This is a genomic window from Serratia bockelmannii (genome assembly GCF_008011855.1).
GTDB classification, from domain to species: domain Bacteria; phylum Pseudomonadota; class Gammaproteobacteria; order Enterobacterales; family Enterobacteriaceae; genus Serratia; species Serratia bockelmannii.
The window spans coordinates 113633-156168 of the sequence record NZ_VOUX01000006.1 but is presented as its reverse complement, the minus strand read 5'-3'; the positions used below and the strand labels follow the sequence as shown (position 1 = coordinate 156168).

Sequence of the window (42536 nt, the reverse complement as noted above, 5' to 3'; positions counted from 1 at the left end):
GCTTTTCTCTCGCTGACCCGGCGGCTTGTCAGTCGTTGTTCCCGGTCAGTGGAGGCGCATTATAGGGAGTTCTCGGCAGGCCGCAACCCCTAAATGCAAAAAACTTTTCAAGCGCGGTTTTTTTCGGCAAAAGGGCGAAAAAGCGACGAATTTATGTCACTTTTTCAGGCAAACAGCCATAAAAGCTGGCGATCGCTGGAGTAAAATAGAAATAACGATGTCAGTAAGGACCCGCAGCCATGCCGTTAAATGCACAACAACAGGCCGCCCAACGCAATCTTTCTTATCTGCTTGCAGAGAAACTCGGCCAACAAATTCTGGCGGGCGATTATCAGGCCGGCAGCATCCTGCCCGGTGAAATGGAACTGGGCGAGCAATTCGGCGTCAGCCGCACCGCAGTACGCGAAGCGGTAAAGATGTTAGCCGCCAAAGGCATGTTGCTACCACGCCCGCGCATCGGCACCCGCGTGATGCCGCAGAGCCAATGGAATTTCCTCGATCAGGATTTACTGACCTGGTGGATGACGCGGGAAAACTTCGATCAGGTGATGCAACACTTCCTTATCTTGCGCACCTCGCTGGAGCCACAGGCCTGCGCGTTGGCGGCAGACCACGCCAGCCCGCAGCAAACCAAGCTGCTGGCGGAACTGATGGCGGAAATGCGCGCGCTGCATACCCAGTTTGACCGCGAGCGCTGGATCCAGGTCGATACCCAATTCCACCAGCTCATCTATGAGGCCAGCGGCAACCCGTTCCTGACCTCGTTCGCCAACCTGTTCAGTTCGGTGTACCAAAGCTACTTCCGCGCCATCACCGGCAATGAAGTCATTAAGCTGCGCCATCATCAGGCTATCGTCGATGCGATACTCGCCGGGGACAGCGCCGGCGCGCTCGTCGCCTGCCAGGTGCTGCTGAAAGAGAAAGACTAGACACGCTCCCCGCTTATATATAGAAGAAAGAGACGAGGGACAGACGACCATTTAACCAGGACCGACCATGACCCAATCCGCGCGCAGTATGGCAGGGCTACCGTGGATCGCCGCAATGGCGTTCTTTATGCAGGCGCTGGACGCCACCATCCTCAACACGGCGCTACCGGCGATCGCCCAAAGCCTGGGGCGATCGCCGCTGGCGATGCAATCGGCCGTCATCAGCTACACACTGACGGTGGCAATGCTGATCCCGGTCAGCGGCTGGCTGGCGGACCGCTTCGGCACCCGGCGCGTGTTCATCTTCGCCGTCACGCTATTCACCCTCGGCTCGCTGCTGTGCGCCCTCTCCCCCACGTTGAGCGCGCTGGTCGCCTCTCGCGTGCTGCAGGGCATCGGCGGCGCGATGATGATGCCGGTCGCGCGGTTGGCGCTGCTGCGCGCCTACCCGCGCAGCGAACTGCTGCCGGTGCTGAACTTCGTCACCATGCCCGGCCTGGTCGGGCCGATTCTGGGGCCGCTGCTGGGCGGGTGGCTGGTCACCTACGCCACCTGGCACTGGATTTTCCTGATCAATATCCCTATCGGCCTGCTCGGCATCTTCTATGCGCGCAAATACATGCCGGACTTCACTACGCCCAAACGCCGCTTCGATTTTCTTGGCTTCATGCTGTTCGGCCTGAGCCTGGTGCTGATCTCCACCGGGCTGGAGCTGTTTGGCGAGCGGGTACTGGCAAGCTACGTTTCGCTGGGTATTCTGCTCAGCGGCTTTGTGATGCTGTTCGGCTACATCGCGCACGCCCGCCGTCACCCTCAGCCGCTGATCGGTCTCGACCTGTTCAAAACCCGTACCTTCTCGGTCGGTATCGCTGGCAACGTCGCCTCCAGGCTGGGCACCGGCTGCGTGCCATTTTTAATGCCGCTCATGCTGCAGGTGGGATTCGGCTATACGGCGATCGTCGCCGGTTGCATGATGGCGCCAACCGCCATCGGCTCGCTGATGGCGAAATCCACCGTCACTCAGGTGCTGCGCTGGTTCGGCTACCGTAAAACGCTGGTCGGCATTACCGTTATCATCGGAGTGCTGATCGCCCAGTTCGCCCTGCAAAGCCCGGGCATGCCGCTGTGGCTAATGATCCTGCCGCTGTTCGTGCTGGGCATGGCGATGTCCACCCAGTTTACCGCCATGAACACCATCAGCCTGGCGGATTTGAACGACGCCAACGCCAGCGCCGGCAACAGCGTCCTGGCGGTCACCCAGCAGCTGTCCATCAGCTTCGGCGTGGCGATCAGCGCAGCGGTGCTGCGTTTTTACGAATCCCTGTCGTTAGGCACCATGATCGACCACTTCCATTACACCTTTATCACCATGGGGATCGTCACCGTGGCGTCGGCGCTGGTGTTTATGTTGCTGAGAAGGAAAGATGGCCGCAATTTGATCAGCGGCCAGGAAAGCAAGAAAGAAGCGAAGGTGGCGAGCTAACGGCGGCCCACCGAGGCGCGTTCCACCAGCTCGGGCGTCAGCACCAGCACCTGGGGCGCGCGCTCCGGGTTTTGCAGGCGGTTGATCAGCGCATCGATCGCCAGTTCGCCCAGCGAATCCTTCGGCTGATGAATGGTGCTCAGCGGCGGCGCCAGATAACGGGCCAACTCAATGTCATCGTAGCCCATCACCGCCATATCCTGCGGCACGGAAAGCCCGGCCTGATACAGCGCCTGATAAACGCCTACCGCCACCGCGTCGTTGCCAGCGAACACCGCATGCGGCGGCTCGTCCAGCGCCAGCAGTTGGCGCATGGCGTTTACCCCGCCCTCAAACTCAAAATCGCAATGCACTTCATACCCTGGCGAAACCGGCAATCCGGCGCGACGCATTGCGTTGCGATAGCCTTCCAGTCGGTGACGAGCGGTGGTTTTATCCTCCGGGCCAGCAATGCAGGCAATCTTGCGGTAGCCGCGGGCGATCAAATGATCGGTCGCCATCTCGCCGCCCAGCAGCGAGTTATCCTGAATAATGTCGTTGGCGCCCTCGAACGGCGCCCAGTCCATCATCACGATCGGCAATGACGGGTAGCGGCTCAGGGCATCTTGCGATGGCCGGTGGTTTTCGGTGCACATCAACAGCAAACCGTCGACGCGCTTTTGCAGCAGCGTCTCCATGCTGCGGTTCATGCGCGCGGCGTCTTCTTCGGTGTTGCACAGGATCAGGCTGTAGCCGCGTTCATAGCAGCTGCGCTCTACGCCGCGCACTACTTCGGCATAAAACGGGTTGTTGCTGGCGGTCACCAGCATGCCGATAGTGCGCGTCTGATTGAGCTTCAGGCTGCGCGCCAGCGCAGAAGGCGCATAGTTCAGCTGTTCCACGGCCGCCATGACCTTGTCGCGCACGCTGTCGCTGACAAAGCGATTGTTGTTGACCACATGCGAAACGGTAGAGGTTGAAACGCCCGCCAGGCGGGCGACATCTTTCATGGTGGCCAAAGGATCACCCCTGCTGCTGCAAGAAGGCGTCGATCTCTTCACGCCACGGCACCGAAGGCTGCGCGCCGGGGCGGGTCACGGCGATCGCCGCCGCCGCATGGGCGAAACGCACCGCGTCGGCCATGACCTTGCCTTCCAGCAGGGCGGTCACCAGCGCGCCGTTAAAGGTATCGCCGGCGGCGATGGTATCCACCGCTTGCACCTTGAAACCGGGCACCAATTTGCCGTTGCCGTTTTCGCTCAGCCACACGCCGCGGCTACCGAGGGTGATGATCACCGTCGCGATGCCCTTGTCGTGCAGCGCCTGCGCCGCACGCGCCGCATCGACGTCGTTGTCCACGGCGATGCCGGTCAGGCGCTGGGCTTCGGTTTCATTCGGGGTGATCATATCGATCATGCCCAGCAGCTCGTCAGGTAGCTCGCGCGCCGGAGCCGGGTTGAGGATCACCTGCGTGTGATGTTGCTTCGCCAGGCGGGCGGCGGCAATCACCGTCTCCAGCGGCGACTCCAGCTGCATCAGCAGGGCATCGGCGTCGATCACTTTTTGTTGGTAGCGCGCCAGGTAATCCGGCGTCACCGCGGCGTTGGCGCCGGCATCAATGCCGATCACGTTCTCGCCTTCGGCGTTGACGAAGATCAGCGCCACGCCGGTGGTGCTGTCGGCGATGGCTTCAATCGGCTGGGTATCAATGCGATCGCTCGCCAGCTGCCGGCGGACACGTTCGCCGATATCGTCGGCGCCCACGCAGGCGATAAAGGCGATCTTCGCCCCGCTGCGCCCGGCCGCCACCGCCTGATTCGCGCCCTTGCCGCCAAACGCCACCTTATACTGTTTCCCGATCACCGTTTCGCCCGGGTGGGGGAACTGTTCAATATTGAGGATATGGTCGGCATTGATGCTGCCAAGAACCACCAGCTTACCTGTTTCCATCGCATTGATTCCTGAATTGCGCGCCATCGTAAACGCCCCGTTCCGATGGCGCTGGTATGACTTACTGAGTGACCAGTTTCAAATCGACCGGGATGGTCGCCGGCACTTTTTCGCCTTTCAGCACTTTATCGGCGGTTTCCACGCCGATCACGCCGATCTGATCGGGGCGCTGCGCCACCGTCGCCGCCAGCTTGCCGCCTTCGACCGCTTTCACGCCGTCAGCGGTGCCGTCGAAGCCTACCACGATCACGTCGGTTTTACCGGCGGTTTGCAGCGCGCGCAGCGCACCCAGCGCCATTTCATCGTTCTGGGCGAACACCGCCTGCACATCCGGGTGCGCGGTCAGCAGGTTCTGCATCACGTTCAGGCCCTTGGTGCGATCGAAATCGGCCGGCTGACTGGCCAACAGTTTGAATTTATTCTGATCCAGCGACTGCTTGAAGCCTTCACCGCGTTCACGCGCGGCAGAGGTGCCAGCGATGCCTTCCAGCTGAATCACCTTGGCATCGGCGCCCGCTTTCTTGGCGATGAAATCACCGGCCATTTTGCCGCCCACGCGGTTATCCGAAGCGATGTGGCTCACCACGTCACCCTTGCTCGCCACGCGGTCCAGCGTGATGACCGGGATCTTAGCCTGGTTGGCCATCTTGATGGCGTTACCCACCGCATCGGAGTCGGTCGGGTTGATCAACAGCAGCTTGGGCGCCCGCACCATCAGATCCTGCACGTTGGCCAGCTCTTTCGCCGGGTTGTTCTGGGAATCCAGCACCACCAGGTTGTAGCCCAGCTTGTTGGCCTCTTGCTGCGCCCCATCCTTCATCGAGACGAAGAACGGGTTGTTGAGGGTGGACACCACCAGCGCGATGGTGTCTTTGGCCATGGCATTGGCGCTCAGGGTGGCGCTCAGCGCGATGGCGGAAGCTAAGGTTGCCAGTTTTTTCATTTTCATCATCGTGATTCCTGTAGGGGGAGGTTACTTGTTGCTTTTGTTATCTACCAGAACCGCCAGCAGTATCACCACTGCCTTCACGATCATTTGGTAGTAGGAAGAAACACCCAATAAATTCAGGCCGTTGTTCAGGAAGCCGAGGATCAGCGCCCCGATCAGCGTGCCGACGATACGCCCCTTGCCGCCGGCCAGGCTGGTGCCGCCCAGCACCACGGCGGCGATAGCGTCCAGCTCATAGCCGGTGCCGGCGGTCGGCTGCGCCGACGACAGGCGCGCCACTTCGATCACCCCGGCCAGCGCCGCCAGCAGGCCGCACAGCGAGTAGACGATAATCTTCACTTTATCGACGCTGATGCCGGACAGGCGGGTCGCCGCTTCGTTGCCGCCCAGGGCATAAATATAGCGGCCCAGGCGCGTATGGTGCAGCATATACCAGGCGGCGATGAACACGATCGCCATGATCCAGATCGGCGTAGGCACGCCCAGCGGGCGGCCGATGCCGAACCAGCCGAAGGTGTCGGCCACGTCGGTGAAACCGGTATTGACCGGGCTGCCGTTGGTGTACACCATGGTGACGCCGCGCAGCAGCAGCATCATCACCAGCGTGGCGATAAAGGCCTGCACTTTGCCTTTGGCGACGATCACCCCGGTGCAGGCGCCAATCGCAGCGCCCAGCGCCAATGCCGCCGCCACCGCCACCAGCGCGTTGACCTCAAAGCCGACGATCGACGCCGCCACCGCGCCGGTCAGGGCCAACAGCGATCCTACCGACAGATCGATGCCGGACGTGAGGATCACCAGCGTCATCCCCACCGCCATGATGGCGTTCACCGAAGTCTGCTGCAGAATATTGAACAGGTTGTTCAGGGTGAAGAAGTTCGGGCTCATGGAAGAGACCACGGCGATCAGCACCAGCAGCGCAATCAACGACTTCTGCTCTAACAGCCACTCTTTACTGAACCAGCGCTTGGCTGCGATAGTCTGGGAACTCATATCTGATTACTCCTGCTTTACGCCGTATTGCTTGCCGACGGCTGCCGCCATCAACGCTTCCTGGGTGGCCTGTTCAATCGGGAACTCGCCGCTGAGATGCCCTTCGTGCATCACCAGAATGCGATCGCTCATGCCCATCACCTCCGGCATTTCCGAAGACACCAGAATGATGCTCAGCCCTTCCTGCTTGAACTGGTTGATTAACTGATAGATCTCTTTTTTGGCGCCGACGTCGACACCGCGCGTCGGCTCATCGAGGATCAGCACTTTCGGCCGGGTCATCAAACCACGGGCGATCGCCACTTTTTGCTGGTTGCCGCCGGAAAGCAGGCCGATCGGCTGCTCCATCGACGGCGTTTTGATATTGAACAGGCGGATGAAATCCCCCACCGCCTGCCGCTCGTCGGCCTGTTTCAGGCTGCCGTCGGCGCGGCTGAAGTAGCGCAGCGCGGTCAGCGACATGTTTTCCTTCACCGACATGCCCAGCACCAGGCCGTCGCGCTTGCGGTCTTCCGAGATATAGACGATGCCGTTCGCCAACCCGTCCTGCGGCGAGTGGGTGACCACGTCGCGGCCGTCCAGGCTGACGGTGCCGGCCTTACGCGGCGCGGCGCCGTACAGGATCTTCATCAATTCAGTGCGCCCGGCGCCCATCAGCCCGGCCACGCCGAGGATCTCGCCGCGGTACAGCGTAAAGCTGACGTCTTCAACGCCGGGTCCGGAAAGGTGGCTGACGTCCAGCCGCTTTTCCCCGCGCGGCAAATCAAGGCGCGGGTATTGTTCTTCCAGCTTGCGGCCGACCATCATCTCTATCAGCGAATCTTCCTGCAGCTCGCTCACCGGCCGCTCAGCGATGAACTGCCCGTCGCGGAACACGGTCACGTCGTCGCAGATTTCAAAAATCTCTTTCAGGCGGTGCGAGATATAAACGATGCCGCGCCCTTCGGCCTTCAGCTCGTTGATCACCTTGAACAGCGAGGCGGTTTCGGTGTCGGTCAGCGCATCGGTCGGTTCGTCCATGATGATCACTTTCGATTCGAAGCTCAGTACCTTGGCGATCTCCACCATCTGCTGATCGCCGATCGACAGCTCCCCCACCAGCCGGTGGCTGCTGTAGCGCAGGTTGAGGCGCGCCAACAAGCGATCGGCCTCGGCGTACATGCGCTTCCAGTCAATGCGGCCGAAACGGTTGACGAACTCGCGGCCGAGGAAGATGTTTTCCGCAATCGTCAGCTGCGGGATCAGGTTCAGCTCCTGATGGATAATGCCGATGCCCGCTTCCTGCGAATCCTTAGGCCCGTTGAATACCACCTCTTTACCGAGAAAATACTGACTGCCGGCGTCTTTCTGGTAGATGCCAGTCAGCACTTTCATCATGGTGGACTTCCCGGCGCCGTTTTCCCCCACCAGCGCCATCACCTTGCCGGGATAGACGCTGAGGGCGGCGCCGGAAAGCGCCTTCACGCCGGGAAAGGCTTTATCAATCCCTTTCAGTTGCAGTAAAGGTTGCATACGCGCCTCAGAAAGTTACGCCGGCGCACAGGATCACGTTCGCGTAAGGCGAACACTCTCCGCTGCGGATCACCGCCCGGCTGTGCTCGGTTTGCGCTTTAAACGCCTGATGGCTGATATAGCGCACGCTGATGGTATTGCCCTGGCGTTGGCCCAGTGCGGTCAGTTCAGCCAACAATGCCTCGTGGAGCGACGGATTTTGTTTCACGATCTCTTCCGCCAGGATGGCGTTTTCTACCTGCATCTCTTGCGTGACCGCCGCGAACACCTGCATGAAGGTCGGCACGCCCTGCGTCAGCGCCAGATCGATGCGCTGCGTCGCCGCCGGTATCGGCAGGCCCGCATCGCACAAGGTGAGCTGATCGGTGTGCCCCAGCCGGGCAATCACGGCAGACACGTCGGAATTCAGTAATACGCCTTTTTTCATCTTCTCACTCCGCTAGCGAAACGTTTCGCTCTCTGGAGGAGTTTAAAAAAACGGCAGGGGAAGGCAACCGGGACAATGCAGAAGTGTGATCGCTATCGAAACGTTTCGTTAACGCCCGGACAATGCACAAACAAAAGGGGCTCAGCCATGCTGAGCCCCTTATTCGGCGGGTTAGATCTCGACCTGCGTGCCGAGTTCGATGACCCGGTTCGGCGGGATCTCAAACTGATCCGGCGCGCGCAGCGCGTTGCGGCTCAGGGCGACGAACAGCTTGCCGCGCAGGTAGAGGTACCATGGCCGCTTGGTGAGGATCAGCGACTCATGGGACATGAAGAACGACGTCTCCGACATGCGGCACGGCAACCCTTCCAGCCCGCAGCGGTGGAACACTTCCTCGACGTTCGGCGTTTCGCGCCAGCCGTAGCTGGCCACCACCCGCCAGAAGGTCGGCGACAGCTGTTCGATGGTCACCCGGCGCACGTTGTGCACGTAAGGCGCATCCTCGGTGCGCAGCGTCAGCAGCACCACGCGTTCATGCAGCACCTTGTTGTGCTTCAGGTTGTGCAGCAGCGCAAAAGGAATGACGTTGGTGGCGCGCGACAGGAACACCGCGGTACCCGGCACCCGCACCGGCGGCGATTTCTCCAGCGAGGCGATCATCGCCTCCAGCGAGTTGCCGTGTTCGTGCAGGCGGCGCAGCAGGCGGAAGCGCTCGCTCTTCCAGGTGGTCATAATGATGAACATCACCAGCGCCAAGGTCAGCGGCAACCAACCGCCAGAGAACAGCTTCAGGGCGTTGGCGGAGAACATCGGCACGTCGATGATCAGCAATATGGTCACGATGCCGATCGCCAGGAAGCGGTTCCAGTGCCAGTTGTTGATCGCCACCGAGGTGACCAGAATGCTGGTCAGCACCATGGTGCCGGTGACGGCGATGCCATAAGCCGCCGCCAGGTTGCTGGAGTGCTCGAACCCGATGATCACCAGCACCACCGAGATATACAGCGTCCAGTTGATCACCGGAATGTAGATCTGGCCGGATTCCATTTCCGAGGTGTGAATGATGCGCATCGGCGACAAATACCCCAGGCGCACCGCCTGGCGAGTCAGCGAGAAGACGCCGGAAATCACCGCCTGCGAGGCGATGACCGTTGCCAGGGTTGCCAGAATCAGCAGCGGGATCAGCGCCCAGTCGGGTGCCAGCAGGAAGAATGGGTTTTTGATCGCTTCAGGGTTTTTCAGCAGCAACGCCCCCTGGCCGAAGTAGTTGAGCACCAGCGAAGGCAGCACCACGGTGAACCAGGCCAGGCGGATCGGGAACTTGCCGAAGTGCCCCATGTCGGCATACAGCGCCTCAACGCCGGTGATAGACAGCACCACCGCCCCCAGCGCGAAGAACGACACCTTCTTATATTCCATAAAGAAGTTGAGCGCCCATTTGGGATTCAGCGCCTGCAGCACTTCCGGGTTCGAAATGATGCTGCGCGCGCCCAGCACCGCCAACACGATGAACCACAGCAGCATTACCGGGGCGAACAGCTTGCCGACGCTGCCGGTGCCGTGTTTTTGGATAACGAACAGCAGCGTCAGCACCAGAATGGAGAGCGGGACGATATAGGCGTCGAGCGCAGGCGCGGCGATTTCCAATCCTTCTATCGCCGACATCACCGAGATCGCCGGGGTGATCACCACCTCGCCATAGAAGAAGCTGCCGCCGATCAGGCCCAGTATCACCAGCACCGCGGTGGTGCGCGCCGAGGTGTTGCGCCCGGCCAGCGACATCAGCGTCAGAATACCGCCCTCGCCGGCGTTGTCCGCACGCATCACGTAGGTGAGATATTTGAGGGAAACGATCACGATCAGCATCCAGAAAATCAGCGACAGGAAGCCGAAAACCACGTCTGGACGAACATCGAAGCCGTAATGGCCGGAGAAACACTCTCTCAGCGTATAGAGAGGGCTGGTGCCGATATCACCGTAGACCACGCCGATGGCCGCCAGGGTTACCGCCGATAAGGACTGCTTATGCTCTGCGCTCATAATTCGTTTCTTTATCAGAACATCCGTTAGCGATGCATCCGCATCAGGCAAAATACGGGCTCAAAGATCCGTCACGCCCACCAGAAAGCCGCACAGTATGCACCATTTATACGGCTTGCCTACCCTTATATCAGAGCCGAAAAATAAACAAAATGTGAACCGGATATCCGACTTAACTGATAAAATTTTTACTAATCAATAAGCTATACCATTAAAAATAATGGTGGTTTATCATCGAATTATCGACCAAGATTGGCTAACTCTCGGACAATACGACGATTATATGACGCCATCATCCCTTCTGGCAGAACGAATTTCCCGCCTCAGCAGCGCGCTGGAGAGCGGCCTTTATGAGCGGCAAGAGGCGATCCGCCTGTGCCTGCTGGCGGCACTGAGCGGCGAAAGCGTATTCTTGCTCGGCCCGCCCGGCATCGCCAAGAGCCTGATCGCGCGCCGGCTGAAGTTTGCCTTCCGCAACGCCCGCTCCTTTGAATACCTGATGACGCGCTTTTCCACGCCGGAAGAGGTCTTCGGCCCGCTCTCGATTCAGGCGCTGAAAGACGAAGGGCGCTATCAGCGCCTGACCGCCGGCTATCTGCCGGAAGCGGAGATCGTGTTTCTGGACGAGATCTGGAAGGCCGGCCCGGCGATCCTCAACACCCTGCTGACGGCGATCAACGAACGGCGCTTTCGCAACGGCAACAGCGAAGAACCGATCCCGCTGCGCCTGCTGGTCACCGCCTCCAACGAACTGCCCGAAGCGGACAACAGCCTCGAAGCCTTATATGACCGCATGCTTATCCGCCTGTGGCTGGACAAGGTGCAGGATAAACAGAATTTCCGCTCGCTGCTGGTCAACCGCCAGAGCGAAAGCCAAAACCCGGTGCCGGCGGCGCTGAGCATCAGCGACGAAGAGTTTCTGCAGTGGCAGCCGCAGATCGACAAGGTGGCGCTGCCGGAAGCCTGCTTTGAGCTGATTTTCCAGCTGCGTCAGCGGCTGGACGCGCTGGAGCAGGCGCCATACGTCTCCGATCGGCGCTGGAAAAAAGCCCTGCGTCTGCTGCAGGCCTGCGCCTTCTTCAGCGGGCGCGATGCCATCGCCCCGCTCGACCTGATGCTATTGAAAGACTGCCTGTGGCACGATCTCACCTCGCTGAAGCTGCTGCAACAGCAGATCGATCAGCTGCTGACCGAGTCGGCCTATCAGCAGCAGTCGATGCTGATCCAGTTGCAACAGATCCATACCCGCTGGCTGCAGGACCAGCAGCAGCAAAGCGATCGGCAGGCCATCAGCCTGGTGAAAAAGGGCGGCATGTTCAGCCGCAAACCGCAATATGCGCCGGCCACGCCGTTCGCCGGCGGCACCCTCACCCTGCTGCTGCAAAAACCGCTGCAGCTGCATGACATTCAGGTCAACCATCTGAGCATTGAGAGCAGCGTGCTGGATAACTGGCTGCAAAAAGGCGGCGACGTGCGCGCCAAGCTGAACGGCATTGGCTTCGCGCAGCCGATCGATTTGGACGTCGATGACCAACTGCACCTGACGGTGCTGGACGTCAGCCGCCAGCCTTCGCTGCTGGCGCTGCCGGGCAAACAGGCCACCGCCACGCCGCAGGCGCTGCTGGATGAAATGGACGCGTTGGCCCAGCGCCTGGCGGAGCAGCGCCGCGCCTTCAGCCAACATCAGCCCTGTCTGTTCACGCCTGCCGCTGGCCTGGCCAAGATCGAAGCCAGTCTGCTGCAAGTGGCGGAACAGGTTAAACAGCAACAGCAGCAAATGCGCGGCCAGTAACCATGCTCAGTCTGGAGACGCTCGATCTGCTTCTGGCGATCACCGAAGGCGAGATGATCGAGGAGATGATCGTCGGCATGCTGGCGGCGCCGCAGCTGTCGGTGTTCTTTAAAAAGTTTCCGGCCCTTCGCCGGGCGCTGGATCGCGATCTGCCACGCTGGAAACTGCAGCTCAAGGAGCGTCTGCAGGAGGCTATGGTGCCGCCGGCGCTGGCGCAGGAGTTTTACCGCTACCAGCAGTGCCAGCTGGAGAACAACACCCAGTTCTATCACAACCTCAATGACACGATGGAGCTTCTGCGTCAGCTGGTCTCGCCGTTTTATGAACAGGCACGCGCGCTGGTGGACGCCGCCGATCTGCCCAACCACCCGCTGGACGACAGCTTCCAAACCCTGTTCCTGCAGCGCTGGCGCATCAGCCTGACGCTGCAGGCCACCATGCTGCACCACCAGCTGCTGGAACAAGAGCGCGAGCAGCTGATGGCGGAACTGCAGGAGCGTCTGGCGCTGAGCGGCGCGCTGGAGCCGCTGCTGTCGGAAAACGACACCGCCGCCGGCAGGCTGTGGGATATGAGCAAAGGCCAGCTGCAGCGCGGCGATTACCAACGGCTGGTGGAGTACGGCAACTTTTTGCAGCAGCAGCCGGAGCTGAAAAAGCTGGCACAGCAGCTGGGCCGCAGCTACCAGGCCAAGGCGGTGCAGCAACAAGACGCGCAGCCGGAACCGTTCAGGGTCATGGTGCAGGTGCCGGCCACGCTGCCGGAAGAAGTAAATGGCATTCATCAGAGCGACGACATCCTGCGCCTGCTGCCGCCGGAGCTGGCGACGCTGGGGATTGAAGAGCTGGAGTTCGAGTTTTATCGCCGCCTGCTGGAAAAGCGACTGCTGAGCTACCGCCTGCAGGGCGACGTCTGGCAGGAACAGGTTCTGATCCGTCAGGTCACCCACCAGCAGCAGGATCAGCAACCACGCGGGCCGTTTATCGTCTGCGTGGACACCTCAGGATCGATGGGCGGCTTCAACGAACAGTGCGCCAAGGCGTTCTGTCTGGCGCTGCTGCGCATTGCGCTGGCGGACAACCGCCGCTGCTACATCATGCTGTTCGCCAACCAGATCGTGCATTACGAACTCACCGCCGCCAGCGGCATCGAGCAGGCCGTGCGTTTTCTCGGTCAGCAGTTTCGCGGCGGCACCGATCTGGCGGCCTGCTTGAACGCCACCGTCACCAAAATGGCGGAGAGCGGCTGGTTCGACGCCGATGCGGTGATCATTTCCGATTTTATCGCCCAGCGGTTGCCGGAGGAGGTAATAAAGAAGGTGAAACAACAGCAGCAAAGCCACCAGCAGCGTTTCCATGCGGTGGCGATGTCCGCCTACGGCAAACCCGGCATCATGCGCATCTTCGATCATATCTGGCGCTTTGATACCGGGCTGAAAAGCCGTTTAATGCGCCGATGGCGGCGCTAGGCGGTTAGAGCAGGCCTTCGACCGCCCCGCGCACTTCCGGCGACCACACGCCGCACTGCACCTGGCCGATATGCGACAGCTGCAACAGCAGCATCACCAAACGCGACTGACCGATGCCGCCGCCGATGGTCTGCGGCATATCGCCGCGCAACAGCGACTGGTGCCATTCCAGCTTCATGCGTTCTTCATCGCCGGTCAGCGCCAGCTGATGTTTCAGCGCCGTGGCGTCGACGCGGATGCCCATGGAAGACAGCTCGAAAGCGTCCTGCAGCACCGGGTTCCACACCACGATATCGCCGTTCAGGCCCGCCAGGCCATCCGCCGTCGGCGTGGTCCAGTCATCATAATCCGGCGCCCGCACATCGTGCGATTTGCCGTGCGACAGCTTGCCACCGATGCCGATCAGGAACACCGCGCCCAATTCTTTGGCGATCGCCCGCTCACGCCCTTTGGCGTCCAGATCCGGATAGCGCTGCAGCAGGGTTTCGCTGTGTACGAAGTGGATCTGTTCCGGCAGGAACGGGGTCAGGCCATGCTCACGGCTGACTTCCGCTTCCGTCGCCTTGATCGCGGCGTAAATGCTGCGCACGGTGCTTTTCAGGTAGTCCAGGCTGCGCTCACCGTCGCCCATCACCCGCTCCCAGTCCCACTGATCGACGTACACCGAGTGGATTGGCGTCAGGCGGTCCTCATCCGGGCGCAGCGCCTTCATATGGGTATACAGGCCCTCGCCGGCGCCGAAATCGTAGCTGCCCAGGGTTTTGCGTTTCCATTTCGCCAGCGAATGCACCACTTCGAAGGTGGCGTCAGGCAGAGTTTTGACCTTAACCTGCACCGCTTTCTCGCTGCCGGAGAGGTTATCCTGCGTGCCGTCGCCCAAACGGCTGAGGATCGGCGCTTGCACTTCGATCAGGCCGAGCTGTTGCTCCAGCTGGCGGGAGAAGGAGGATTTGACCTGGCTGATTTGTTGTTGTTTTTGGATAAACTGTTTTTTCATTGCCGTATCTCTTGTAAACCTGTCTCTGTTGCCATCGATTAAGCAACAAAATGACACGTCAATTCAATATCCATTAATCAATATTGCCTTTTCACTTTTAATCGTTCATTTTTACCCGGACAGAATTCAACAATCGTTAATTAATGGGGGATTAAATGGCGGAAATTTATCAGATCGATAATCTCGATCGTGGCATCCTCAACGCCCTGATGGACAATGCGCGCACACCGTACGCCGAACTGGCGAAAAACTTCGCCGTCAGCCCCGGCACCATTCATGTGCGGGTGGAGAAGATGAAACAGGCCGGGATCATCACCGGCGCGCGCATCGACGTCAGCCCCAAACAACTGGGCTACGACGTGTGCTGCTTTATCGGCATCATATTAAAGAGCGCCAAGGACTACCCTTCGGCGCTGAAGAAGCTGGAAAGCCTGGAAGAAGTGGTAGAAGCCTATTACACCACCGGCCACTACAGCGTCTTTATTAAGGTAATGTGCCGATCGATCGACGCGTTGCAACAGGTACTTATCAACAAGATCCAGACTATCGACGAGATCCAGTCTACCGAAACGCTGATCTCGCTGCAGAACCCCATTATGCGCACCATCGTGCCGTAACCCGCCAAATTGCATACCCACATTATCCACAGGTAGATCCCAGCCGATTCACAGCGTACAATGCAGCCACTTTGAGTGAGAAGGTTGGGATCGTTGGTTCATGGCAGACATTACTCTGATCAGTGGCAGTACGCTTGGCAGCGCCGAATACGTGGCTGAACATTTGGCTGAAAAGCTGGAAGACGCGGGTTTCTCTACCGAGATGCTGCACGGCCCTGAACTGGATGAACTGCCGTTGACCGGCCGCTGGCTGGTGGTCTCTTCCACGCACGGCGCCGGCGAACTGCCGGATAACCTTCAGCCGCTGTTGGAACAGATCGCAGATCAGCAGCCGGATCTTTCCGAGGTGCAGTTCGGCGCCGTCGGTTTGGGCAGTTCGGAATACGACACCTTCTGCGGCGCGATCAAACAGATCGACGATCTGTTGATCGCCAGAGGCGCTAAAAGGATCGGCGATCGTCTCGAGATCGACGTGACCGAGCATGAAATTCCCGAGGATCCGGCCGAGGAATGGGTAAAAACCTGGATTAATTTACTCTAATTCGTCTAAAGATCGCGCGAACGATTGTGGATAACTAAGCTTAAAAGCAGGGTAAAAGCCGTAGTTATCCCAATAACAACCGTAGTGCGCTTTTTGTCCTGTGCATAACAAGCCTTTTAGATCCCAGCTTATCTGCGTCGGGATCACCGATCATTCACAGCAAACGATCCTCCTTAATCCGCTGATCTTCATCGTGAATAGTCACTTATCCACAGAGGATCGCGATCCTAATAAGAGATCTAATAAAGAGATCTTTAAATAAAAAAGATCTTCTTTTAATTACCGACGATCCTGACCACTTGGTCGATCGTCTAAACTTGAGTAGAATCCCCGACCCCAGGGCAAATACGATCGTTCGCAATACGGCGAGGTGCAGTTCCATGTTTTATCCAGATCAATTTGACGTCATCATCATCGGTGGTGGCCATGCAGGTACCGAGGCCGCCATGGCCGCGGCACGCATGGGACGTCAGACTTTATTATTGACACACAATATCGATACGCTGGGACAGATGTCCTGTAACCCGGCGATTGGCGGTATTGGTAAAGGGCATCTGGTTAAGGAAATTGATGCACTCGGTGGCCTGATGGCAACGGCGATCGACCACGCCGGCATCCAGTTTAGGATACTAAACGCCAGCAAAGGCCCAGCCGTTCGTGCCACACGCGCTCAGGCGGATCGCGTACTGTATCGCCAGGCGATCCGTACCGCGTTGGAGAACCAGCCCAACCTGATGATCTTCCAACAACCTGTTGAGGATCTGATCGTCGAAAACGATCGCGTAGTCGGCGCCGTCACCCAAATGGGCCTGAAATTCCGCGCCAAGGCGGTGGTATTGACCGTAGGCACCTTCCTGGACGGCAAGATCCATATCGGTCTGGAAAACTACAGCGGCGGCCGCGCCGGGGATCCACCTTCGATCTCGCTGTCGCAACGTTTGCGAGAACTGCCGCTGCGCGTTAACCGCTTGAAAACCGGTACGCCACCGCGCATCGACGCCCGCACTATCGATTTCAGCGTACTGGCGCCACAACACGGCGATACGCCGGTGCCGGTATTCTCGTTCCTGGGCGATGCCAGCCAACACCCGGAACAAATGGCGTGCTACATCACCCACACCAATGAAAAAACCCATGACGTGATCCGCAATAACCTCGATCGCAGCCCGATGTATGCCGGGATCATCGAAGGGATCGGCCCACGTTACTGTCCGTCGATCGAAGACAAGGTCATGCGCTTTGCCGATCGCAACGCGCACCAGATCTTCCTCGAGCCGGAAGGCCTAACCAGCAACGAGATTTACCCTAACGGGATTTCCACCAGCCTGCCGTTCGACGTGCAGATGCAGATCGTCCGTTCGATGGAAGGAATGCAAAACGCGCGTATTATTCGCCCTGGTTATGCTATCGAGTACGATTTCTTCGATCCGCGCGACCTGAAGCCGACGCTGGAAAGCAAATTCATCCAGGGGCTGTTCTTCGCCGGTCAGATCAACGGCACCACTGGATATGAAGAAGCGGCTGCGCAGGGCCTGCTGGCCGGTCTGAACGCTGGGCGTTTCGCCGACGAACAAGAAGGCTGGGCGCCACGCCGCGATCAGGCCTACCTGGGCGTGCTGGTGGACGATCTCAGCACCCTCGGCACCAAAGAGCCGTACCGCATGTTTACCTCACGCGCCGAGTATCGTCTGATGCTGCGCGAAGACAACGCCGATCTCCGCCTGACGGAAAAAGGCCGTGAACTGGGCCTGGTGGACGACGTGCGTTGGGCACGTTACAGCGAGAAGTTGGAGCGAATCGAACGCGAACGCCAGCGCCTGCGCGACATCTGGATGCACCCGCACGCCGAGAACGTCGAACAGGTCAATGCGCTGCTGAAAGCGCCGCTGTCGCGTGAAGCGAACGGCGAAGAGCTGCTGCGCCGTCCGGAGATGGATTACGCGCAGTTGACCGGCACCGACGCCTTCGCGCCGCCGCTGGGCGACGTACAAGCGGCTGAACAGGTCGAGATCCAGGTCAAATACGAGGGCTACATCGCTCGTCAGCAGGAAGAGATCGAAAAACAGCAGCGCAACGAGAATACCTTGCTGCCGTTGGATCTCGACTACCGTCAGGTTTCGGGACTGTCGAACGAGGTGATCGCCAAGTTGAACGATCACAAACCGAACTCCATCGGCCAGGCTTCGCGCATCTCCGGCATTACGCCGGCGGCGATCTCGATTTTGCTGATCTGGCTGAAAAAGCAGGGATTGCTGCGCCGCAGCGCATAAATCTTGCATCCAGGCGGCCGTTTGTTCATCTCGTAGCCAAACGGCCGCTGACATCACTTGCGCCCTGAATTATCATAGTCGCCTCATTGCGCCAGCTAACCATCCGCTGGTCGTTCAGCGCCTGCCAGAGGATCCGTTGTGCAAAAAAAATTAGACTCGCTGCTTGCGGCGGCAGGCATTGAGCTGCCCGATCAGCAAAAACAGCAGCTGCTGGGCTATGTCGGCATGCTGGATAAGTGGAACAAGGCTTATAACCTCACGTCGGTGCGCGATCCGCAGCAAATGCTGGTGCGCCACATCCTCGACAGCATCGTGGTCAAACCGCATCTGCAGGGCTCACGTTTCATCGATGTCGGCACCGGCCCCGGCTTGCCGGGCATTCCGCTGGCGATCGTGCGCCCGGACGCGCATTTCACGCTGCTGGACAGCCTGGGCAAGCGCGTGCGCTTCCTGCGCCAGGTGCAGCATGAGCTGGGCCTGAACAATATCGAGCCGGTGCAGAGCCGCGTCGAAGCGTTTCCGGCCGAGCCACCGTTCGATGGTGTGATCAGCCGCGCGTTCGCTTCGCTGCAGGATATGCTGTCCTGGTGTCATCATCTGCCGGCGAAAGGGCAGGGGCGTTTTTACGCGTTGAAAGGCGTGCGCCCGGATGAAGAGCTGACGCAGCTGCCGGCTGGCGTAAGCCTGGAGTCCATCGTGCGGTTGCAGGTGCCTGAACTGGAAGGCGAACGCCATCTGGTGATTCTTAAGGCAAACTGAGTTTGCTTTTGATCAAACAAGCGTGAATTAAAAGGCAGTACTCAGCAGAAAGGTAAGCAGGCTAATTAGTTGGTCGCTTTTTTTAGTTAATTTACTTTCTATTAACACAAAAAACGCGGCTAATTAGCGACAATAGAGTAATTGCATTTAGAAATAGTCACGTTAGCAATCATGTGCGAAAGATTGGCGTTTGCTGCTAATGTTAATTGGCTGTTGGAATATTGCCCCGCTGCTTGTCAATAAAAGGTTTTCATCGGGTATACGGATTGTTTTTGAACAGTTAACTGATAATGTTTTGATTTATATAATCTTTTGATCGCTCAAATTGCTAAAGACGGTTTGGTTGACCATCGGCTATAAATCAGGAAGGGACATTACTGTGATCGGCCTCGCGTTTCTAAACGCAACGCTGGAATAATCAGACAATTAAATGCGCCCTATTATTCCGACCGTTTTCTTGTGAAAATAGGCTGGAATAGGGAAATTTAAATAATTGTTCACCTTTTCGCTACTTATCGATTGAATTCGTTGGTATGCCCCGTATAATTTGCTCGTTTTTTGCTGCTTGACTCAGGACAGCAAAAACAGTTGTATACGTCACTCAGCATACCCCCTCTGGGGTACGGAGAGAACAAACGTCATGTCTGTGTCCCTTTACAGCGGGAAAGTCGCACGCAAACTGCTGTTTTTGCAGTTAATGACTTTTGTTCTGATCAGCGTTGCTTTCTGGCTGAAAAGCCCGGAATGGAGCGCTTCGGCGCTGGCAGGCGGTCTCGCCGCCTGGTTGCCGAGTGCAATGTTTATGCTGTTTGCCTTGCGCCATCAGGCGCAAACGCCGGCGCCCGGTAGGGTTGCCTGGTCGTTCGCCATCGGCGAGGGGCTAAAGGTCGTGATCACCATCGTTTTGCTGATCGTGGCGCTGGGGGTGTTCAAGGCGGAGTTTATACCGCTTGGCCTGACCTATTTAGCGGTGTTAGTGGTGCAGATAGTGGCACCGGCCGTGATTAACAGTTACCGAAATTAACTAAATAAAGGGTAGAGGCATCATGTCTGCAGAGGGATACAACAGTCCACAGGAGTATATCGGTCACCACCTGACGCAGCTTCAGGTCGGGACTGGGTTTTGGTCGATTAACCTCGACTCGATGTTTTTCTCCGTCGTCCTCGGGGTTTTGTTCCTGGTGATTTTCCGCAAAGTGGCTAAAAACGCCACCAGCGGCGTGCCGGGTAAACTGCAAACCGCCGTGGAACTGGTGGTTGGTTTCGTCGACAGCAGCGTGCGCGACATGTACCACGGCAAGAGCAAGGTGATTGCGCCGTTGGCGCTGACCGTGTTCGTCTGGGTGTTCCTGATGAACCTGATGGACCTGATTCCGGTAGACTTCCTGCCGTTCATCGGGGCGCATCTCGGTCTGCCTGCGCTGCGCGTGGTGCCTACCGCTGACGTGAACGTCACGCTGTCTATGGCGCTGGGCGTGTTTATCCTGATTCTGTTCTATAGCATCAAAATGAAAGGCGTTGGCGGGTTCGTTAAAGAGTTGACCATGCAGCCGTTCAACCACCCTGTATTCATTCCTATCAACCTGATTCTTGAAGGTGTCAGCCTGCTGTCCAAACCTGTTTCACTGGGTCTGCGACTGTTCGGCAACATGTATGCGGGTGAGTTGATCTTCATCCTGATTGCCGGCCTGTTGCCGTGGTGGTCACAGTGGGTCCTGAGCTTGCCTTGGGCTATCTTCCACATCCTGATCATTACGCTTCAAGCCTTTATTTTCATGGTTCTGACGATCGTCTATCTGTCGATGGCGTCTGAAGAGCACTGATTTTCTTAAAACACTTGCACTTTTAAACTGAAACAAACTGGAGACTGTCATGGAAAACCTGAGTATGGATCTGCTGTACATGGCTGCCGCTGTGATGATGGGTTTAGCGGCAATCGGTGCTGCGATCGGTATCGGCATCCTGGGTGGTAAATTCTTGGAAGGCGCTGCTCGTCAGCCTGACCTGATTCCTCTGCTGCGTACACAGTTCTTTATCGTTATGGGTCTGGTCGACGCCATCCCGATGATCGCTGTAGGTCTGGGTCTGTACGTGATGTTCGCCGTCGCGTAAGTAGAGTAACCCTCTACGACGTAACCAAACTATTAACTTTTAAAGAGGCATTGTGCTGTGAATCTTAACGCAACAATCCTCGGCCAGGCCATCGCGTTCGTTCTGTTTGTCTGGTTCTGCATGAAGTACGTATGGCCGCCGATCATGGCTGCCATCGAGAAACGTCAGAAAGAAATCGCTGACGGCCTCGCTTCTGCAGAGCGTGCCAAAAAAGATCTGGACTTAGCGCAAGCCAATGCGACCGACCAGCTGAAAACTGCTAAAGCAGAAGCTCAGGTGATCATCGAGCAAGCGAACAAACGCAAAGCTCAGATCATGGATGAAGCGAAAGCCGAAGCCGAGCAGGAACGTAACAAAATCGTGGCGCAGGCTCAGGCTGAGATCGAAGCCGAACGTAAGCGCGCTCGTGAAGAGTTGCGTAAGCAAGTCGCGATGCTGGCAATTGCCGGCGCCGAGAAGATCATCGAACGTTCCGTGGATGAAGCTGCTAACAGCGACATCGTTGATAAACTGGTCGCTGAACTGTAAGGAGGGAGGGGCTGATGTCTGAATTTGTAACTGTAGCTCGCCCCTACGCCAAAGCAGCTTTTGACTTTGCCGTTGAGCACCAAAGCGTAGAGCGCTGGCAGGAGATGCTGGCGTTTACGGCTGAAGTCACTCGCAATGAACAGATTTCTGAACTGCTGTCTGGCGCGGTTGCGCCAGAAACGCTGTCCAAGACGTTCATCGCGGTTTGTGGCGATCGGCTCGACGAACATGGCCAGAACTTTATCCGTGTAATGGCCGAAAATGGACGTTTACTGGTTCTTCCTGCCGTGCTGCAGCAGTTCATCGAACTGCGCGCCTCGCTGGAATCCACCGTCGAAGTCGAAGTGCTCTCTGCGAGCGCGCTGAGCGACGAACAGCAGGCGAAAATCGCCGCTGCGATGGAAAAACGTCTGTCACGCAAAGTTAAGCTGAATTGCAAAATTGACAAGTCTGTACTGGCCGGCATCGTTGTTCGCGCCGGCGATATGGTGATTGATGGCAGCGTTCGCGGTCGTCTTGAACGCCTGACAGACGTCTTGCAGTCTTAAGGGGACTGGAGCATGCAACTGAATTCCACCGAAATCAGCGAACTGATCAAGCAGCGCATTGCTCAGTTCAATGTAGTGAGCGAAGCTCACAATGAAGGTACTATCGTTTCCGTCAGCGACGGGATCATCCGCGTACACGGCCTGGCCGAAGTTATGCAGGGCGAAATGATCGCGCTGCCTGGCAACCGTTACGCAATCGCATTGAACCTGGAGCGCGACTCCGTCGGTGCCGTGGTCATGGGTCCGTACTCGGATCTGGCCGAAGGCATGAAGGTTAAATGTACTGGCCGTATCCTGGAAGTTCCAGTCGGTCGTGGTCTGCTGGGCCGCGTAGTTAACACCCTGGGCGCACCTATCGACGGCAAAGGCCCGATTGAAAACGACGGCTTCTCTCCGGTAGAAGCTATCGCGCCAGGCGTTATCGAGCGTCAGTCCGTTGATCAGCCGGTTCAAACTGGCTACAAATCCGTTGACGCCATGATTCCAATCGGCCGTGGCCAGCGTGAGCTGGTGATCGGTGACCGTCAGACCGGTAAAACCGCGCTGGCGATCGATGCGATCATCAACCAACGCGACTCCGGCATCAAATGCGTTTACGTGGCTATCGGCCAGAAAGCGTCCACCATCGCTAACGTGGTGCGCAAACTGGAAGAGCACGGCGCACTGGCCAACACCATTGTGGTTGTGGCGACCGCTTCCGAATCCGCTGCACTGCAATACCTGGCGCCATACGCCGGTTGCGCAATGGGCGAATACTTCCGTGACCGCGGTGAAGATGCGCTGATCGTGTACGATGACCTGTCCAAACAGGCCGTTGCTTACCGCCAGATTTCCCTGCTGCTTCGTCGTCCGCCAGGTCGTGAAGCTTACCCAGGCGACGTATTCTACCTGCACTCCCGCTTGCTGGAGCGTGCAGCGCGCGTTAACGCCGAATACGTTGAAGCCTTCACCAAAGGTGAAGTTAAAGGCCAAACCGGTTCACTGACCGCTCTGCCGATCATTGAAACCCAGGCGGGTGACGTTTCCGCGTTCGTTCCGACCAACGTAATCTCGATTACCGATGGTCAGATCTTCCTGGAATCCAACCTGTTCAACTCCGGTATTCGTCCGGCAGTTAACCCGGGTATCTCCGTATCCCGTGTTGGTGGCGCCGCGCAGACCAAGATCATGAAGAAACTGTCCGGTGGTATCCGTACCGCGCTGGCACAGTATCGTGAGCTGGCTGCGTTCTCCCAGTTCGCCTCCGATCTGGACGACGCTACCCGCAAACAGCTGAGCCACGGTCAGAAAGTGACCGAGCTGCTGAAACAGAAACAGTATGCGCCGATGTCGGTTGCACAACAGTCTCTGGTGCTGTTTGCCGCAGAACGCGGTTACCTGAACGACGTCGAAGTCGCCAAAGTGGTGAGCTTCGAAGCCGCGCTGGTCGCCTATGCGGACCGCGAGCACGCCGAACTGCTGAACCACATCAACCAAACTGGCAACTTCAATGATGAGATCGAGGGCAAGTTGAAAGACGTCCTCGAGACCTTCAAGAAAACCCAGTCCTGGTAACGCCGAACGGTCCTGCTGTTGAAAGACAGCAGGCCGTCTGGCACTGAGGAGAAGCAGAGATGGCCGGCGCAAAAGAGATACGTAGTAAGATCGCTAGCGTGCAAAACACGCAAAAGATCACTAAAGCGATGGAAATGGTCGCCGCCTCCAAAATGCGTAAATCGCAGGATCGCATGGCGGCCAGCCGTCCTTATGCAGAGACCATGCGCAAAGTGATTGGTCACCTTGCGTTAGGGAATCTGGAGTACAAGCACCCGTACCTGGATGAGCGTGACGTTAAGCGCGTCGGGTATCTGGTGGTGTCTACTGACCGTGGTCTCTGCGGCGGCTTGAACATCAACCTGTTCAAAAAGCTGCTGGCGGAGATGAAAGCCTGGTCCGAAAAAGGCGTCGAAACCGATTTGGCGCTGATTGGCTCTAAAGCGGCCTCTTTCTTTGGTTCCGTGGGCGGCAACGTGGTTGCCCAGGTGACCGGCATGGGGGACAAACCTTCCCTGTCGGATCTGATCGGGCCGGTGAAAGTGATGCTGCAGGCCTACGACGAAGGTCGTTTGGACAAGCTGTACATTGTCAGCAACAAATTTGTTAATACGATGTCCCAAGAGCCACAGGTGCTTCAGCTGCTGCCGTTACCGCCAGCCGATGACGAAGAGCTGAAGAAAACGCCTTGGGATTACCTGTATGAACCCGATCCAAAAGTGCTGCTTGATACCTTGCTGCGCCGCTATGTGGAGTCGCAGGTTTATCAGGGCGTCGTGGAAAACCTGGCCAGCGAGCAGGCCGCACGAATGGTCGCGATGAAAGCCGCAACCGATAACGGCGGTAGCCTGATCAAAGAGCTGCAGTTGGTATACAACAAGGCGCGTCAGGCCAGCATCACTCAGGAACTCACCGAGATCGTTTCGGGAGCCTCCGCGGTTTAAGCTAGGTTTACGAATTACGTAGAGGATTCAAGATGGCTACTGGAAAGATTATCCAGGTAATCGGCGCCGTGGTGGACGTCGAGTTCCCTCAGGATGCCGTACCAAAAGTGTACGATGCCCTTGAGGTAGAAAACGGCACCGAAAAACTGGTGTTGGAAGTTCAGCAACAGCTGGGCGGTGGCGTGGTTCGCTGTATCGCAATGGGGACCTCCGACGGTCTGCGTCGCGGTCTGAAAGTGAACAACCTGGACCACCCGATTGAAGTGCCGGTGGGTAAAGCTACCCTGGGCCGTATCATGAACGTATTGGGCCAACCGATCGACATGAAAGGCGACATCGGCGAAGAAGAGCGTTGGGCTATTCACCGCGCGGCGCCAAGCTACGAAGAGCTGTCCAGCTCCCAGGAACTGCTGGAAACCGGTATCAAGGTAATGGACCTGATTTGTCCGTTCGCCAAGGGCGGTAAAGTTGGTCTGTTCGGCGGTGCGGGCGTAGGTAAAACCGTAAACATGATGGAGCTGATCCGTAACATCGCGATCGAGCACTCCGGTTATTCCGTGTTTGCGGGCGTGGGCGAGCGTACTCGTGAGGGTAACGACTTCTACCACGAAATGACCGACTCCAACGTTCTGGACAAAGTATCCCTGGTTTACGGCCAGATGAACGAGCCACCAGGTAACCGTCTGCGCGTTGCGCTGACCGGTCTGACCATGGCGGAGAAATTCCGTGACGAAGGCCGTGACGTTCTGCTGTTCGTTGACAACATCTACCGTTACACCCTGGCCGGTACCGAAGTGTCCGCACTTCTGGGCCGTATGCCATCCGCGGTAGGTTATCAGCCAACGCTGGCGGAAGAGATGGGCGTTCTGCAAGAACGTATCACCTCGACCAAGACCGGTTCCATCACTTCCGTACAGGCCGTTTACGTTCCTGCGGATGACTTGACTGACCCGTCTCCAGCCACCACCTTTGCGCACTTGGACGCAACCGTGGTACTGAGCCGTAACATTGCTTCTCTGGGTATCTACCCGGCCGTTGACCCGCTGGATTCTACCAGCCGTCAGCTGGATCCGCTGGTTGTTGGCCAGGAGCACTACGACGTAGCGCGTGGCGTGCAGTCCATTCTGCAACGCTACCAGGAACTGAAAGATATCATCGCGATCCTGGGTATGGACGAGCTGTCTGAAGAAGACAAACTGGTCGTATCCCGTGCGCGTAAGATCCAACGCTTCCTGTCTCAGCCGTTCTTCGTGGCAGAAGTCTTCACCGGTTCTCCGGGCAAGTTCGTATCGCTGAAAGACACCATCCGTGGTTTCAAAGGCATTATGGACGGCGACTATGACCACCTGCCGGAGCAGGCGTTCTACATGGTTGGCACCATTGAAGAAGCAGTGGAAAAAGCCAAGAAACTGTAACGCCTTGAGAGGAGGGTGATATGGCTATGACTTACCATCTGGATGTAGTCAGCGCGGAAAAACAGATGTTTTCCGGCCTGGTGCAGAAGATCCAGGTGACAGGCAGCGAAGGTGAACTGGGGATCTTCCCTGGCCATGCGCCGCTGCTGACTGCCATCAAGCCTGGCATGGTGCGTATTGTTAAGCAGCACGGTGAAGAAGAGTTCATCTACCTGTCCGGCGGCATCCTCGAGGTGCAGCCGAGCGTGGTTACCGTGCTGGCGGACACTGCTATCCGTGGTACTGACCTCGACGAAGCGAGAGCGTTGGAAGCTAAGCGTAAAGCTGAAGAACACATTCGCAGCTCTCATGGCGATGTCGACTATGCTCAGGCATCCGCTGAACTGGCGAAAGCGATCGCAAAACTGCGCGTTATCGAGCTCACCAGAAAAGCGATGTAATGTTTGGGTGCCCTGCACCCAACTTTAAGAAAGCGGCCTATAGGGTCGCTTTTTTTTTACTTTAAAATAAGCATTTCAGCCCGGCTGGCGGTGTGGTGTATAACCCCTGATATCGGGAAAGAAACGTCGCCGAACGCCGACAGTTTTTTCGTCCTGAAGCCGAATCAGCCATGATGGCGGCAGGCCAAGAGGCGCGCGGCCTGCGCCGGGTTCGTGATGAGAAATATGTAGTAATATCGTCGCTAAACGGTTTTACTTTCGTCTATCAAAATGGAGTTATCAGGTTGCTTATGTCGAACAGCGCAATGAGCGTGGTCATCCTCGCCGCGGGCAAGGGTACGCGCATGTATTCCGATCTTCCCAAAGTGTTGCATCCGTTGGCCGGTAAGCCGATGGTGCAGCACGTCATTGATGCCGCGATGAAACTGGGCGCGCAACATGTTCACCTGGTATACGGCCACGGCGGCGATTTGTTGAAAAGCACGCTGACGGACGGCGCGCTGAACTGGGTGCTGCAGGCGGAGCAATTGGGCACCGGCCATGCAATGCAGCAGGCGGCGCCGCATTTTGCCGACGATGAAGACGTGCTGATGCTGTACGGTGACGTGCCTTTGATTTCCGTGGATACGCTGCAACGCCTGATTGCGGCCAAGCCGCAGGGCGGCATCGGTCTGCTGACGGTGAAACTGGACGATCCGAGCGGTTACGGCCGCATCGTGCGCGAGCAGGGCAACGTGGTGGGCATCGTTGAACACAAGGACGCCAGCGAGGCACAGCGTCAGATTAATGAGATCAATACCGGCATCCTGGTGGCGAACGGGCGCGATCTGAAGCGCTGGCTGGGGATGCTGAACAACGACAACGCACAGGGCGAGTTTTACATCACCGATATCATTGCGTTGGCCCATGCCGACGGCAAGAAAATCGAGGCTGTACACCCGTCGCGCCTGAGTGAAGTGGAAGGTGTGAACAACCGCCTGCAACTGGCGACCCTGGAACGCGTATTCCAGTCGGAACAGTCTGAAAAGCTGCTGTTGGCCGGCGTGATGCTGCTGGATCCGGCGCGTTTCGATTTGCGCGGGGAACTTGTTCACGGCCGCGACATCACTATTGATGCGAATGTGATTATCGAAGGTCACGTCAAGTTGGGCGATCGGGTGAAAATCGGCGCCGGCTGCGTGCTGAAAAACTGCGTGATCGGTGATGATTGCGAGATCAGTCCTTACAGCGTGCTGGAAGACAGCGTGCTGGAAGTCGGCTGCACCGTGGGGCCATTTGCCCGCCTGCGCCCAGGCGCGGAGCTGGCGGCAGGGGCCCACGTCGGCAACTTCGTGGAAATGAAAAAGGCGCGTCTGGGCAAAGGCTCCAAGGCCGGCCACCTCAGCTACCTGGGCGATGCCGAAATCGGCGATGACGTGAATATCGGCGCCGGCACCATCACCTGTAACTACGATGGCGCCAACAAGCACAAGACGCTGATCGGCGATGGGGTGTTCGTCGGTTCCGATACTCAGCTGGTGGCGCCGGTATCGGTCGGCAAAGGCTCCACCATCGCCGCAGGCACCACGGTGACGCGCGATATTGCCGAGAACGAATTGGTGCTGAGCCGCGTCAAGCAGGTGCACATTCAGGGCTGGCAACGTCCGGTGAAGAAGAAGTCATAGTGTGTTTTGCGTTGGGCTCTGTTCACGAGCCCAATACAAAACATAATAACCCCCACCATCTACAGGCTCGGGGGACGCACGGTAAAAACCGGCAAAAATCAGGTCAAGGCATCGAAAGCGCCCATGAAGGGCGTTCATTAGGAATATAACTGATGTGTGGAATTGTAGGCGCAGTAGCGCAACGTGATATCGCAGAAATCCTGTTGGAAGGTTTACGTCGTCTTGAGTACCGCGGTTATGACTCCGCCGGTCTGGCGGTGGTCGATGAAAAAGGCAACGTCAGTCGCCTGCGTCGCGTAGGCAAGGTACAAAAACTGGCCGAAGCGGCGGAGCAAACCGATCTGCACGGCGGTACCGGCATCGCTCACACCCGCTGGGCAACGCACGGTGAACCGACCGAAGCGAACGCGCACCCGCATGTTTCCGACTACATTACCGTGGTGCATAACGGCATCATCGAAAACCACGAACCGCTGCGCGAGCTGCTGATCGAACGTGGTTACCGTTTCAGCTCCGAAACCGACACCGAAGTGATCGCGCACCTGGTGCACTGGGAACAGTTGCAGGGCGGTACGCTGCTGGAAGTGGTTCAGCGCGTGATCCCACAGCTGCGCGGCGCTTACGGCACCGTGGTGATGGACAGCCGCGATCCGAGCGTATTGGTCGCGGCGCGCTCCGGCAGCCCGCTGGTTATCGGCCGCGGCGTTGGGGAAAACTTCATCGCCTCCGATCAGCTGGCGCTGCTGCCGGTCACCCGCCGCTTCATCTTCCTGGAAGAAGGCGACGTGGTGGAAGTGACTCGCCGCACCGTCAACATCTTCGACAAGCAGGGCAACGCCATCGAGCGTCCTGAGATCGAATCCCAGGTGCAGTATGACGCCGGCGACAAGGGCGCTTACCGTCACTACATGCAAAAAGAGATCTACGAACAGCCGCTGGCGCTGAAAAACACCCTGGAAGGGCGTTTCAGCCATGGCCAAATCAACCTGAGCGAGCTGGGCCCGCACGCCGACGAGCTGCTGGCCAAGGTGCAACACGTGCAGATCATCGCCTGTGGGACTTCTTACCACTCCGGGATGGTGGCGCGCTACTGGTTTGAAGCGTTGGCCGGCGTGCCGTGCGACGTCGAGATCGCGTCCGAATTCCGTTACCGCAAATCGGCGGTGCGTCCGGGCAGCCTGATCATCACCCTGTCGCAGTCCGGCGAAACCGCCGACACGTTAGCGGCGCTGCGCCTGTCCAAAGAGCTGGGTTATCTTGGTTCGCTGGCCGTTTGTAACGTTGCGGGCTCTTCGCTGGTGCGTGAATCCGATCTGGCGTTGATGACCAAAGCGGGCACGGAAATCGGCGTAGCCTCGACCAAAGCCTTCACCACGCAGCTCACCGTGCTGTTGATGCTGGTGGCGCGCCTGGGCCGCCTGAAAGGCATGGCGGAAAGCGTGGAGCAGGAGATCGTGCACGGCCTGCAGGCGCTGCCGGCGCGTATCGAGCAGATGCTGTCGATGGATAAAGAGATCGAAGCGCTGGCGGAAGGCTTCTCCGACAAGCACCATGCGCTGTTCCTCGGCCGCGGCGATCAGTATCCGATCGCCATGGAAGGGGCGCTGAAGCTGAAAGAGATCTCCTATATTCACGCCGAAGCTTATGCGGCGGGCGAGTTGAAACACGGCCCGCTGGCGCTGATCGACGCCGATATGCCGGTGATCGTGGTGGCGCCAAACAACGAACTGCTGGAAAAGCTGAAGTCCAACATTGAAGAAGTGCGCGCGCGCGGCGGCCAGCTGTACGTGTTCGCCGATCAGGACGCCGGCTTTGTCAGCAGCGAAGGCATGACCATCATTCCTCTGCCGCACGTCGAGGAAATCGTCGCGCCGATCTTCTACACCGTGCCGTTGCAGCTGCTGTCTTACCACGTGGCGCTGATCAAAGGCACCGACGTTGACCAGCCACGCAACCTGGCGAAGTCTGTCACCGTAGAGTAATTTGCCGCAGGTAAACTGCAAAAGCCGGCCTTCGCGCCGGCTTTTTTCATGAGCGGCCTTAAAGATGACAGCGCGACCGATTCGGCGATAAACGTTGTCATATTCAAGCGGATAGGCCGCGCCAAAACGGTTTTTTTATTGCTTGGCAAATGTGCTGTTTCACAACTAACTTTTTGATTTATAGATAAAACAATACCCATCAAACGCACTGTAATATAACTGTCATATTGCGTACATTTTTCTGTCACCAAACTGTCCTATTTTCCCTCCTGCAGCAATACTTACTCTGATTAAAACGACTCGAAGTCGATTTTAAGTATCCCATTAGGAGGGATTATGAAACTGATGCGTACCACCGTCGCCAGTATTGTGGCAGCGACCTTCTCCCTGACCGCCGTGTCCGCGTTCGCTGCTGCCAGCCTGACCGGTGCAGGTGCGACATTCCCCGCTCCGGTTTACGCTAAGTGGGCAGATTCTTATCAGAAAGAAACCGGCAACAAAGTTAACTATCAGGGCATCGGCTCCTCTGGCGGCGTGAAGCAAATCGTGGCCAACACCGTTGACTTTGGCGCTTCCGATGCTCCGCTGTCTGACGACAAACTGGCGGCCGATGGCCTGTTCCAGTTCCCGACCGTGATCGGCGGCGTGGTACTGGCGGTGAATATCCCGGGCATCAAATCCGGCGAACTGACGCTGGACGGTAAAACCCTGGGCGATATCTACCTGGGCAACGTCAAAAAGTGGAACGATCCGGCTATCACCAAGCTGAACCCTGGCGTGAAACTGCCTGACCAGAACATCGCCGTAGTGCGCCGCGCCGACGGTTCCGGCACCTCGTTCGTGTTTACCAGCTACCTGTCCAAGGCCAACGCGCAGTGGAAAGAGAAGATTGGCGCCGGTTCTACCGTTAACTGGCCGACCGGTCTGGGCGGCAAAGGCAACGACGGCATCGCCGCCTTCGTTCAGCGTCTGCCTGGCTCTATCGGCTACGTAGAATACGCTTACGCCAAACAGAATAACCTGGCTTACACCAAGCTGGTATCCGCCGACGGCAAACCGGTTAGCCCGACCGAAGAGAGCTTCAGCAACGCGGCCAAAGGCGTGGATTGGAGCAAGACCTTCGCTCAGGATCTGACTGACCAGAAAGGCGACAACGTGTGGCCAATCACCTCCACCACCTTCATTTTGGTGCACAAAGAGCAGAAAAACCCTGCTCAGGGTGCCGAAGTGCTGAAGTTCTTCGACTGGGCTTATAAAACCGGCGCCAAGCAGGCGAACGAGCTGGATTACGCCACCCTGCCGACAGAAGTGGTTGAGCAGGTGCGCGCGGCCTGGAAAACCAACGTAAAAGACAGTTCAGGTAAAGCGCTGTACTAACAACGCAGGGGCGCGGGTTCGCCGCGCCCCACACAGTTCTTCAGGCTCCGATCCCGGTTGGGGCTGCCAGGGTTCAAACAGAGAGTAATCTATGGCTGAGTACAAGCCGACCATCAAAGCACCGGGCAAAAACGGTGACATCATTTTCAGCGCGCTGGTGAGACTGGCTGCGCTGATTACCCTATTGTTGCTGGGCGGCATCATCGTTTCGCTGATCTTCGCCTCCTGGCCAAGCATGCAGAAATTCGGCTTCGCCTTCCTGTGGACCAAAGAGTGGGACGCACCGGCGGAGCAGTTCGGCGCGCTGGTGCCGATCTACGGTACCGTGGTCACCTCGCTCATCGCGCTGATCATCGCCGTGCCGGTGAGTTTCGGCATCGCGCTGTTCCTGACCGAACTGGCGCCGAACTGGTTGAAGCGGCCGCTGGGCATCGCCATTGAGCTGCTGGCGGCCATCCCAAGCATCGTCTACGGCATGTGGGGCCTGTTTGTGTTCGCCCCGCTGTTCGCCGAATACTTCCAGACGCCGGTGGGCGACGTGCTGTCGGGCATTCCTATCGTCGGCGAGCTGTTCTCCGGCCCGGCCTTCGGCATCGGTATCCTGGCCGCCGGGGTGATCCTGGCGATCATGATCATTCCTTACATCGCCGCGGTGATGCGCGACGTGTTCGAACAGACGCCGGTAATGATGAAAGAGTCGGCCTACGGCATCGGCTGCACCACTTGGGAAGTCATCTGGCGCATCGTGCTGCCGTTCACCAAAAACGGCGTCATCGGCGGCGTGATGCTGGGCCTGGGCCGTGCGCTGGGGGAAACCATGGCGGTGACCTTTATCATCGGCAACACCTACCAGCTCGACAGCGCTTCGCTGTATATGCCGGGCAACAGCATCACCTCGGCGCTGGCCAACGAATTCGCCGAAGCTGAGTCCGGCGTGCACACCGCCGCGTTGATGGAGCTGGGCCTGATTCTGTTTGTTATCACCTTTATCGTGCTGGCGCTGTCGAAACTGATGATCATGCGTCTGGCCAAGAATGAGGGGCGTTAACATGGCGACGATGGATATGCAAAACGCAGTCGTTCTGGCGGAAAGCCGCCGCAAAATGCAGGCCTGGCGCCGGCAGAAAAACCGCCTCGCGCTGTTCCTGTCGATGGCGACCATGGCGTTCGGGTTGTTCTGGCTGATCTGGATCCTGATCGCCACCGTCACCAAAGGCTTCGACGGCATGTCGCTGGCGCTGTTCACCGAGATGACCCCGCCGCCGAATACCGCAGGCGGCGGCTTGGCCAACGCTATCGCCGGCAGCGGCCTGTTGATCCTGTGGGCGACCCTTTTCGGTACGCCGCTGGGCATCATGGCCGGCATCTACCTGGCGGAATACGGCCGTAAATCCTGGCTGGCGGAAGTGATCCGCTTTATCAACGACATTCTTTTGTCCGCACCGTCGATCGTGGTGGGCCTGTTCGTTTACACCATCGTGGTGGCGAAGATGGAACACTTCTCCGGCTGGGCCGGCATCGTGGCGCTGGCGCTGCTGCAGGTGCCGATCGTCATTCGTACCACCGAGAACATGCTGAAACTGGTACCGGATACGCTGCGCGAGGCCGCTTATGCCCTGGGTACGCCGAAATGGCGCATGATTTCCGCCATCACGCTGAAGGCGTCGGTGTCCGGCATCATCACCGGCGTGCTGCTGGCGATTGCACGCATCGCGGGGGAAACCGCACCGCTGCTGTTCACTTCACTGTCGAACCAGTTCTGGAGCACCGACCTGATGCAGCCGATCGCCAACCTGCCGGTGACCATCTTCAAATTCGCCATGAGCCCGTTCGCCGAATGGCAACAGCTGGCCTGGGCCGGGGTGCTGTTGATCACCCTGTGCGTACTGTTACTGAATATCCTGGCGCGCGTGGTTTTCGCCAAGAAAAAGCATTCATAAAATTTTGAGCGCCGCTTTGGCGGCGCTGATGAAAAGAGAGAAGTCTTGATGAGTATGGTTACTGACGCTTCCAGCAGCAAAATTCAGGTACGCGATCTGAACTTCTACTATGGCAAATTCCATGCGCTGAAGAACATCACGCTGGATATCGCCAAGAACAAGGTCACCGCGTTTATCGGCCCGTCCGGCTGCGGCAAATCTACCCTGCTGCGCACCTTCAACAAGATGTACCAGCTGTACCCGGAACAGCGTGCGGAAGGCGGCATCCTGCTGGACGGCCAGAACATCCTGACCGACAACTCGGATATCGCACTGCTGCGCGCCAAGGTCGGCATGGTGTTCCAGAAGCCGACGCCGTTCCCGATGTCGATTTATGACAACATCGCCTTCGGCGTTCGCCTGTTTGAAAAGCTGTCGCGTGCCGATATGGACGAGCGCGTACAGTGGGCGCTGACCAAAGCGGCGCTGTGGAATGAAACCAAGGACAAGCTGCACCAGAGCGGCTACAGCCTCTCCGGCGGCCAGCAGCAGCGTCTGTGCATCGCCCGCGGCATCGCCATTCGTCCGGAAGTGTTGTTGCTGGATGAGCCTTGCTCGGCGCTGGATCCGATCTCCACCGGCAAGATTGAAGAGCTGATCAGCGAGCTGAAGGCTGATTACACCGTGGTGATCGTGACGCACAACATGCAGCAGGCGGCGCGCTGCTCCGACTCTACCGCATTTATGTATCTGGGCGAGCTGATCGAGTTCAGTGATACTGATAACCTGTTCACTGCGCCGCAGAAAAAGCAGACTGAAGACTACATCACTGGCCGTTATGGTTGATAGGAAGCATCATGGATAACCTGAATTTAAACAAACACATTTCCGGCCAGTTCAACGCAGAGCTCGAGCATATCCGCACCCAGGTGCTGACCATGGGCGGGCTGGTGGAGCAGCAGCTGACCGACGCCATCACCGCGATGCACAATCAGGATGGCGAGCTGGCCAAGCGCGTGATCGAAGGCGACGCCAAGGTCAACATGATGGAAGTGGCGATCGATGAAGCCTGCGTGCGCATTATCGCCAAGCGCCAGCCGACCGCCAGCGATCTGCGTCTGGTGATGGCGATCATCAAAACCATTTCCGAGCTGGAGCGCATCGGCGACGTGGCGGACAAGATCTGCCGCACCGCGCTGGAGAAGTTCTCGCACCAGCACCAGCCGCTGCTGGTCAGCCTGGAGTCGCTGGGGCGCCACACCGTGCAGATGCTGCACGACGTGCTGGACGCCTTCGCGCGCATGGATCTGGACGAGGCGATCCGTATTTACCGGGAAGATAAAAAGGTCGACCAGGAATACGAAGGCATCGTGCGTCAGCTGATGACCTACATGATGGAAGATTCGCGCACCATTCCGAGCGTGCTGACCGCGCTGTTCTGCGCCCGTTCTATCGAGCGTATCGGCGATCGCTGCCAGAACATCTGCGAATTTATCTTCTATTTCGTCAAAGGGCAGGATTTCCGTCATTTGGGCGGCGACGCCCTGGAAAAGCTGCTGTCTCCGGGCGGTAAAGACGAAAAAGATGACTAACCCTTTCCGGGTAATATCCTCCCAAGGCGCGGTTTCCCGCGCCTTTATTCCATCTTAAACGCGTAAAGATAAAAAGGTTATAAATATAGCTTTTTATATTATTTCCTGACCTATGTGGCGCTTGCTAGCTTATCCGCCAGCAGGACATCAACCACTTAGGAGCTTTCTATGAAACATCGCGCTTTGGCCTTAACGTTGTTAGCCAGTCTGACCGGTTTCGCCGCCGGCGCCGCGCACGCGGACAAACTTGACGATATCAAGCAAGCCGGCGTGGTGCGCATCGCGGTGTTCGACAGTAACCCGCCGTTCGGCTACATCGATCCGCAGAGCAAGAAGCTGGTGGGCTACGATGTGGACGTCGCCGACGCGATCGGCAAAGCGCTGGGGGTGAAAGTGGAGCTGCGCGCCACCAACCCGGCCAACCGCATTCCGCTGCTGGTGTCGAAGAAGGTTGACCTGATTGCCGCCAACTTCACCATTACCGACGAGCGCGCCAAGGAAGTGAACTTCAGCGTGCCGTACTTCGCCACTGGGCAGAAATTCATCGCCCGTAAAGGCGTGCTGAAAACGCCGGAAGACATCAAGAAACTGCGCATCGGCGCGGACAAGGGCACGGTGCAGGAAATCACCCTGCGCGAGCGTTTCCCGACGGCGAAAGTGATCTCCTACGATGATACCCCGCTGGCGTTCGTGGCGCTGCGTAACGGCAACGTGCAGGCGATCACTCAGGACGACGCCAAGCTGGTCGGCCTGCTCGGCAACCTGCCGGCGGCGCAAAAGGCGGAGTTTGAAATTTCGCCGTTCAGCCTGACCAAAGAGTATCAGGGGGTCGGCATTCCCAAGGGCGAAGATCGCCTGACCGCTGCGGTGAACGAGACGCTGATCAAGCTGGAAAACGACGGCGAAGCGGTTAAGATTTACGATCGCTGGTTCGGGCCGGAAACCAAATCCGCTCAACCGCGCGGCGATTTCAAAATCGCGCCTTTGGATCAGCAACCAAAAGCCTGACTTAACCGCTTGCGGTGAGATAGGCACGGAGGGGCGCAGCTTGCTGCGCCCCTGATGCATTCTGCAAGACAAGGATTGAACATGAACCTGGACTGGCTGCTGGCGCCGCAATACCTGAGCTGGCTGTGGCATGGCTTTCTGCTGACGCTGTGGCTTTCCGCCTGCGCGGGCCTGGCGGCCACGTTGCTGGGCTTTGTGCTGGCGGCGATGCGCGACAGCAGCCTGCGGCCGTTGCGTTGGCTGGCGATGGGGCACAGCTCGCTGTTTCGCAATACGCCGCTGCTGGTGCAGCTGTTTTTCTGGTACTTCGCCGCCGGGCAGATCCTGCCGTCCGCCGCCATGCAGTGGCTGAACAGCTCACATCAGGTCGGCCCGCTTGAGTGGCCGTCGTTCGAGTTTCTCGCCGGTTTCTTTGGCCTGACGCTCTACTCCACCGCCTTTATCGCCGAAGAGATCCGCTCCGGCATTCGCGGCGTCGCTGGCGGGCAGAAATATGCCGCTCAGGCGCTGGGACTGACCGGCTGGCAGGCGATGCGCTACGTGGTGTTGCCGCAGGCGCTGAAAATCGCGCTGCCGCCGCTGCTGGGGCAATACATGAACGTGATCAAGAACTCGTCGCTGACCATGGCGATCGGCGTTGCCGAACTCTCTTACGCCTCGCGTCAGGTCGAAACCGAAACCCTGCGCACCTTCCAGGCGTTCGGCGTGGCGACGGTGCTGTATATCGCCATCATCGCGCTGCTGGAAGGTTGGGGCATGTGGCGACAACAGCGTAAACCGCTGGGAGGACATTGAGATGGATTTCAGCGTGATTCACGACAACCTGGGTTACCTGCTGTGGGGCACCTGGCCGGACGGGCCGCTGGGCGGCGCGGCGCTGACGTTGGCGATCAGCCTGATGGCCGGCGTGGCCTCGGCGGTGCTCGGCACCTTACTCGGCGTGGCGCTGGCGATGTCACGCGGTGTCGCCGCCGGGCTGCTGGCGGCGGTGTTGGGCTTTTTCCGCGCCATTCCGGTCATCATGCTGATCTTCTGGACCTATTTCCTGCTGCCGATGGTGTTTGGCGTCGAGATCCCGGAAATCACCACCGTGGTGTGCGCGCTGGCGTTGATCGCCTCGGCCTATCTGGCCCATGCGGTGAAGGCCGGCATCGCCGCGATCGGCCCCGGCCAGTGGCAGGCCGGGCTTTCTCTGGGGCTGACGCGCTGGCAGACGCTGCGCATGATCGTGCTGCCGCAGGCGCTGCGCATGATGGTGCCGTCGTTCATCAACCAGTGGATTTCTCTGATCAAAGACACCTCGTTGGCTTATATCGTCGGCGTTGGCGAATTGACCTTCCTGGCGACCCAGGTCAACAACCGCAGCATGGTCTATCCGATGGAAGTGTTCCTGTTTGTGGCGCTGGTTTATTTCGTGTTCTGCCTGGCGCTCGATCTGTTGGCCAACGCGGTCAACCGCCGCTTCGGCGCGCAAACCCGCGCGCTGAAACGGTCCTGGCGCTGGTGGCGCAACAAGCCGCCGTTGCCGGCCAGTTAATCGGCCGTGAGCCGCCAGCCTCGTTCGCGCCACAGCGCGGGCAGTTGGGCCAGGTCGTCAAACGTGGTCACCAGCGGGTGGTCAATCGGCGGGTTATGCGGATCGGCGCAGAAGTAAAAGACCGGGATGCCGGCATGGATGCCGGCCTGCGCGCCGGCGGGCGAATCGTCCACCAGGATGCAGCGCGTCACCGGCACCTGCATCTGTTCGGCGGCGTGAAACACGATCGCCGGATCCGGCTTCCAGCGCTGAATGTCATAGCCGCTGAATAACCGGTCATCAAAATAAGGCAGCATGCCGGTTAGGCCGAGCGAATGCTGCATCTTGCTGACCGGCCCGTTGGAGACGGTGCAGACAGGCACCGTTATCTGCGCCAGCAGCTCGCGGGCGCCGGCAATCTGTTGCAGTTCGCTGTCGAACAACCGCGCCACTTCCTGCCGATACAGCGGCTCCAGTGTCTCTTTGGCCAGGTCAGTGCCCTGCTCGGCGTTGACCCGATCGATGATCTCGTACAGCTTCACCCCTTTGTATTTCTTGAATACCTCTTCCAGCGACAGATGAATGCCGTAGTGGGCGAACATGTGCACATAGGCTTTGCTGCACAGCACTTCGCTGTCTACCAGCGTGCCATCGCAGTCGAACAAAATGCAGTCAATCTGATTCATGCGGGACAGGTTCCTTCGGGTTAACGCCGCTGAGGCCGCTCAGCGATCACTTGATCAGGTTACGCGCCTTGAGATCGTGCAAAATCAGCGCGGCGACGTGTGAGCACTGCGGCAGATCGCGACTGTCGCACCACTTCAGCTCGGCGATTTCGGCGGCCGGCTGCAGCTGCCCGGTAAAGTCGGCCTGGTAGCAGCGAATGCGCACCTGGGTGCCGTCCTGCTTGCCGTCCGCCGGGCCGGTGAATTCGCCGTAAAACGCGATGGATTGCGACAGCAGCGCAACGGTCAGCTCTTCGTCGATTTCGCGGCACAGCGCCTGTTCGTCGGTTTCGCCCGCTTCGCGCTTTCCGCCCGGCATATAAAACAGCGTCTTATTGTGTGAGCGCACCAGCGCCACTTTGTCATCTTTCAGCGCGATCAACGCCAGCTTATCGATAAAGGTCGAAGACATGCGGATTCCTGTTTTTAACGGATAGGGATAGAGGGGCGATAGGCCATTTTATCGGCCGTGCCGGCAAACGGCAACGCAGCGGGCGGCAAGGGGGATGAATGCCTGTAAATACAAGCCGTTGACGCGTTTAGCCGTAAAGACGGCGAAAAAAACCTGTGACCGACATCAAAAGCCCCACTTTTTGTTATAGGATAGCCGGCGACTGTCCATTCCCATTTTCGGAATTCTGATAATGACCAAACCAGTATCTGGCCTTGACGCTGAGCAAGGCTTGCTTGGGCGCGTGTTTAAACTCAAGCAACATGGCACGACGGCGCGTACGGAAACGATTGCCGGTATCACCACCTTTCTCACCATGGTGTATATCGTGTTCGTTAACCCGCAAATTTTGGGCGCGGCGGGCATGGATACCCAGGCGGTATTTGTCACCACCTGTTTGATCGCCGCCTTCGGCAGCATCTTTATGGGCCTGCTGGCGAACCTGCCGGTGGCGCTGGCGCCGGCGATGGGCCTGAACGCCTTCTTCGCCTTCGTGGTGGTCGGCGCGATGGGCATCTCCTGGCAGGTGGGCATGGGCGCCATCTTCTGGGGGGCGGTCGGCCTGCTGTTGCTGACCATTTTCCGCATTCGCTATTGGATGATCGCTAACATTCCGGTCAGCCTGCGGGTCGGCATTACCAGCGGCATCGGTCTGTTCATCGGCATGATGGGGCTGAAAAACGCCGGCATCGTGGTGGCTAACCCGGACACGCTGGTGACCATCGGCAGCCTGACCTCGCACAACGTGCTGCTGGGGGCGCTCGGCTTCTTCATCATCGCCGTGCTCTCTTCGCGTAACTTCCACGCGGCGGTGCTGGTGTCGATCGTGGTCACCACCCTGATCGGCTGGATGCTGGGCGACGTGAAATACGGTGGCCTGTTCTCCCTGCCGCCGAGTATCACCTCGGTGGTGGGCCAGGTCGACGTGGCCGGCGCGCTGAACATCGGGCTGGCCGGGGTTATCTTCTCGTTTATGCTGGTGAACCTGTTCGACTCTTCCGGCACCCTGATCGGCGTTACCGATAAAGCCGGCCTGACCGACAACCAGGGCAAATTCCCGCGTATGAAGCAGGCGTTGTACGTTGACAGCATCAGCTCAGTGGCCGGTTCGCTGGCGGGTACCTCTTCCGTGACCGCTTACATCGAAAGCTCGTCCGGCGTCGCCGTCGGCGGCCGCACCGGTTTGACGGCGGTGGTCACTGGCCTGCTGTTCCTGCTGGTGATCTTCCTGTCGCCGTTGGCGGGTATGGTGCCGGCTTACGCTGCCGCCGGCGCGCTGATCTATGTCGGTGTACTGATGACCTCCAGCCTGGCGCGGGTGAAGTGGGACGATCTGACCGAAGCGGTACCGGCATTTGTCACCGCGGTGATGATGCCGTTCAGTTTCTCGATCACCGAAGGTATCGCGCTCGGCTTTATCTCCTACTGCGTGATGAAGCTCGGCACCGGCCGCTGGCGTGAAATCAGCCCGTGCGTGGTGGTGGTGGCGCTGCTGTTCGTACTGAAAATCGTCTTTGTCGACGGCCATTGACAGCCAAAGGGCCGACGTCTGTCGGCCCTGAACGCTAGACTCCCGGCGTCGCGTCCGGCGCCTGGTCCAACACCCACTGCAACGGCCGCCTGAAGCGCGCCTGCCAACTGCCGGCGGCATCCTCGCCCTGGGCGAAGTGCAGCGTCTCTACCTGGTTATCCTCTCCAAACAGATTGGCGAAGTGCAACGCCAGCGCCTGCTCGCTGAAGTTCTGCCGATCGTAATACGCCATCACGATTTTCTTTTGCGCCGCCAGCGACTGCTGGGCCGGCTTGATCTCCCCGTTGGGGGCGATCAGGAGCGCGCCGGCGTAAAACTGCGGGTACTTCGCGATCAGGTTGGCGGCGTGCAGTGCACCCTGGCCGCGGGCGCTGAGGTAAATCCGTTGGGTATTCAGCTTTAGCTGCGGAGCCAGCTGTTGCAGCGTACGCTGAATGGCGGTTTGGGTGCTCTCATCGCTGTAATTCGACCAGCGGAAGCTGTTTTCCGACAGCATCTGCGTGCCGTTGATCTCGATGTAGGCTACGCCCATTTCGCCGAACAGCAGCCGTTCTTCGGGGCTGATAGCGGCGGCTTTGCCGTAGGTATGCAGGAAGATCACCGTTGGCCAGCCTTCGGGCGGTGCTTCGCCGTCCGGCATCGCGTAGCTGGCTTTGCCTTCATAGCGGCGAGCGTGCTGCAGATAGCGCGCTTTGGTGGCGGCCAAAATGGATTGGTAGGTGGCGGAATGTTGAATGCTGTTGAAGGCGTCGTCCTCCAGCAGGTTGTAGTAGTACCACAGGCCGCGGTCGGCGCTCAGCTGCAGGTAGCGTTCCGCCAGCTCGGTTTGCCCTTTCTCTGCCGACGACACCGCCAACTGGTAGGGCGCCCAGACATTGCGGCCGTCTTCGCGCATCAGCGTCAGGTACAGCGACATGGCGCCCAGCTTTTTGTCTTCCTGGTTTTGCGCGGATCGCGACAGCTGGGCGTTGAGCGCACTGTGTGCCGGCAGCTCCAGCGGTTCTTCACCGGCGGGATAACGCATGTCTGCGGCGAAAGCGGGACTGGTGATGGAAACAAAAAATAACGCTAAAATGAAAAAATACATGATGCTATGGCTTTAATTTTCAATGAATTGACGGACTTCATGTCCTGTTGCGGCGCCCGGTGGGCGCCGCGAGACGGTCACTCCACGCGGCGAATAAAATCGCTGAACGCGGACAGCTGGCCGGTCAGGAAGTCCAGCGTTCCCTGATCGCTCAGTTCACCGGCCTGTTCATCGACCTTGCTCTGGATCACGCCGCCCATAAACTCAGGCTTGTTCATTACCATCGCATCGAGGAATACCAGGATCTGGCGCAGATGGTATTGGCAGCGCGCGCCGCCGATCGGCCCCATCGAGCTGGTTTGAATGGCGACCGGCTTGCCGGCCAGCGGCTGATTCGGCAAGCGAGACAGCCAGTCGATGGCGTTCTTCAACCCGCCGGGCACGGAATAGTTATATTCAGGGGTGACGATGATCACGCCGTCGGCCTGGCGGATCTGTTCGGCGATCGCCTCGACAGCGGCAGGGAAGCCTTCACCCTGTTGCATGTCGGCGTCGTACAGTGGGATATCGCGGATGGAAGGTAGCGCTTCAATGGTGACGCCCTGCGGAGCCAGCCCTGGCAGGGCGCGGGCCACCATGGCGTTGTAAGAGCCTTTACGCAGGCTGCCGAGCAGAGTGACGATTTTTAAGGCTTGGTCTGACATGATGATTCTCCCTTTCGAATGAGCAGATTCAGCGTACAACATGGGCGAATAGTAGGCTAAAGCGCGGGTCGAGAATAGGCGATTGCTCAACATTTAGCTGTCTTTACAATTTAATCCAGCGACTCGCGCGGTAAAGACAGCGTTATCCGCTTTGCGCCGCGTTAACCGGGCGTCTTCAGGCCCGTCAGTTTAACGAAGCGCGAGGACGCCGCCGGGCTGCGCGGTGAGATTTCCCCGTCTTTGTGCAGTCCACCGCGCTCTTCGTAGCGCCAGCACAGCAGGCGATCCAGCCCAGGGCTGCCGGCGCAGGCCCAGCTCAGGTATTCGTCGGCGTCGCTCATTACCTGAACGTCCGGCGTGGCACTGGAGCGCAGGTGGCCGGAGAAGGGATGCAGACGCAGCGTAGACTGGCCGCTGTTACCGAGGCCGGAAATTTTCAGCACGCTTTGCCGGATGCTCCACAGCTGAGTTTCTGCCTCCAGCCGATCGTCCTGCGCACCGATCCAGGCACTTTCTGCCGGTGTCTGATGCGCGTGTTGCAGCGCGCTTTGCCGGGTGCCGCGCGCCCGCATCACTTCGATATCCAGTCCGACCTTGCCCTCGTCGCTAAGCAGTACACCCACGGTGTTGCTGGCGTAGGCGAGGCTAAAATCGGGCAGCTGATGATCGGCGAAACAGGGGCGGCCGGTCGGCGTGGTGGCTATAGTGGGGAGCGTCGGCAAGCCGTACAGGTAGAACATCATTTCGGCGAGCAGAATGCGCCCTTGCAGGTAGCGCGTGCGGCGCTTAACGGAAAAGGTGCGGGTGGCGGCTATC

At 58.4% G+C, this 42536-nt stretch carries 41 protein-coding genes (1 of these 41 cut by a window edge); 28 read left to right on the top strand and 13 right to left on the bottom strand.

Going from position 1 to position 42536, the window contains the following annotated elements:
• Positions 1 to 239: 239 nt before the first annotated feature.
• Both FOT55_RS10875 and mdtD read left to right on the top strand, forming a co-directional pair.
• Positions 240 to 929 carry a FadR/GntR family transcriptional regulator gene (locus FOT55_RS10875; RefSeq protein WP_033652336.1) on the top strand — a complete coding sequence of 230 codons (690 nt, stop codon included), beginning with the start codon at positions 240 to 242 and terminating at the stop codon, positions 927 to 929.
• Between the two features lie 67 nt (positions 930 to 996).
• Positions 997 to 2412 (top strand): multidrug transporter subunit MdtD, encoded by a 1416-nt coding sequence (mdtD, locus tag FOT55_RS10870; RefSeq protein ID WP_099816895.1) that lies wholly within the window; start codon positions 997 to 999, stop codon positions 2410 to 2412.
• Here mdtD and rbsR read toward each other — a convergent pair.
• From rbsR to kup, 7 genes are all read right to left on the bottom strand, one after another.
• A complete protein-coding gene (gene rbsR, locus FOT55_RS10865) occupies positions 2409 to 3410 on the bottom strand; it encodes a ribose operon transcriptional repressor RbsR (RefSeq protein WP_025304727.1) in 1002 nt (333 codons plus the stop codon). The genes mdtD and rbsR overlap by 4 nt on opposite strands.
• 4 nt (positions 3411 to 3414) lie before the next feature.
• Positions 3415 to 4341, bottom strand: coding sequence for a ribokinase (rbsK, locus tag FOT55_RS10860; protein WP_099816896.1), 927 nt, complete (start codon positions 4339 to 4341; stop codon positions 3415 to 3417).
• Between the two features lie 61 nt (positions 4342 to 4402).
• Positions 4403 to 5290, bottom strand: coding sequence for a ribose ABC transporter substrate-binding protein RbsB (rbsB, locus tag FOT55_RS10855; RefSeq protein ID WP_025304729.1), 888 nt, complete (start codon positions 5288 to 5290; stop codon positions 4403 to 4405).
• 24 nt (positions 5291 to 5314) lie between these two features.
• Complete coding sequence (gene rbsC, locus FOT55_RS10850) at positions 5315 to 6283, bottom strand: ribose ABC transporter permease (RefSeq protein WP_025304730.1); 969 nt, start codon at positions 6281 to 6283, stop codon at positions 5315 to 5317.
• Positions 6284 to 6289: 6 nt separating this feature from the next.
• Positions 6290 to 7795: a ribose ABC transporter ATP-binding protein RbsA gene (rbsA, locus tag FOT55_RS10845; protein WP_025304731.1), complete on the bottom strand. Its 1506-nt coding sequence runs from the start codon at positions 7793 to 7795 to the stop codon at positions 6290 to 6292.
• A 7-nt stretch (positions 7796 to 7802) separates the two neighbouring features.
• On the bottom strand, positions 7803 to 8222 hold the full coding sequence (gene rbsD, locus FOT55_RS10840) for a D-ribose pyranase (RefSeq protein ID WP_147823466.1): 420 nt from the start codon (positions 8220 to 8222) through the stop codon (positions 7803 to 7805).
• A 171-nt stretch (positions 8223 to 8393) separates the two neighbouring features.
• A complete protein-coding gene (gene kup / locus FOT55_RS10835) occupies positions 8394 to 10262 on the bottom strand; it encodes a low affinity potassium transporter Kup (RefSeq protein WP_015379467.1) in 1869 nt (622 codons plus the stop codon).
• A 283-nt stretch (positions 10263 to 10545) separates the two neighbouring features.
• On the opposite strand from kup, the gene ravA reads away from it, so the two are divergent.
• Both ravA and viaA read left to right on the top strand, forming a co-directional pair.
• The gene (gene ravA, locus FOT55_RS10830; RefSeq protein ID WP_025304733.1) at positions 10546 to 12054 is read left to right on the top strand and encodes an ATPase RavA; all 1509 of its coding nucleotides are present in this window, start codon (positions 10546 to 10548) and stop codon (positions 12052 to 12054) included.
• Between the two features lie 2 nt (positions 12055 to 12056).
• On the top strand, positions 12057 to 13520 hold the full coding sequence (viaA, locus tag FOT55_RS10825; RefSeq protein WP_025304734.1) for an ATPase RavA stimulator ViaA: 1464 nt from the start codon (positions 12057 to 12059) through the stop codon (positions 13518 to 13520).
• A gap of 4 nt (positions 13521 to 13524) precedes the next feature.
• Here the strand turns inward: viaA and asnA are convergent, their stop codons facing one another.
• Positions 13525 to 14517 (bottom strand): aspartate--ammonia ligase, encoded by a 993-nt coding sequence (gene asnA / locus FOT55_RS10820; protein ID WP_147823465.1) that lies wholly within the window; start codon positions 14515 to 14517, stop codon positions 13525 to 13527.
• 155 nt (positions 14518 to 14672) lie between these two features.
• Between asnA and asnC the strand changes: the two genes are divergently transcribed.
• The 23 genes from asnC to FOT55_RS10700 all read left to right on the top strand — a co-directional run bounded on the left by asnC (position 14673) and on the right by FOT55_RS10700 (position 37303).
• Positions 14673 to 15134 carry a transcriptional regulator AsnC gene (gene asnC / locus FOT55_RS10815; protein ID WP_004933786.1) on the top strand — a complete coding sequence of 154 codons (462 nt, stop codon included), beginning with the start codon at positions 14673 to 14675 and terminating at the stop codon, positions 15132 to 15134.
• Positions 15135 to 15234: 100 nt separating this feature from the next.
• The gene (mioC, locus tag FOT55_RS10810; RefSeq protein WP_060434928.1) at positions 15235 to 15675 is read left to right on the top strand and encodes an FMN-binding protein MioC; all 441 of its coding nucleotides are present in this window, start codon (positions 15235 to 15237) and stop codon (positions 15673 to 15675) included.
• Positions 15676 to 16055: 380 nt separating this feature from the next.
• Positions 16056 to 17945, top strand: a complete 1890-nt coding sequence (gene mnmG, locus FOT55_RS10800; RefSeq protein WP_089181460.1) for a tRNA uridine-5-carboxymethylaminomethyl(34) synthesis enzyme MnmG — start codon at positions 16056 to 16058, stop codon at positions 17943 to 17945.
• Between the two features lie 138 nt (positions 17946 to 18083).
• A complete protein-coding gene (rsmG, locus tag FOT55_RS10795; protein ID WP_147823464.1) occupies positions 18084 to 18704 on the top strand; it encodes a 16S rRNA (guanine(527)-N(7))-methyltransferase RsmG in 621 nt (206 codons plus the stop codon).
• 640 nt (positions 18705 to 19344) lie between these two features.
• Positions 19345 to 19728 (top strand): F0F1 ATP synthase subunit I, encoded by a 384-nt coding sequence (gene atpI / locus FOT55_RS10790; protein WP_025304739.1) that lies wholly within the window; start codon positions 19345 to 19347, stop codon positions 19726 to 19728.
• Positions 19729 to 19750: 22 nt separating this feature from the next.
• Entirely contained in the window at positions 19751 to 20527 is a 777-nt protein-coding gene (gene atpB / locus FOT55_RS10785; RefSeq protein ID WP_025304740.1) for a F0F1 ATP synthase subunit A, read from the top strand.
• Positions 20528 to 20576: 49 nt separating this feature from the next.
• Entirely contained in the window at positions 20577 to 20816 is a 240-nt protein-coding gene (atpE, locus tag FOT55_RS10780) for a F0F1 ATP synthase subunit C (RefSeq protein ID WP_004093904.1), read from the top strand.
• 57 nt (positions 20817 to 20873) lie between these two features.
• Positions 20874 to 21344, top strand: a complete 471-nt coding sequence (gene atpF, locus FOT55_RS10775; RefSeq protein ID WP_004933804.1) for a F0F1 ATP synthase subunit B — start codon at positions 20874 to 20876, stop codon at positions 21342 to 21344.
• Between the two features lie 14 nt (positions 21345 to 21358).
• Positions 21359 to 21892 (top strand): F0F1 ATP synthase subunit delta, encoded by a 534-nt coding sequence (atpH, locus tag FOT55_RS10770; protein WP_025304741.1) that lies wholly within the window; start codon positions 21359 to 21361, stop codon positions 21890 to 21892.
• 12 nt (positions 21893 to 21904) lie between these two features.
• Positions 21905 to 23446, top strand: a complete 1542-nt coding sequence (gene atpA, locus FOT55_RS10765; protein WP_025304742.1) for a F0F1 ATP synthase subunit alpha — start codon at positions 21905 to 21907, stop codon at positions 23444 to 23446.
• A 59-nt stretch (positions 23447 to 23505) separates the two neighbouring features.
• Entirely contained in the window at positions 23506 to 24369 is an 864-nt protein-coding gene (gene atpG / locus FOT55_RS10760; protein WP_004933811.1) for a F0F1 ATP synthase subunit gamma, read from the top strand.
• Between the two features lie 32 nt (positions 24370 to 24401).
• Positions 24402 to 25784 carry a F0F1 ATP synthase subunit beta gene (gene atpD, locus FOT55_RS10755; protein WP_004933813.1) on the top strand — a complete coding sequence of 461 codons (1383 nt, stop codon included), beginning with the start codon at positions 24402 to 24404 and terminating at the stop codon, positions 25782 to 25784.
• 20 nt (positions 25785 to 25804) lie between these two features.
• Positions 25805 to 26224, top strand: coding sequence for a F0F1 ATP synthase subunit epsilon (locus tag FOT55_RS10750; RefSeq protein WP_004933814.1), 420 nt, complete (start codon positions 25805 to 25807; stop codon positions 26222 to 26224).
• Positions 26225 to 26514: 290 nt separating this feature from the next.
• Positions 26515 to 27888 carry a bifunctional UDP-N-acetylglucosamine diphosphorylase/glucosamine-1-phosphate N-acetyltransferase GlmU gene (glmU, locus tag FOT55_RS10745; protein ID WP_043140716.1) on the top strand — a complete coding sequence of 458 codons (1374 nt, stop codon included), beginning with the start codon at positions 26515 to 26517 and terminating at the stop codon, positions 27886 to 27888.
• Between the two features lie 152 nt (positions 27889 to 28040).
• Positions 28041 to 29870: a glutamine--fructose-6-phosphate transaminase (isomerizing) gene (gene glmS, locus FOT55_RS10740; RefSeq protein ID WP_043140722.1), complete on the top strand. Its 1830-nt coding sequence runs from the start codon at positions 28041 to 28043 to the stop codon at positions 29868 to 29870.
• A gap of 336 nt (positions 29871 to 30206) precedes the next feature.
• A complete protein-coding gene (gene pstS, locus FOT55_RS10735; protein WP_043140725.1) occupies positions 30207 to 31247 on the top strand; it encodes a phosphate ABC transporter substrate-binding protein PstS in 1041 nt (346 codons plus the stop codon).
• 91 nt (positions 31248 to 31338) lie between these two features.
• A complete protein-coding gene (gene pstC, locus FOT55_RS10730) occupies positions 31339 to 32295 on the top strand; it encodes a phosphate ABC transporter permease PstC (protein ID WP_016929615.1) in 957 nt (318 codons plus the stop codon).
• Position 32296: 1 nt separating this feature from the next.
• The gene (pstA, locus tag FOT55_RS10725) at positions 32297 to 33187 is read left to right on the top strand and encodes a phosphate ABC transporter permease PstA (RefSeq protein WP_025304746.1); all 891 of its coding nucleotides are present in this window, start codon (positions 32297 to 32299) and stop codon (positions 33185 to 33187) included.
• 54 nt (positions 33188 to 33241) lie between these two features.
• Positions 33242 to 34012 carry a phosphate ABC transporter ATP-binding protein PstB gene (gene pstB, locus FOT55_RS10720; protein WP_016929614.1) on the top strand — a complete coding sequence of 257 codons (771 nt, stop codon included), beginning with the start codon at positions 33242 to 33244 and terminating at the stop codon, positions 34010 to 34012.
• A gap of 11 nt (positions 34013 to 34023) precedes the next feature.
• On the top strand, positions 34024 to 34758 hold the full coding sequence (gene phoU / locus FOT55_RS10715; RefSeq protein WP_004933833.1) for a phosphate signaling complex protein PhoU: 735 nt from the start codon (positions 34024 to 34026) through the stop codon (positions 34756 to 34758).
• 168 nt (positions 34759 to 34926) lie between these two features.
• On the top strand, positions 34927 to 35766 hold the full coding sequence (locus FOT55_RS10710) for an ABC transporter substrate-binding protein (RefSeq protein WP_147823463.1): 840 nt from the start codon (positions 34927 to 34929) through the stop codon (positions 35764 to 35766).
• Positions 35767 to 35847: 81 nt separating this feature from the next.
• Positions 35848 to 36561, top strand: a complete 714-nt coding sequence (locus FOT55_RS10705; RefSeq protein ID WP_147823462.1) for an amino acid ABC transporter permease — start codon at positions 35848 to 35850, stop codon at positions 36559 to 36561.
• Position 36562: 1 nt separating this feature from the next.
• Entirely contained in the window at positions 36563 to 37303 is a 741-nt protein-coding gene (locus tag FOT55_RS10700; protein ID WP_004933841.1) for an amino acid ABC transporter permease, read from the top strand.
• Here FOT55_RS10700 and yieH read toward each other — a convergent pair.
• Together yieH and FOT55_RS10690 are read right to left on the bottom strand one after the other, a co-directional pair.
• Positions 37300 to 37968: a 6-phosphogluconate phosphatase gene (gene yieH, locus FOT55_RS10695; RefSeq protein ID WP_025304749.1), complete on the bottom strand. Its 669-nt coding sequence runs from the start codon at positions 37966 to 37968 to the stop codon at positions 37300 to 37302. The genes FOT55_RS10700 and yieH overlap by 4 nt on opposite strands.
• A 46-nt stretch (positions 37969 to 38014) precedes the next feature.
• Positions 38015 to 38419 (bottom strand): NUDIX hydrolase, encoded by a 405-nt coding sequence (locus FOT55_RS10690; RefSeq protein ID WP_016929609.1) that lies wholly within the window; start codon positions 38417 to 38419, stop codon positions 38015 to 38017.
• A gap of 232 nt (positions 38420 to 38651) precedes the next feature.
• Between FOT55_RS10690 and FOT55_RS10685 the strand changes: the two genes are divergently transcribed.
• Positions 38652 to 39989, top strand: a complete 1338-nt coding sequence (locus FOT55_RS10685; protein ID WP_004933851.1) for an NCS2 family permease — start codon at positions 38652 to 38654, stop codon at positions 39987 to 39989.
• 34 nt (positions 39990 to 40023) lie between these two features.
• Here the strand turns inward: FOT55_RS10685 and FOT55_RS10680 are convergent, their stop codons facing one another.
• The 3 genes from FOT55_RS10680 to FOT55_RS10670 form a co-directional block, all read right to left on the bottom strand.
• Positions 40024 to 41076, bottom strand: coding sequence for an alpha/beta hydrolase (locus FOT55_RS10680; RefSeq protein WP_025304751.1), 1053 nt, complete (start codon positions 41074 to 41076; stop codon positions 40024 to 40026).
• 77 nt (positions 41077 to 41153) lie between these two features.
• Positions 41154 to 41720 (bottom strand): NADPH-dependent FMN reductase, encoded by a 567-nt coding sequence (locus tag FOT55_RS10675; RefSeq protein ID WP_025304752.1) that lies wholly within the window; start codon positions 41718 to 41720, stop codon positions 41154 to 41156.
• A 161-nt stretch (positions 41721 to 41881) separates the two neighbouring features.
• Positions 41882 to 42536, bottom strand: partial view of a 4'-phosphopantetheinyl transferase family protein gene (locus FOT55_RS10670; RefSeq protein ID WP_147823461.1) — the 3' portion only. 71 nt of this gene lie beyond the right edge of the window; only the last 655 of its 726 coding nucleotides appear in the window; the start codon falls outside the window, past its right edge — the gene reads right to left on this strand; its stop codon occupies positions 41882 to 41884.

Excerpts from the sequence above, each read along its gene's own strand:
- FOT55_RS10875 (WP_033652336.1), top strand. The coding sequence starts at position 240 with ATGCCGTTAAATGCACAACAACAGGCCGCCCAACGCAATCTTTCTTAT.
- mdtD (WP_099816895.1), top strand. The coding sequence starts at position 997 with ATGACCCAATCCGCGCGCAGTATGGCAGGGCTACCGTGGATCGCCGCA.
- rbsK (WP_099816896.1), bottom strand. The coding sequence starts at position 4,341 with ATGGAAACAGGTAAGCTGGTGGTTCTTGGCAGCATCAATGCCGACCAT.
- rbsB (WP_025304729.1), bottom strand. The coding sequence starts at position 5,290 with ATGAAAATGAAAAAACTGGCAACCTTAGCTTCCGCCATCGCGCTGAGC.
- rbsC (WP_025304730.1), bottom strand. The coding sequence starts at position 6,283 with ATGAGTTCCCAGACTATCGCAGCCAAGCGCTGGTTCAGTAAAGAGTGG.
- rbsA (WP_025304731.1), bottom strand. The coding sequence starts at position 7,795 with ATGCAACCTTTACTGCAACTGAAAGGGATTGATAAAGCCTTTCCCGGC.
- rbsD (WP_147823466.1), bottom strand. The coding sequence starts at position 8,222 with ATGAAAAAAGGCGTATTACTGAATTCCGACGTGTCTGCCGTGATTGCC.
- kup (WP_015379467.1), bottom strand. The coding sequence starts at position 10,262 with ATGAGCGCAGAGCATAAGCAGTCCTTATCGGCGGTAACCCTGGCGGCC.
- ravA (WP_025304733.1), top strand. The coding sequence starts at position 10,546 with ATGACGCCATCATCCCTTCTGGCAGAACGAATTTCCCGCCTCAGCAGC.
- viaA (WP_025304734.1), top strand. The coding sequence starts at position 12,057 with ATGCTCAGTCTGGAGACGCTCGATCTGCTTCTGGCGATCACCGAAGGC.
- asnA (WP_147823465.1), bottom strand. The coding sequence starts at position 14,517 with ATGAAAAAACAGTTTATCCAAAAACAACAACAAATCAGCCAGGTCAAA.
- asnC (WP_004933786.1), top strand. The coding sequence starts at position 14,673 with ATGGCGGAAATTTATCAGATCGATAATCTCGATCGTGGCATCCTCAAC.
- mioC (WP_060434928.1), top strand. The coding sequence starts at position 15,235 with ATGGCAGACATTACTCTGATCAGTGGCAGTACGCTTGGCAGCGCCGAA.
- mnmG (WP_089181460.1), top strand. The coding sequence starts at position 16,056 with ATGTTTTATCCAGATCAATTTGACGTCATCATCATCGGTGGTGGCCAT.
- atpI (WP_025304739.1), top strand. The coding sequence starts at position 19,345 with ATGTCTGTGTCCCTTTACAGCGGGAAAGTCGCACGCAAACTGCTGTTT.
- atpB (WP_025304740.1), top strand. The coding sequence starts at position 19,751 with ATGTCTGCAGAGGGATACAACAGTCCACAGGAGTATATCGGTCACCAC.
- atpE (WP_004093904.1), top strand. The coding sequence starts at position 20,577 with ATGGAAAACCTGAGTATGGATCTGCTGTACATGGCTGCCGCTGTGATG.
- atpH (WP_025304741.1), top strand. The coding sequence starts at position 21,359 with ATGTCTGAATTTGTAACTGTAGCTCGCCCCTACGCCAAAGCAGCTTTT.
- atpA (WP_025304742.1), top strand. The coding sequence starts at position 21,905 with ATGCAACTGAATTCCACCGAAATCAGCGAACTGATCAAGCAGCGCATT.
- atpG (WP_004933811.1), top strand. The coding sequence starts at position 23,506 with ATGGCCGGCGCAAAAGAGATACGTAGTAAGATCGCTAGCGTGCAAAAC.
- atpD (WP_004933813.1), top strand. The coding sequence starts at position 24,402 with ATGGCTACTGGAAAGATTATCCAGGTAATCGGCGCCGTGGTGGACGTC.
- FOT55_RS10750 (WP_004933814.1), top strand. The coding sequence starts at position 25,805 with ATGGCTATGACTTACCATCTGGATGTAGTCAGCGCGGAAAAACAGATG.
- glmU (WP_043140716.1), top strand. The coding sequence starts at position 26,515 with ATGTCGAACAGCGCAATGAGCGTGGTCATCCTCGCCGCGGGCAAGGGT.
- glmS (WP_043140722.1), top strand. The coding sequence starts at position 28,041 with ATGTGTGGAATTGTAGGCGCAGTAGCGCAACGTGATATCGCAGAAATC.
- pstS (WP_043140725.1), top strand. The coding sequence starts at position 30,207 with ATGAAACTGATGCGTACCACCGTCGCCAGTATTGTGGCAGCGACCTTC.
- pstC (WP_016929615.1), top strand. The coding sequence starts at position 31,339 with ATGGCTGAGTACAAGCCGACCATCAAAGCACCGGGCAAAAACGGTGAC.
- pstA (WP_025304746.1), top strand. The coding sequence starts at position 32,297 with ATGGCGACGATGGATATGCAAAACGCAGTCGTTCTGGCGGAAAGCCGC.
- pstB (WP_016929614.1), top strand. The coding sequence starts at position 33,242 with ATGGTTACTGACGCTTCCAGCAGCAAAATTCAGGTACGCGATCTGAAC.
- phoU (WP_004933833.1), top strand. The coding sequence starts at position 34,024 with ATGGATAACCTGAATTTAAACAAACACATTTCCGGCCAGTTCAACGCA.
- FOT55_RS10710 (WP_147823463.1), top strand. The coding sequence starts at position 34,927 with ATGAAACATCGCGCTTTGGCCTTAACGTTGTTAGCCAGTCTGACCGGT.
- FOT55_RS10705 (WP_147823462.1), top strand. The coding sequence starts at position 35,848 with ATGAACCTGGACTGGCTGCTGGCGCCGCAATACCTGAGCTGGCTGTGG.
- FOT55_RS10700 (WP_004933841.1), top strand. The coding sequence starts at position 36,563 with ATGGATTTCAGCGTGATTCACGACAACCTGGGTTACCTGCTGTGGGGC.
- yieH (WP_025304749.1), bottom strand. The coding sequence starts at position 37,968 with ATGAATCAGATTGACTGCATTTTGTTCGACTGCGATGGCACGCTGGTA.
- FOT55_RS10690 (WP_016929609.1), bottom strand. The coding sequence starts at position 38,419 with ATGTCTTCGACCTTTATCGATAAGCTGGCGTTGATCGCGCTGAAAGAT.
- FOT55_RS10685 (WP_004933851.1), top strand. The coding sequence starts at position 38,652 with ATGACCAAACCAGTATCTGGCCTTGACGCTGAGCAAGGCTTGCTTGGG.
- FOT55_RS10680 (WP_025304751.1), bottom strand. The coding sequence starts at position 41,076 with ATGTATTTTTTCATTTTAGCGTTATTTTTTGTTTCCATCACCAGTCCC.
- FOT55_RS10675 (WP_025304752.1), bottom strand. The coding sequence starts at position 41,720 with ATGTCAGACCAAGCCTTAAAAATCGTCACTCTGCTCGGCAGCCTGCGT.